Annotated in this window: 57 protein-coding genes (2 of these 57 only partly in view); 28 read left to right on the top strand and 29 right to left on the bottom strand. The window is 57.4% G+C overall.

The window, feature by feature from the left end:
- From lipB to lipA, 3 genes are all read left to right on the top strand, one after another.
- Positions 1–19, top strand: partial view of a lipoyl(octanoyl) transferase LipB gene (gene lipB, locus L463_RS12410; protein ID WP_017694313.1) — the end only. It extends 623 nt beyond the left edge of the window; the window shows 19 of its 642 coding nt (coding positions 624–642); the start codon falls outside the window, past its left edge; the stop codon is at positions 17–19.
- 291 nt (positions 20–310) lie between these two features.
- Positions 311–1,264, top strand: coding sequence for a YbeF family transcriptional regulator (locus L463_RS12415; protein WP_048248380.1), 954 nt, complete (start codon positions 311–313; stop codon positions 1,262–1,264).
- Positions 1,265–1,471: 207 nt separating this feature from the next.
- Entirely contained in the window at positions 1,472–2,437 is a 966-nt protein-coding gene (gene lipA, locus L463_RS12420) for a lipoyl synthase (RefSeq protein WP_006809637.1), read from the top strand.
- Between the two features lie 80 nt (positions 2,438–2,517).
- On the opposite strand, the gene tatE is transcribed toward lipA, so the two are convergent.
- Together tatE and L463_RS12430 are read right to left on the bottom strand one after the other, a co-directional pair.
- Positions 2,518–2,721, bottom strand: coding sequence for a twin-arginine translocase subunit TatE (gene tatE / locus L463_RS12425; RefSeq protein ID WP_003858723.1), 204 nt, complete (start codon positions 2,719–2,721; stop codon positions 2,518–2,520).
- A gap of 125 nt (positions 2,722–2,846) precedes the next feature.
- Positions 2,847–3,635 carry a deaminated glutathione amidase gene (locus tag L463_RS12430; protein ID WP_032103123.1) on the bottom strand — a complete coding sequence of 263 codons (789 nt, stop codon included), beginning with the start codon at positions 3,633–3,635 and terminating at the stop codon, positions 2,847–2,849.
- Between the two features lie 67 nt (positions 3,636–3,702).
- On the opposite strand from L463_RS12430, the gene crcB reads away from it, so the two are divergent.
- Positions 3,703–4,086 carry a fluoride efflux transporter CrcB gene (crcB, locus tag L463_RS0122690; protein ID WP_032103121.1) on the top strand — a complete coding sequence of 128 codons (384 nt, stop codon included), beginning with the start codon at positions 3,703–3,705 and terminating at the stop codon, positions 4,084–4,086.
- Between the two features lie 219 nt (positions 4,087–4,305).
- Here the strand turns inward: crcB and cspE are convergent, their stop codons facing one another.
- The 7 genes from cspE to L463_RS12465 all read right to left on the bottom strand — a co-directional run bounded on the left by cspE (position 4,306) and on the right by L463_RS12465 (position 11,769).
- Positions 4,306–4,515, bottom strand: coding sequence for a transcription antiterminator/RNA stability regulator CspE (gene cspE, locus L463_RS12435; protein ID WP_002439184.1), 210 nt, complete (start codon positions 4,513–4,515; stop codon positions 4,306–4,308).
- Between the two features lie 190 nt (positions 4,516–4,705).
- Positions 4,706–5,281: a lipid IV(A) palmitoyltransferase PagP gene (gene pagP / locus L463_RS12440; protein WP_017382475.1), complete on the bottom strand. Its 576-nt coding sequence runs from the start codon at positions 5,279–5,281 to the stop codon at positions 4,706–4,708.
- A gap of 161 nt (positions 5,282–5,442) precedes the next feature.
- On the bottom strand, positions 5,443–8,559 hold the full coding sequence (locus L463_RS12445; RefSeq protein WP_032673164.1) for an efflux RND transporter permease subunit: 3,117 nt from the start codon (positions 8,557–8,559) through the stop codon (positions 5,443–5,445).
- Entirely contained in the window at positions 8,556–9,755 is a 1,200-nt protein-coding gene (locus L463_RS12450; RefSeq protein WP_032103118.1) for an efflux RND transporter periplasmic adaptor subunit, read from the bottom strand. The genes L463_RS12445 and L463_RS12450 overlap by 4 nt, the downstream gene beginning before the upstream one ends.
- On the bottom strand, positions 9,752–11,008 hold the full coding sequence (locus tag L463_RS12455) for a TolC family protein (RefSeq protein ID WP_032103116.1): 1,257 nt from the start codon (positions 11,006–11,008) through the stop codon (positions 9,752–9,754). Before L463_RS12455 ends, L463_RS12450 begins: the two co-directional genes overlap by 4 nt.
- Before the next feature lie 11 nt (positions 11,009–11,019).
- On the bottom strand, positions 11,020–11,313 hold the full coding sequence (locus L463_RS12460) for a copper-binding protein (protein WP_017694319.1): 294 nt from the start codon (positions 11,311–11,313) through the stop codon (positions 11,020–11,022).
- A gap of 54 nt (positions 11,314–11,367) precedes the next feature.
- A complete protein-coding gene (locus tag L463_RS12465; RefSeq protein ID WP_032103115.1) occupies positions 11,368–11,769 on the bottom strand; it encodes a hypothetical protein in 402 nt (133 codons plus the stop codon).
- 340 nt (positions 11,770–12,109) lie between these two features.
- Here L463_RS12465 and dcuC point away from each other — a divergent pair, with 340 nt between their 5' ends.
- The 7 genes from dcuC to ptsP all read left to right on the top strand — a co-directional run bounded on the left by dcuC (position 12,110) and on the right by ptsP (position 20,811).
- The gene (gene dcuC / locus L463_RS12470; protein ID WP_017382481.1) at positions 12,110–13,477 is read left to right on the top strand and encodes an anaerobic C4-dicarboxylate transporter DcuC; all 1,368 of its coding nucleotides are present in this window, start codon (positions 12,110–12,112) and stop codon (positions 13,475–13,477) included.
- Positions 13,478–13,571: 94 nt separating this feature from the next.
- On the top strand, positions 13,572–14,381 hold the full coding sequence (gene rna / locus L463_RS12475) for a ribonuclease I (RefSeq protein WP_032103114.1): 810 nt from the start codon (positions 13,572–13,574) through the stop codon (positions 14,379–14,381).
- Between the two features lie 173 nt (positions 14,382–14,554).
- On the top strand, positions 14,555–14,878 hold the full coding sequence (locus tag L463_RS12480) for a PTS fructose transporter subunit IIB (RefSeq protein ID WP_017382483.1): 324 nt from the start codon (positions 14,555–14,557) through the stop codon (positions 14,876–14,878).
- Between the two features lie 27 nt (positions 14,879–14,905).
- A complete protein-coding gene (locus L463_RS12485; protein ID WP_015571150.1) occupies positions 14,906–16,156 on the top strand; it encodes a PTS fructose transporter subunit IIC in 1,251 nt (416 codons plus the stop codon).
- Between the two features lie 11 nt (positions 16,157–16,167).
- Positions 16,168–17,280, top strand: a complete 1,113-nt coding sequence (ypdF, locus tag L463_RS12490) for an aminopeptidase (protein ID WP_032673163.1) — start codon at positions 16,168–16,170, stop codon at positions 17,278–17,280.
- Positions 17,253–18,293, top strand: coding sequence for an aminopeptidase (gene ypdE, locus L463_RS12495; RefSeq protein WP_032103110.1), 1,041 nt, complete (start codon positions 17,253–17,255; stop codon positions 18,291–18,293). The genes ypdF and ypdE overlap by 28 nt, the downstream gene beginning before the upstream one ends.
- A gap of 22 nt (positions 18,294–18,315) precedes the next feature.
- Positions 18,316–20,811: a phosphoenolpyruvate--protein phosphotransferase gene (ptsP, locus tag L463_RS12500; RefSeq protein WP_032103108.1), complete on the top strand. Its 2,496-nt coding sequence runs from the start codon at positions 18,316–18,318 to the stop codon at positions 20,809–20,811.
- A 3-nt stretch (positions 20,812–20,814) separates the two neighbouring features.
- Here ptsP and L463_RS12505 read toward each other — a convergent pair whose 3' ends face one another.
- A complete protein-coding gene (locus L463_RS12505; RefSeq protein ID WP_026094381.1) occupies positions 20,815–21,669 on the bottom strand; it encodes a helix-turn-helix domain-containing protein in 855 nt (284 codons plus the stop codon).
- Between the two features lies 1 nt (position 21,670).
- Positions 21,671–22,291, bottom strand: coding sequence for a flavin reductase family protein (locus tag L463_RS12510; RefSeq protein WP_003858756.1), 621 nt, complete (start codon positions 22,289–22,291; stop codon positions 21,671–21,673).
- Between the two features lie 262 nt (positions 22,292–22,553).
- Between L463_RS12510 and rnk the strand changes: the two genes are divergently transcribed.
- Positions 22,554–22,964 (top strand): nucleoside diphosphate kinase regulator, encoded by a 411-nt coding sequence (gene rnk / locus L463_RS12515; protein ID WP_006809650.1) that lies wholly within the window; start codon positions 22,554–22,556, stop codon positions 22,962–22,964.
- A gap of 137 nt (positions 22,965–23,101) precedes the next feature.
- Complete coding sequence (gene yldA, locus L463_RS24690) at positions 23,102–23,191, top strand: small membrane protein YldA (protein WP_015571155.1); 90 nt, start codon at positions 23,102–23,104, stop codon at positions 23,189–23,191.
- Positions 23,192–23,201: 10 nt separating this feature from the next.
- Here the strand turns inward: yldA and L463_RS12520 are convergent, their stop codons facing one another.
- On the bottom strand, positions 23,202–24,440 hold the full coding sequence (locus tag L463_RS12520; protein ID WP_015571156.1) for a zinc-dependent alcohol dehydrogenase: 1,239 nt from the start codon (positions 24,438–24,440) through the stop codon (positions 23,202–23,204).
- Between the two features lie 181 nt (positions 24,441–24,621).
- Between L463_RS12520 and uspG the strand changes: the two genes are divergently transcribed.
- A complete protein-coding gene (gene uspG / locus L463_RS12525; RefSeq protein WP_006809652.1) occupies positions 24,622–25,050 on the top strand; it encodes a universal stress protein UspG in 429 nt (142 codons plus the stop codon).
- 59 nt (positions 25,051–25,109) lie between these two features.
- Here uspG and ahpF read toward each other — a convergent pair whose 3' ends face one another.
- Entirely contained in the window at positions 25,110–26,675 is a 1,566-nt protein-coding gene (gene ahpF / locus L463_RS12530) for an alkyl hydroperoxide reductase subunit F (RefSeq protein WP_032103106.1), read from the bottom strand.
- A 188-nt stretch (positions 26,676–26,863) separates the two neighbouring features.
- Positions 26,864–27,427: an alkyl hydroperoxide reductase subunit C gene (ahpC, locus tag L463_RS12535; protein ID WP_014882974.1), complete on the bottom strand. Its 564-nt coding sequence runs from the start codon at positions 27,425–27,427 to the stop codon at positions 26,864–26,866.
- A 621-nt stretch (positions 27,428–28,048) separates the two neighbouring features.
- Between ahpC and L463_RS12540 the strand changes: the two genes are divergently transcribed.
- The 3 genes from L463_RS12540 (at position 28,049) to L463_RS12550 (ending at position 30,930) form a co-directional block, all read left to right on the top strand.
- Positions 28,049–28,969, top strand: coding sequence for a DNA-binding transcriptional repressor CitR (locus L463_RS12540; protein ID WP_015571158.1), 921 nt, complete (start codon positions 28,049–28,051; stop codon positions 28,967–28,969).
- Between the two features lie 126 nt (positions 28,970–29,095).
- Positions 29,096–30,319 carry a phosphoadenosine phosphosulfate reductase gene (locus tag L463_RS12545; RefSeq protein ID WP_032103104.1) on the top strand — a complete coding sequence of 408 codons (1,224 nt, stop codon included), beginning with the start codon at positions 29,096–29,098 and terminating at the stop codon, positions 30,317–30,319.
- Positions 30,304–30,930 carry an IbrB-like domain-containing protein gene (locus L463_RS12550; RefSeq protein WP_023303279.1) on the top strand — a complete coding sequence of 209 codons (627 nt, stop codon included), beginning with the start codon at positions 30,304–30,306 and terminating at the stop codon, positions 30,928–30,930. Before L463_RS12545 ends, L463_RS12550 begins: the two co-directional genes overlap by 16 nt.
- Here the strand turns inward: L463_RS12550 and L463_RS12555 are convergent, their stop codons facing one another.
- Complete coding sequence (locus tag L463_RS12555; protein WP_032673162.1) at positions 30,931–32,091, bottom strand: pyridoxal phosphate-dependent aminotransferase; 1,161 nt, start codon at positions 32,089–32,091, stop codon at positions 30,931–30,933. It abuts the gene before it with no gap.
- A gap of 122 nt (positions 32,092–32,213) precedes the next feature.
- Here L463_RS12555 and L463_RS12560 point away from each other — a divergent pair, with 122 nt between their 5' ends.
- The 3 genes from L463_RS12560 to L463_RS12570 are packed head-to-tail and all read left to right on the top strand — an operon-like array spanning position 32,214 to position 34,053.
- The gene (locus L463_RS12560) at positions 32,214–32,828 is read left to right on the top strand and encodes a methylthioribulose 1-phosphate dehydratase (protein ID WP_017382494.1); all 615 of its coding nucleotides are present in this window, start codon (positions 32,214–32,216) and stop codon (positions 32,826–32,828) included.
- The gene (gene mtnC / locus L463_RS12565) at positions 32,825–33,514 is read left to right on the top strand and encodes an acireductone synthase (RefSeq protein WP_017382495.1); all 690 of its coding nucleotides are present in this window, start codon (positions 32,825–32,827) and stop codon (positions 33,512–33,514) included. Before L463_RS12560 ends, mtnC begins: the two co-directional genes overlap by 4 nt.
- Positions 33,511–34,053: a 1,2-dihydroxy-3-keto-5-methylthiopentene dioxygenase gene (locus L463_RS12570; protein WP_023296108.1), complete on the top strand. Its 543-nt coding sequence runs from the start codon at positions 33,511–33,513 to the stop codon at positions 34,051–34,053. Before mtnC ends, L463_RS12570 begins: the two co-directional genes overlap by 4 nt.
- Positions 34,054–34,119: 66 nt before the next feature.
- Here L463_RS12570 and L463_RS24260 read toward each other — a convergent pair whose 3' ends face one another.
- Together L463_RS24260 and mtnA are read right to left on the bottom strand one after the other, a co-directional pair.
- On the bottom strand, positions 34,120–34,257 hold the full coding sequence (locus tag L463_RS24260) for an SRPBCC family protein (RefSeq protein WP_023296107.1): 138 nt from the start codon (positions 34,255–34,257) through the stop codon (positions 34,120–34,122).
- Positions 34,258–34,344: 87 nt separating this feature from the next.
- On the bottom strand, positions 34,345–35,361 hold the full coding sequence (gene mtnA / locus L463_RS12575) for an S-methyl-5-thioribose-1-phosphate isomerase (protein ID WP_032103101.1): 1,017 nt from the start codon (positions 35,359–35,361) through the stop codon (positions 34,345–34,347).
- Positions 35,362–35,463: 102 nt separating this feature from the next.
- On the opposite strand from mtnA, the gene mtnK reads away from it, so the two are divergent.
- Positions 35,464–36,663 carry an S-methyl-5-thioribose kinase gene (gene mtnK / locus L463_RS12580; RefSeq protein WP_032103099.1) on the top strand — a complete coding sequence of 400 codons (1,200 nt, stop codon included), beginning with the start codon at positions 35,464–35,466 and terminating at the stop codon, positions 36,661–36,663.
- Between the two features lie 52 nt (positions 36,664–36,715).
- Here the strand turns inward: mtnK and L463_RS12585 are convergent, their stop codons facing one another.
- The 4 genes from L463_RS12585 to L463_RS12600 all read right to left on the bottom strand — a co-directional run bounded on the left by L463_RS12585 (position 36,716) and on the right by L463_RS12600 (position 41,619).
- Positions 36,716–37,957, bottom strand: coding sequence for an LVIVD repeat-containing protein (locus L463_RS12585; RefSeq protein WP_032103098.1), 1,242 nt, complete (start codon positions 37,955–37,957; stop codon positions 36,716–36,718).
- Between the two features lie 83 nt (positions 37,958–38,040).
- Entirely contained in the window at positions 38,041–39,105 is a 1,065-nt protein-coding gene (locus L463_RS12590) for a sugar ABC transporter substrate-binding protein (RefSeq protein WP_032103097.1), read from the bottom strand.
- A 19-nt stretch (positions 39,106–39,124) separates the two neighbouring features.
- Entirely contained in the window at positions 39,125–40,120 is a 996-nt protein-coding gene (locus L463_RS12595; RefSeq protein ID WP_032103096.1) for an ABC transporter permease, read from the bottom strand.
- Positions 40,117–41,619: a sugar ABC transporter ATP-binding protein gene (locus L463_RS12600; RefSeq protein WP_023296101.1), complete on the bottom strand. Its 1,503-nt coding sequence runs from the start codon at positions 41,617–41,619 to the stop codon at positions 40,117–40,119. The genes L463_RS12595 and L463_RS12600 overlap by 4 nt, the downstream gene beginning before the upstream one ends.
- A 159-nt stretch (positions 41,620–41,778) precedes the next feature.
- On the opposite strand from L463_RS12600, the gene L463_RS12605 reads away from it, so the two are divergent.
- The 3 genes from L463_RS12605 to L463_RS12615 all read left to right on the top strand — a co-directional run bounded on the left by L463_RS12605 (position 41,779) and on the right by L463_RS12615 (position 43,912).
- Positions 41,779–42,867, top strand: a complete 1,089-nt coding sequence (locus L463_RS12605; protein WP_032103094.1) for an oxidoreductase — start codon at positions 41,779–41,781, stop codon at positions 42,865–42,867.
- Between the two features lie 363 nt (positions 42,868–43,230).
- A complete protein-coding gene (locus L463_RS12610; protein ID WP_015571170.1) occupies positions 43,231–43,533 on the top strand; it encodes a type II toxin-antitoxin system RelE family toxin in 303 nt (100 codons plus the stop codon).
- Positions 43,508–43,912 carry a helix-turn-helix domain-containing protein gene (locus L463_RS12615; RefSeq protein ID WP_017694334.1) on the top strand — a complete coding sequence of 135 codons (405 nt, stop codon included), beginning with the start codon at positions 43,508–43,510 and terminating at the stop codon, positions 43,910–43,912. The genes L463_RS12610 and L463_RS12615 overlap by 26 nt, the downstream gene beginning before the upstream one ends.
- Here the strand turns inward: L463_RS12615 and L463_RS12620 are convergent.
- The 7 genes from L463_RS12620 to entC all read right to left on the bottom strand — a co-directional run bounded on the left by L463_RS12620 (position 43,909) and on the right by entC (position 51,247).
- A complete protein-coding gene (locus L463_RS12620) occupies positions 43,909–44,106 on the bottom strand; it encodes a YbdD/YjiX family protein (RefSeq protein ID WP_006809671.1) in 198 nt (65 codons plus the stop codon). The two genes, L463_RS12615 and L463_RS12620, sit on opposite strands and share 4 nt — an antisense overlap.
- 60 nt (positions 44,107–44,166) lie before the next feature.
- On the bottom strand, positions 44,167–46,272 hold the full coding sequence (cstA, locus tag L463_RS12625) for a pyruvate/proton symporter CstA (RefSeq protein WP_015571172.1): 2,106 nt from the start codon (positions 46,270–46,272) through the stop codon (positions 44,167–44,169).
- Between the two features lie 149 nt (positions 46,273–46,421).
- On the bottom strand, positions 46,422–46,835 hold the full coding sequence (entH, locus tag L463_RS12630) for a proofreading thioesterase EntH (protein ID WP_015571173.1): 414 nt from the start codon (positions 46,833–46,835) through the stop codon (positions 46,422–46,424).
- Positions 46,835–47,587, bottom strand: a complete 753-nt coding sequence (entA, locus tag L463_RS12635) for a 2,3-dihydro-2,3-dihydroxybenzoate dehydrogenase EntA (RefSeq protein WP_015571174.1) — start codon at positions 47,585–47,587, stop codon at positions 46,835–46,837. The genes entH and entA overlap by 1 nt, the downstream gene beginning before the upstream one ends.
- The gene (locus tag L463_RS12640; protein WP_015571175.1) at positions 47,587–48,441 is read right to left on the bottom strand and encodes an isochorismatase; all 855 of its coding nucleotides are present in this window, start codon (positions 48,439–48,441) and stop codon (positions 47,587–47,589) included. Before L463_RS12640 ends, entA begins: the two co-directional genes overlap by 1 nt.
- A 10-nt stretch (positions 48,442–48,451) precedes the next feature.
- Positions 48,452–50,062 carry a (2,3-dihydroxybenzoyl)adenylate synthase EntE gene (entE, locus tag L463_RS12645; protein WP_032103093.1) on the bottom strand — a complete coding sequence of 537 codons (1,611 nt, stop codon included), beginning with the start codon at positions 50,060–50,062 and terminating at the stop codon, positions 48,452–48,454.
- 9 nt (positions 50,063–50,071) lie between these two features.
- Positions 50,072–51,247, bottom strand: a complete 1,176-nt coding sequence (entC, locus tag L463_RS12650) for an isochorismate synthase EntC (RefSeq protein WP_017382512.1) — start codon at positions 51,245–51,247, stop codon at positions 50,072–50,074.
- Positions 51,248–51,434: 187 nt separating this feature from the next.
- Between entC and fepB the strand changes: the two genes are divergently transcribed.
- On the top strand, positions 51,435–52,394 hold the full coding sequence (gene fepB, locus L463_RS12655; RefSeq protein WP_032103091.1) for a Fe2+-enterobactin ABC transporter substrate-binding protein: 960 nt from the start codon (positions 51,435–51,437) through the stop codon (positions 52,392–52,394).
- 77 nt (positions 52,395–52,471) lie between these two features.
- On the opposite strand, the gene entS is transcribed toward fepB, so the two are convergent.
- On the bottom strand, positions 52,472–53,698 hold the full coding sequence (gene entS / locus L463_RS12660) for an enterobactin transporter EntS (RefSeq protein ID WP_017382514.1): 1,227 nt from the start codon (positions 53,696–53,698) through the stop codon (positions 52,472–52,474).
- Positions 53,699–53,807: 109 nt separating this feature from the next.
- On the opposite strand from entS, the gene fepD reads away from it, so the two are divergent.
- The 3 genes in view from fepD to fepC are tightly spaced (each overlapping or abutting the next) and all read left to right on the top strand, a layout consistent with a single transcriptional unit that may run on beyond the window.
- Positions 53,808–54,812 (top strand): Fe(3+)-siderophore ABC transporter permease, encoded by a 1,005-nt coding sequence (gene fepD / locus L463_RS12665; protein WP_017382515.1) that lies wholly within the window; start codon positions 53,808–53,810, stop codon positions 54,810–54,812.
- Positions 54,812–55,801: an iron-enterobactin ABC transporter permease gene (gene fepG, locus L463_RS12670; protein ID WP_072203935.1), complete on the top strand. Its 990-nt coding sequence runs from the start codon at positions 54,812–54,814 to the stop codon at positions 55,799–55,801. The genes fepD and fepG overlap by 1 nt, the downstream gene beginning before the upstream one ends.
- Positions 55,798–56,327, top strand: the 5' portion of a protein-coding gene (gene fepC / locus L463_RS12675; protein ID WP_032103089.1) for an iron-enterobactin ABC transporter ATP-binding protein. Its footprint extends 265 nt past the window's final position; only the first 530 of its 795 coding nucleotides appear in the window; the start codon lies at positions 55,798–55,800; the stop codon falls past the right edge of the window. Before fepG ends, fepC begins: the two co-directional genes overlap by 4 nt.

Below are 56,327 nucleotides of genomic sequence, written 5' to 3'. Positions count from 1 at the left end.
CGAATATATTGCTGCTTAACACACTTCCGGCAGTGGTTCGGTTATTTGACCAGCCACTGCTTAATTGCCGCATTTACGCTTTACAATAAACCGCATATTCTATATTTTCGAGTCGCCCATATATTAGCGTCCCATATTAATTAGAACCTTAATAGTACCATCACCGGGTATCGTGTAACGTGCGTGATAATCACCCAACTGCTTGTTTTCGATAAACAAGGGAAACTTGCGAAACACTTTACGAATCTCTGCAAGCATAATAAATAAATTCAACTATCATTCATATTGTGAATGGATACGGAGTAAGAGCGTGGTGCCTACTAATTTACCAGCCAAACGCCTGAATGAAACCAGCGGCGAAGATAAGCCGCAAATTTTCCGGACTTTACGTAATATTGATCTCAATTTATTGACTATTTTTGAGGCGGTATATGTCCACAAAGGTATCGTTAATGCTGCGAAAATTCTTAATCTCACGCCCTCCGCTATTAGCCAGTCAATTCAAAAATTGCGCGCGATATTTCCCGATCCCTTATTTATTCGTAAAGGCCAGGGCGTAACCCCCACCGCGTACGCCACCCATCTGCATGAGTACATCAGCCAGGGTCTGGAATCGATTCTGGGCGCGCTGGATCTCACCGGCAGTTACGATAAGCAACGAACCATCACCATAGGCACCTCTCCCTCTGTGGGCGTTCTGGTCATGCCCGCTATTTACCAGGCTGTTAAACAGCATGCGCCACAGCTGCTGATCCGCAACGTGCCCGTTAACGATCCGGAAACTCAGCTGGCACAATTCCAGACGGACCTGATCATCGACAGCAACAGCTTCGCGGCCAGGGCATTAGGGCATAACGTTCTCTATACCGACTCTCTGGCGCTCGTGTGTCGTCAGAATCATCCTGCATTGGGCGCAGCTTTGACGCCTGAAAATTTGCGTCATTACGAACATGCAACCTTTATGTCCGAGGGACAGGGTCCGGATCCGCTGCGCCAGCGTATTGACGAACTGTTCCCGGACCGTCTGATCAGCTTCAGCAGTTACAATATGTTTACCCTTGCGGCCCTGATTGGCAGCAGCGATTTGCTCTGTATTATGCCTGTGCGTCTCTTCACTCTGCTTCAAAAGTGCTGGCCGCTGGAGAGCATTCCATTGAGTCAACTTACGACGGAATCTGTTGAAATCTCACTGCATTACAACAAGCTAAGCCTGCGCGATCCGGTGCTGGAAAACGTCATTAACGTGATCCGCCAGGCGTTCTGATCCCGCCTTTCAGCACAAGCCCCTGCCGCAAGCGGGGCAAAAGGCACAAAACAACAACTATTTTACAAATTGGCGACATGGCAGGCTGCTTTATCGCCCCTTTAAATGATATACTGCCTGTCGTTCGTTCAAAAATAGTTGATAATTACAACATTCCCTTGAATTGAAACGCTTTCCTTCGATATTCGCAACTGGAACACGCACGCTATGAGTAAACCCATTGTGATGGAACGCGGTGTTAAATACCGCGATGCCGATAAAATGGCCCTTATCCCGGTTAAAAACGTGGCTACAGAGCGCGAGGCGCTGTTAAGAAAACCGGAATGGATGAAAATCAAACTTCCGGCCGACTCTTCGCGTATCCAGGGGATCAAAGCGGCGATGCGCAAAAATGGCCTTCACTCTGTCTGTGAAGAGGCCTCCTGCCCTAACCTTGCTGAATGTTTCAATCACGGTACCGCGACATTTATGATTCTGGGTGCCATCTGCACCCGCCGCTGTCCGTTCTGTGACGTTGCCCATGGCCGTCCTGTTGCGCCTGACGCAAACGAACCGCAAAAACTGGCGCAGACGATTGCCGATATGGCGCTGCGTTATGTTGTTATCACCTCCGTTGACCGTGACGATCTGCGCGATGGCGGTGCTCAGCATTTTGCTGACTGTATTACCGCCATCCGCGAAAAAAGCCCGAACATTAAGATTGAGACGCTGGTGCCAGACTTCCGTGGCCGTATGGATCGCGCGCTCGATATCCTGACCGCGACGCCACCAGATGTGTTCAACCACAACCTGGAGAATGTACCGCGTATCTACCGTCAGGTACGTCCCGGTGCAGACTACAACTGGTCGCTGAAGCTGCTGGAGCGCTTTAAAGAAGCCCATCCGCATATTCCAACCAAGTCCGGCCTGATGGTCGGCCTGGGTGAAACCAACGCTGAGATCATTGAAGTGATGCGCGATCTGCGCCGCCACGGCGTCACCATGCTGACGCTGGGCCAGTACCTCCAGCCAAGCCGTCACCACCTGCCTGTACAGCGTTACGTGAGCCCGGATGAGTTCGATGAAATGAAAGCCGAAGCGATGGCGATGGGCTTTACCCATGCCGCGTGCGGTCCGTTTGTTCGCTCCTCTTATCACGCCGATATGCAGGCGAAGGGCGAAGAAGTGAAATAAAGCTGTAAAATTTATTTACAGTAAAACAAAAAACCGGCCTCGTGAGCCGGTTTTTTTATGCAAGCCTTGCAGCATTGCCATTACTCTTTGTGTGAAAGCTTCTGTGCAGTGATGTCATCTTCGGCGCTTTTCTTTGCTGCCGCGTCGTCATCGTTCATTGCTTTCTTAAAGCCCTTAATGGCAGCACCCAGGTCTCCACCCAGCGTGCGTAACTTCTTGGTACCGAACAGCAGGACGACCAGTGCGGCAACCACCAGCAGTTTGGTAATACTAATCTCACCCATAAATACCTTCTTTACATGAAACAGGCTGCATTCCGCCAAAAAACCTGAACGTATTAACGGTCATTTGGCGCGTGCACACAATAGCAATCTGTAACAAGGTGAATCAAGCATTGTTGAAAAAAACATCACATTAATTGCGGTGGCGCAAACCTGCGGTTGCGCAGAACAGGTAATTGCTGACGCGCAAGCGCTATTCGGGCGGAAATTATCTCCGTCAGCAATAACGCAGGCGTCTCCGCTGCTGCCGCAACCGTCACCCCCAGCGGATCGACAACCCTGCTCTGCCCGATATTTTTGTTACCACATTCACCCGCGGCTACCACGTAACAGGTGGTATCCAGCGCACGTGCTGCCAGCAGCGTCGCCCAGTGATGCTCCTTAAGCGGTCCTTTGACCCACGCGGCAGGCAGAACCAGCACCTCGGCCCCCTGCAATGCCAGGTTCAGCGCCAGCTCGGGAAAACGGATATCGTAGCAGGTCATCAGGCCAATCTTAAAACCCTCGACCTCAATCAGCGGCGGAATTACACTCCCCGGATCGACCAGGCGCGACTCCTGAACGCTGAACGCATCATACAGATGAAGTTTGGCGTAGCTCGCGACGATGGCACCCTCACGTATCGCCACCAGCGTGTTTACCGCGCGCCCCGGCGAGGACGGAATATGGACCGTCAAGATGGTGGTGAGCGTGTTGCCAACGCTTTCGGCCAGCAGTCGTTTCAGAAACGCCCCTTCCAGCGTTTGCGCAGACTTTACCGACAGGTCTGGATCGCCATCATCACGGGCCAGTAACGCCTCGGGAAGTACCAGCAACGACGCCCCCTTTTGCTTCGCCTGATGCATCAGGGAGACGCATTTTTCCGCGTTTTCATTCCAGTCCGGCGTCACCGCGAACTGCCCTACTGCAACATACATAATTGTCTCCCGGTTAAAAACAGCGTTACACTCGACGCACTTACACAGCAAATAGCAGGTATTGACAGTGTTACAACTACTTATAGCCGTTTTTATTGGTGGAGGCACGGGTAGCGTTGCGCGGTGGCTCTTAAGCATGCGGTTTAACCCTCTGCATCAGGCTATTCCGATGGGGACACTGGCGGCAAATCTGATCGGGGCGTTTATTATTGGGATGGGGCTGGCCTGGTTTAATCGCATGACCAACATCGACCCTATGTGGAAGGTTCTGATTACAACTGGTTTCTGCGGCGGCTTAACAACGTTTTCTACCTTCTCTGCGGAGGTGGTGTTTCTGTTTCAGGAAGGCCGGATGGGCTGGGCGCTGACGAACATTGCCGTTAACATGCTTGGCTCGTTTGCGATGACTGCGATCGCATTCTGGTTATTTTCCTCCGCCAGCGGACAGTAAGCACGGCAACCTTAATGTTGGCTTAATTTTTCTCTGTCACTCTTGGCTCAATATTGAACGAGGGTGATAGCATGAAAGAAACTCTGTCAGGCGTGGGTATGGTATTGCTAAGCGTCGCGATCGTCGCCAGCTTCCTGAAGATCTATCTTATTGGTTGATTCAGAACGAAAAAAACCCGCTCATTGAGCGGGTTTTGAAATTCTTGCTGACGCGTCTGAATTACAGAGCGATTACGTTAGCAGCAGAAGGGCCTTTGGCACCGTTAGTGATTTCGAACTCTACGCGCTGACCTTCAGCCAGAGTTTTGAAACCATTAGACTGGATTGCAGAGAAGTGTACGAACACGTCTTTGCTGCCATCTTCAGGAGTAATGAAACCGAATCCTTTGGACTCATTAAACCACTTAACGTTACCTTTAATCTTAGACATCAAAATTACCTTTACATTAAAAAACGACACAAATGCTGTGTCGGGTATCAGTACAACAATTGTGAGGCGTTTTGTCCAGCGGATCTTTGATAAAAAGTGACAAAAGTCGCGTTAATTTTCGCTGTTCGATTTTTATCCTTTACATTTCAATGCCTGTGCGTTTTTTGGCCGATTTAGCAGAAAAATTCAGTTAAAACTGAAACCGCATCCAGGCAAAGTAAACGTTACCGTTGTTATAGGTACCCGGTATGTAGGTCATCTGAAACGTTGCCGGACCATAGCCGATGGAGGCAAGCGGCAGCAGTACCGGAACAGGAATGTATTTCCAGTTATCACGCGCCGTGAACCCTGCCGTATAGCCCAGCCCCAGACGGAAGTTGTCGTCTGATAACGGACGCCAGGTTTTTTCCCAGCCGTAGCCACCAATAGGCTCCCATTTATTGTAGGAGTCCTTAAACGCCATCAGGTACAGGCCATGCCAGTTACCTTTTTCATCCCAGCGAGACTGACCGAAGCCGGCCCCCCACGGACGCTCGTTATAACGGTCAGTTTTTTCTTTATCGTAGGCAAAACGTGCATGCCACGTAATGGCCGGAATATAGAGATCGTAATGCTCAGGCTCATTCCATGTTTGCGCGACGTTATCCGTGAAGGTGGTGAACCAGCCTTTATCCGCTGTATTGCTGTCTGCATTAACCGCAGACGCAAACGATAACTGCCCAATAATAAACAATAAAATCAGGGGAAATTTAATTCGTACAATCACAATGCCATTACCATATTTAGTATTCGGTGCAGACCTTAACACAGAATACTTGAATGAACGCTTAACAGCATGGGTGTTATTCCTAATTACCATCCCGTTCCTGGGAATAATCTGAGGATACATAAACTGCATGCCTCAATAAGCACATGCAGTTGACATATTTAACGTTGATGTAACAATTTGTAGAGTGCGGGAATAACTAACATCGACAATAACGGTGCCGTTACCATGCCACCAATCATCGGCGCGGCAATACGTTGCATCACCTCCGAGCCACTCCCACTCCCCCACATGATGGGCAGCAGTCCTGCCATAATAGTGGCGACCGTCATCACCTTCGGACGCACGCGCAGCACGGCACCTTCGTGGATCGCCCGCATCAGCACCGTATTTCCCCCTTCTGGCTCCAGCCTGTGATATTTATCGAGCGCATGATTCAAATAAAGAACCATAATTACGCCGAATTCTGCCGCCACTCCGGAAAGGGCGATAAAGCCAACGGCCCCCGCCACTGACAAATTATATTCAAGCAGCCACAGTAACCACACGCCCCCAATAAGCGCGAACGGCAATGTCCCCATTATTATCAGGACATTTGATATCCGCCTGAAGGTTAACCATAAAAGGACGAATATAATCATCAGCGTGACAGGTAAAACTATTTTGAGCGTCGCGATCGCCCGTTCCAGATATTCAAACTGCCCGGACCAGGAGAGAGACACGCCCTGCGGCAATACCACCTTCTCCTCCACCCGTTTTTGCATTTCATCCACGGCGGACTTCAGATCGCGCCCGCGCAAGTCCACGTAGATCCAGCTGGAAAGGCGCGCGTTTTCACTTTTGAGCATCGGTGGGCCTTCCGTCACGACGATATCGGCCAATTCCCCCAGCGCCACCTGGTTACCGCTGGCGGTCACTACCGGCAACACCCGCAACGTGTCGACGTTATCACGCAAATCGCGGGGATAACGCAGGTTGATGGGATACCGCTCGCGTCCCTGGATCACCTCGCCAATGTTTTCACCCCCGACCAGCGTGGAGACCAGGCTTTGCAGTTCATCGACGGAAACGCCGTAGCGCGCGGCTTTTTGCCGGTCGATACGAATATCCACGTAGCGTCCGCCTTCCAGACGCTCCGCCAGCGCAGAGGAGACGCCAGGAACGTCCTTCACCACCTGCTCAATCTGCCGGGACACGCGCTCAATGTCGGCAATATTATTGCCGTTCACCTTAATGCCGACCGGGCTTTTGATCCCGGTTGCCAGCATGTCCAGGCGGTTACGGACAGGCGGCACCCACACATTGGCAATACCCGGCAGCGACACGGTTTTATCAAGCTCCTCCACCAGCTTTTGCGGCGTCATTCCTGGCCGCCACTGCTCGCGGGGCTTAAAGTGAATGGTTGTTTCCAGCATGGTTAATGGCGCGGGATCGGTTGCCGACTCCGCGCGACCGGCTTTGCCAAACACGCTCGCGACCTCCGGTACGCTTTTGATCAAGCGGTCCGTCTGCTGAAGCAGCCGCGATGCCTCGCGAGCAGAGATCCCCGGCAGCGTGGAGGGCATATAGAGTAAATCCCCTTCATCCAGCGGCGGCATAAATTCGCTTCCCAGGCGGCTCAGCGGCCAGAGCGTGGCGATCAGCAGCAGACATGCCAGTGCCAGCGTCATTTTCGGGAAGGTCAGTACCTTGTCCAGCAGCGGCTCATACAGGCGGAACAGGAGGCGGTTGATCGGGTTTGCCTTCTCATCCGGGATTTTCCCGCGAATGAAAAAGCCCATTAGCACCGGCACCAGGGTGATCCCAAGCCCGGCGGCCACGGCCATCGACCAGGTTTTGGTGAACGCCAGCGGCGAGAACATTCGCCCCTCCTGCGCTTCCAGCGAAAAAACCGGTATAAATGACAGCGTGATGATTAACAGGCTGCAAAACAGCGCTGGTCCCACTTCAACCGCCGCCTTTTCCGCCAGACGCCAGTATTCCCCCGGCGCGGGCTCCTTGCCCGGATTATCATGCCGCCACTGCTCCAGCACCTTGTGCATGTTTTCAATCATCACAATTGCCGCATCCACCATCGCCCCGATGGCAATGGCGATCCCGCCGAGCGACATCATATTCGCGTTAATGCCCTGATAGTGCATCACCACAAAAGCACCGAGGATCCCCAGCGGCAGAGAGACCATCGCCACCAGCGCGGAGCGCAGGTGGAACAGGAACAGCGCGCACACCAGTACCACCACGGCAAACTCTTCGAGCAGCTTGTGCGTCAGCGTTTTGACCGATTCCTCAATCAGCGTGGAACGATCGTAGACCGGAACAATCTCGACGCCCTGCGGCAGCGTTTTTTGCAGCTCGCTCAGTTTCGCTTTTACCGCACGAAGCGTTTCCAGCGCGTTCTGCCCGTAGCGCATCACGATCACGCCGCCAGCGACCTCCCCTTCACCGTTAAGCTCCGCCACGCCCCGGCGGATCTCCGGGCCAATGCCAATGGTGGCGACATCTTTCAGCAGGACAGGTACGCCATCGCGGGTGGCGATCACCACATTGCGAAAATCCTCCAGCGAGCGCAAATAGCCCGTTGTCCGCACCATATACTCCGCTTCGCCCATCTCCAGCAGGGCGCCGCCGCTCTCTTTATTGGCGGCCTGCACCGCGCCGGATAGCTGGCTGTGGGTAATATTCAGCGCGCGCATCTTCGCCGGGTCCGCCACGATCTGATACTGACGCACCATTCCGCCAATACTTGCCACTTCAGATACATTCGGTACCGTCTTAAGCTCGAACTTAAGCGTCCAGTCCTGAAGGGCCCGCAGATCTGCCAGGCTGTGTTTTCCACTACGGTCGATCAGCGCATATTCGTAGATCCAGCCCACGCCCGTCGCATCTGGCCCCAGCGACACCTTCACGCCTGGCGGAAACTGCGCCTGTACCTGGCTTAAATATTCCAGCACCCGGGATCGCGCCCAGTAGAGATCGGTGCCATCCTCAAACAGCACATACACATAAGCGTCACCAAACATTGAAAAACCACGCACGGTTTTAGCTCCCGGCACAGACAACATGGAGGTTGTCAGGGGCCAGGTCACCTGATCTTCAATCACCTGCGGCGCTTTTCCGGGGTAACTCGCTTTGATAATGACCTGCACATCAGACAGATCGGGCAACGCGTCCAGCGGCGCGCGCTGCACCGCCCACCAGCCCCAGCCGGCCATCATCAGCGCGGCCAGGATCACCAGCAGGCGGTTACGCAACGAGGCGCGAATCACAGCGGCAATCATGGCGTCACCTCCGGCATCACGCTACGCAGGCTGGCTTCGGAATCAATGAGGAATTGCCCGGACGTCACCACCTTATCGCCCTCTTTGACCCCGGACAGGATCGCCGTCCAGCCCTGCGCCGTCAGGCCGGTTGTCACCGTCACAGGCTGGAAATAACCGTCCCCGGTGGCCAGCAGCAGACGCGCAGACTCTCCGCTGTTAATCACCGCCTCTTCCGGCACCGCCAGAACCGGCGGGCCTTTCATCTCTTCCGCACGCCTGACGGAGAGGTACATGCCTGGCTTCAGCTTATGTGCGGTATTTTCCAGCACGATACGGGCTTTCAGGGTTCGCGTGGTCGCCTCCATCTGCGGCAGCAATTCGCTGACCGTGCCGTGGAATTGCTCCCCCGGCCAGCTTTCTGACGTTGCTACCACGTTGCTGCCCACTGCCAGAGACTGCGCCTGCGTTTGCGGGTAGTCGACCACCAGCCAGACAGGATCGAGGCTGGCGATCTCAAACAGCGGCGCCGTTGCGGTGATTTGCGCCCCTTCCCGCACGTCCAGCTTCACCACATAGCCCGCCCGGTCAGCGCGCAGGGTGAGCGTGGTCTGCGGCTTACCGCTACGCTCCAGCAAACGAATGACCTCTTCCGGCATAAACTGCAACGCCAGCCGCTCGCGTGCGGCGCGGGTCAATGCGGCATCGCCAAGCTGACGAACCGCGAGATACTCCTGCTGGGCGGTGGTCCATTGCGGGATCCACAGTTGCGCCAGCGCCTCTCCGGCTTTCACCTGCTGCTGTGGCGCATTAACAAACAATTTTGACACCACGCCATTGGCCGGGGCTGACACCACCGAGACGTTACGTTCATCCGTTGCAACCGTGGCAAAGGCCGAGAACGGCGAAACCAGCTGGCGCATCTCAACGTTGGCGGTTTTCATCCCCAGGTTTTGCTGCTGTTGAGTGCTGATGACCACGCCTGACGCCGCCTGTGCTTCATCGGCGTAGCGCGGGACCAGATCCATATCCATAAAGGGGGATTTACCCGGCTTATCGAAGCGCTGACCGGGCACCATAGGGTCGTACCAGTAAAGCACCTTACGTTCAGAGGGTTGTGCAGCCGCAGCCGGCTGATGCGTCTGCTTCTTTCCGACAAAATAGCCGCCAGCGGCAGCTATCGCGATGGCAATCGCCATTAACGTTGTTTTTTTCATTGCGCCAGCTCCTGCGGGATCAGCCAGTTCACGGCAGCCCAGGTTCGCGCCATTTCGCGCTCCGCCTGGTTCACCGCCAGTTCCGTATCCAGTACGCCACGACGCGCCTCCAGCAGGGCCGGAAGCGCCGACTGTCCAGAGCGATATTGCGCCGTCAGTACCGCCAGCCGTTGACGCTGCAACGGTAGTACCTCGTCCCGCTGTCGCTGCCACACCGTTTGCGCAGCCTGATACTGCGCCACCAGCGTTTGCACCTGGGCAATGTGTTCGCGTTTGAGCAGCGTCAGTTGATCCACCGCCTGCATTGAGCGGGAAACATCGGCGGCGTAATCCTTGTCCTGACGTTTTGACTGGAACAAAGGCAGATCCACGCTGAACATCACGCCAGCCATATCGTCATAGCCTTCGGCGCGGTGGGCGTAATAGACCTCCACATCCACATCGGGTATCGCCGCCACGGCAGATTGCGCTGAACGCGCTTTCGCGGTCTCGGCTTCACGTCGTGCGGCCTCCACTTCCGGGTGCCTGACGATCCCCTCCAGCAACGTTTTTTCATCGGCAGGAAGACGCTGATAGCGCGGCAGCGGACCGCGAACCGCCGTAATCGCGTGCCCCGTAAGCTCCAGCAGACGGCTTTGCGCCAGCTGCACATCCCGCTGCGCCAGCGTCTCTTTGTCGCGCATGGCGCTGAGGATCATTTGCAGGGCCAGTACGCTGTCCGGCGTGGCGCTTCCCGCCCCGACGCTCGCCTTCTGCACGCCCCGCTGGCGTTCCGTTTCGCGGACCAGCGTTCTGGCCGTGTTCAGCGCCTGCTGGGCCAGCGCCAGATCCAGCCAGGCCTGGGCGGTATCACGCTGAAGCGCGGCGCGGACGGCCTCGGATTTTGCCAGCACGCTTCGCGCCTGCGCCTGAAAGGTCTGCGCTTTACGTTCCCGCTTCTCTGAGCTGACGTAGCTTTGCATGATGCCAACCTTCTGCATGGTCATCCCTTCGCGCGTCAGCCGCCGATCGTTGCTGCCCTGTACCGGCACGTTTTCGATACCGAATTTCAGTTTTGGGTCAGGTAATTGCGTGGCGGAATCCGCCATCGCATCCAGCGCCTGCGCTTCGTTACGGCTGGCAGAGAGTTCTGCCGAGTAGCGCTGGGCTTCGGTCAGGGTGTGTTCGAGCGTCCACGGCTCCGCCTGCGCGGCGGAGGTTAACAGGCCGAACAACACCCCACCGAGCCACAGGCTCAGTGTGTGTTGTTTCATGGTGACCTCGCTTAGCGTGCTGGCGTCAGCGAGATAATCTGGAAACCGTCACCCGCACGCTCAAGCGTGAAGGTCACTTCATCCCCTGGTTTGGCGTCATTCAGCGTGGCGCCGGCAGATAAAGTAAACGGCATGGTCATTGCTGGCCATTTTAGTTCCGGTATGGCCTCGTGCCGGAGCATGACGGCGCTGTCAGAGATCGACTGAACCACGCCGTGGCCCTGCCAGGTCTGGTTTGCCTGAACGGTATAAGAAGCGAAAGAGACGGACGCGCCAACCAGCGCGGAAAGGAATATAGTACGCATGAAAAAACTCCTGTTAAACGTTAAGTAAATGAAAATCAACGAATTAACAGGTTTTTACTCCTGAAACCGGCAGTAGCGGATCGTTGCCGGCGGCCCCACAGCAGGAGGGGTAACGGACCACGCAGAATGGCTTGCAGACGAGCACTCTGGGGTCGTTAAGGTCAGGGTCATGGCGGCAGGCAGCGCCACCAGATGCGGCTGGGCAGGATCTTTTTGTACCTGATCCGGCACACAATGTTTTTCACACAGCGGTGAAGCACCGGCAGCATAATGCGGCCCCGGTTGCGCCATCATCTCCATATGCTGGATGGTGGCCACCTCGCCGCGCAAATCCATTGAACATTGATGGGAGGCGACGGCCACCTGACTCTGGATCAACAGCCAGCCAAACGCCAGCAAAAACATCAGCAGATGTTTTTTGATAAAGCGCAGGCGATATGTCCAGCTGGCGTGCATATTCAGATCGTCGGATAGGGTAAAAGTGAACCGAGTATAAGCAGGCAAAAGAATGAAAGAGAAGTGGTTTTAAAGAGATTTACGTTTTAAATCGATTGTCGGCAAGTAATACTCAAAACCTTAACACTTCACCATCATTTTAATGACATATAATATCTATTCATCAGGTCAATAACGTCTTAATATAAATGACGCAGGGTTAGCAAAAATATCGTCATCAGTGCCTTTAGTAGTCTCTTTCTTGATTTTAATCAGCAAGGACTGGACATTTATTCGGCACATTTCAGCTTCTTTTTTATTGATTATTTGTCTCTCGGGCAGCAAGGATACAGGGGAAATCATGCTTACTTTTCTCGAACTCCTCATTGGAGTCGTGGTCATTGTTGGTGTAGCACGCTACATCATTAAAGGTTACTCAGCCACCGGCGTGCTATTTGTCGGCGGCCTGACGCTGCTGATCATTAGCGCGCTAATGGGTCATCAGGTTTTACCCGCCAGCGAAGCCAGCACCGGATATACCGCTACCGATATTGTGGAATATATAAAAATTCTGCTGATGAGCCGCGGCGGCGATCTGGGCATGATGATCATGATGCTCTGCGGATTTGCTGCCTATATGACCCATATCGGCGCGAATGATATGGTGGTAAAGCTGGCTTCTAAGCCGCTGCAATATATTAATTCCCCCTATCTGCTGATGGTCGCGGCCTATTTCCTGGCCTGTCTGATGTCATTAGCCGTTTCCTCAGCAACGGGCCTTGGCGTGCTGTTAATGGCAACGTTGTTCCCGGTAATGGTTAACGTCGGGATCAGCCGTGGCGCAGCGGCGGCTATTTGCGCCTCTCCGGCGGCGATTATTCTCTCCCCTACTTCCGGTGACGTAGTGCTGGCCGCAAAAGCCGCGGAAATGTCGTTGATTGACTTCGCCTTCAAAACCACACTGCCGATCTCCATCACCGCTATTCTCGGCATGGGCGTGGCGCATTTCTTCTGGCAGCGCTATCTCGATAAGAAAGAGAACGTCAGCCACGAAATGATGGACGTCAGCGAAATCACCACTACCGCCCCGGCGTTTTATTCCATCCTGCCCTTCACGCCGATTATTGGCGTGCTTATTTTCGACGGCAAATGGGGCCCGCAGCTGCACATCATCACTATCCTGGTGATCTGTATGCTGCTGGCGGCCATCCTGGAATTCGTTCGTGGTTTTAACACCCAGAAAGTGTTCACGGGTCTGGAAGTTGCCTTCCGCGGTATGGCGGATGCCTTCGCGGGCGTGGTGATGCTGCTGGTTGCCGCGGGGGTGTTTGCCCAGGGGCTGAGCACCATCGGCTTTATTCAGAGCCTGATCTCTATCGCCACCTCGTTCGGCTCGGCCAGCATTATCCTGATGCTGGTGCTGGTGGTGCTGACCATGCTGGCGGCGATGACCACCGGCTCCGGTAACGCGCCGTTCTACGCCTTTGTTGAGATGATCCCTAAGCTGGCGCACTCCTCCGGCATCAACCCGGCTTACCTGTCCATTCCGATGCTTCAGGCCTCCAACCTGGGCCGTACCATTTCTCCGGTATCGGGCGTGGTGGTTGCGGTTGCGGGGATGGCGAAAATCTCTCCGTTTGAAGTGGTAAAACGCACGTCAGTGCCGGTGCTGGTTGGCCTGATTATCGTTATTATCGCCACCGAAGTGCTGGTTCCCGGCGCTGCCTAAGCGAAATTCCTGATTTCCAAAAAGCGCCTGCGGGCGCTTTTTGTGCTTTAATAACCCCCAGAAATTAATCGCGCCCAACCAATCAGGAAAGCAAATGTTCAGGAAGGATATCGTTATCCCGTCTGGCGCAGTAGCGCTTGCACTCTGTGTCTTCTCAATTCAGGCAGATCCGCTTAAGCCAACCCAGTACGGCGATTTCGATCGCTACGTTCTGGCCCTTTCCTGGCAAACCGGATTTTGCCAGAGCATGGTCGAACGTAACCGTGACGAACCGGAAGAGTGTCGCCTGCAAAAAGAGAGCAGCAACAAAATCGATTTTCTGACCGTCCACGGCTTATGGCCCGCGCTGCCGAAATCTATTGCCGCTCGCGGAGTGGATGAACGCCGCTGGATGCGCTTCGGCTGTGCCACTCGTCCGGTTCCGAATATGCCGGAAGCAAAAGCCAGCCGCAAATGTGACGCCGCAGAGACCGGACTATCGCTAACCGGCGCGGCGAAGCTGAACAGCGTGATGCCCGGCGCGGGCGGCAACTCCTGCCTTGAACGTTATGAATACGCGAAACACGGCGTCTGCTTTGGTTTTGATCCCGACGCTTACTTCGGCACCATGGTGCGCATGAACCAGGAAGTGAAGCACAGCGCGGCAGGAAAATTTCTGGCGGAAAATTATGGCAAAACCGTCCGCCGCAGCGACTTCGATGCAGCCGTGGCCAAAAGCTGGGGGAAACAGAGCGTAAAAGCGTTCAAGCTTACCTGCCACGGCAATCCGGCTTATCTGACCGAGATGCAGATCTCGCTGAACGCCAGCACCATCAACAACCCGCTCTCTGCCGGCTCCTTTGCGCCACAGCCGCATCCGGGCAACTGCGGCAAACAGTTTGTCATTGATAAAGCCGGTTACTGATGCTGCGCCGGGCACCTTTTTGCCCGGTTTTTCATTGATTTCCGTGATATGACGATTAACCTCACACTTCCGCTCACACGCATCATTTTTCCAGCTAAAGCATTATTAATCCGGTAAACATCACTGAAACCTCCCCGCCATAATCATGGCGTTAACTACAGGAGGAATTTCACATGGCTAAAAAACTGATTGCACTGTGCGCCTGCCCGATGGGCCTGGCACATACCTTCATGGCAGCCCAGGCGCTGGAAGACGCGGCGACGGAAGCCGGTTATGAGGTAAAAATTGAAACCCAGGGCGCGGACGGGATCCAGAATCGCCTGACCCCGCAGGATATTGCCGACGCTGACATTATTATCCACGCCATCGCGATCACCCCGGAAGACAATGAGCGCTTCGAAACGCGCGACGTGTATGAGATTACGCTTCAGGACGCTATTAAAAACGCGGCAGGCACCCTGAAAGAGATCGAAGAGATGATTGCAGCAGAACAATAATAATCCTCACACCCAGGGGTTTTCGTCATGGCTATTAAAAAACGCAGCGCGGTTCGCCCGGACAGTCACGAGGGTGACACACTTGCCATCAAATCCGCACCGGTTGCCGCCGGTGCGTCTTTCTGGAAAGAGCTTCCACAGCACATTATGTCGGGGATATCCCGCATGGTGCCAACGCTTATCATGGGCGGGGTTATCCTCGCCATTTCACAGCTCATCGCCTACGTCTGGCTGGAGATCCCGCCTGACACCGGTATTCTCGACGCGCTTAACTCTGGCAAATTCACCGGTTTCAATCTCTCGGTATTGAAATTTGCCTATCTGACCGAATCGTTCGGCGGGCTGCTGTTCAGCTTCGCCATCCCGATGTTTGCCGCCTTTGTCGCCAACTCTATCGGCGGAAAGCTGGCCTTTCCGGCCGGGTTTATCGGTGGCCTTGTCGCCACGCAGCCGACGCTGGTGCTGAACTTTGATGCGGAAAAACTGACCTGGCTTGCCACCAAACCCGTGCCCTCCACGTTTATTGGCGCGCTGATTATCGCCATAGCCGCAGGCTATCTGGTCAAATGGCTGAATAGCCGTATTAACGTACCGCAGTATCTGCTGGCCTTTAAAAGCACCTTTCTGATCCCAATCCTCTCGGCGCTGTTTGTGATGCTGGCGATGTATTACATCATCACGCCGATTGGCGGCTGGCTGAATGCAGGTATGCGGACCGTACTGCTGGCGGCGGGTCAGGCGGGCTCCATGATGTATGCCATCGGGATGGCGGCGGCCACGGCGATTGATCTTGGCGGCCCCATTAACAAAGCGGCGGGATTTGTTGGCCTGGGGCTGACAACCGATCATGTCCTGCCCATCACCTCCCGCGCCGTGGCGATTGTTATTCCGCCCATTGGTCTGGGGCTGGCCACGCTGATTGACCATCGTCTGACCGGCAAACGCCTGTTTAGTCCGCAGCTTTATCCGCAAGGCAAAACGGCCATGTTCCTCGCCTTTATGGGCATCAGTGAAGGGGCCATCCCGTTCCTGCTGGAAAATCCGCTTGCGACGCTGCCGGCGTATATGGCGGGTGCGATCGCGGGTGCGATGACCGCCACCGCGCTCGGTGCCGTGCAGTGGTTCCCTGAATCGGCGATCTGGGCGTGGCCGCTGGTCACCAATCTGGGGGCGTACATGCTCAGTATTGTGGTCGGGGCGGCGATCACCGCGCTGTTGGTCGTGATTATTCGTAACAGTCTGCACAAGCGCGGAAAACTCGCTATCGACACGCTGTAACGGGGTGAACCATGGAATTACTGAGAAGGCTTCGTGCCTGGCTGGCTGCGGAAAAACTGGACGGCGTGCTCATCTCTTCGCGCCAGAATAAACAGCCGCACCTGGGCATTTCAACCGGTTCGGGATATGTGCTGGTGTCACAAACCGCGGCACATATCCTGGTGGATTTCCGTTACTACAGCGATATCGCTTCACGAGCGGCGGGCTATGAAATGCACCTGCTTAACACGGAGAACCCGTTTGCGCAGGCGGTGAATCAGATTATTGCGAAGGAAGATCTTACCCGTCTTGGCTTTGAGGGTGAATACGTGAGCTGGCAAACAGGCGTGCTGTGGCGCGATACGCTGAATACCACCCTTTGCAGCACCTCGCTAGACGCGCTGCGGCAGATAAAAACCGCTGACGAAATCGACCGTATCCGTGCAGCATGCGGCATTGCCGACCGCGCCGCACGACACATCCGGCGTTTCATTCAGCCCGGTATGCGCGAGCGTGAAGTCGCTGCCGAGCTGGAGTGGTTTATGAAGCAGGAGGGTGCGGACAAGCCCTCTTTCGACACCATTGTCGCCAGCGGGCCGCGCGGTGCGCTGCCCCACGGCAAAGCCTCTGACAAAGTGATTATGCCTGGCGAGATGATCACCCTTGATTTCGGCGCCCAACACCAGGGGTATTGCTCGGATATGACAAGGACCTTTCTTGTCGCCGGGCAAAACACGCCGCCGGAGGAGCACCCTCTCTATGCGGTGTACCAGATCGTTCTGGCGGCACAACAGGCGGCCATTGATGCCATCCGCCCCGGCGTTTCCTGTCATCAGATCGATAGCGCCGCACGTTCCGTGATTGAACGTGCAGGTTACGGCCCGCAGTTCGGGCATAACACCGGTCATGCCATTGGTATTGATGTCCATGAAAATCCACGTTTTTCCCCTACCGACCGCACCCCGTTGCAGCCCGGCATGGTGCTGACCGTTGAACCGGGGATCTACCTTGAACACCAGGGCGGGGTACGAATTGAAGATGTGGTGCTGGTGACGGAAACGGGCGCCGAGGTGCTTTATACCCTCGACAAACGGCTATTGCTGACGGGAGAACAAGAGTGGACAGAGATTTACTGCGCGCCCTGAGCGAAGCAGACGCCATTGCGGCCTCAGAGCAAGAGGTGCGCGACATCCTGCTCAGTGAGGCGCAAAAATACCATAAAGAGGTTCAGTTTGATGGGCTGGGTTCCGTGCTTATCCGCGTCAACCAGAGCCGGGGCCCGAAGGTGATGGTCTGCGCCCATATGGATGAAGTCGGTTTTATGGTGCGTAGCGTCTCGCGCGAAGGGGCCATTGATGTCCTGCCCATCGGCAACGTGCGCATGATGGCCCGTACCCTTCAGCCGGTGCGCATCACCACGCGTAACGGGGAAAAAATACCGGGCCTGCTGGATGGAGATCTGAAAGGAGAAAACGTTGACAATTTGCGTGTCGACATTGGCGCGACGTCGGCGGAGGAGGTGTTCGCCGCCGGTATCGACGCAGGCGACCGCGTGACGTTCGATACACCCTTTCAGACCCTTCCCCACAATCGGGTGATGGGTAAAGCCTTCGACGATCGTCTCGGCTGTTACCTGCTGATTGCGCTGCTGCACGAGCTGCACCAGACGCCGCTCGACTGCGAGCTTTGGCTGGTGGCCAGCTCAAGTGAAGAGGTCGGCCTGCGCGGCGGCCAGACCGCCACGCGCGCCATTCATCCTGATATCGCGCTGGTGCTGGATACCGCCTGCTGGTCAAAAAATTTCGATTATGGCAGCGCCAACCATCGCCAGATCGGTGCGGGCCCGATGCTGGTGCTGTACGACAAAACGCTCATCGCCCCAGCCAAACTGATTGCGCTGGCTGAGACGATCGCGCGCTCGCAAGGGATCCCGCTGCAAAAAGACATGTTCAGCAACGGCGGAACGGACGGCGGGGCGATCCATCTCTCCGGCACTGGCGTGCCGACTCTTGTGCTTGGTCCCCCGACCCGACACGGGCACTGCGCGGCATCCATTGCCGACGAAAAAGACATTCATCACACCCAACAACTGCTTGTCGCGCTTGTGGCATGCATGAACCGTGAGACCGTGGATCATCTGACGGACTTCAGATGCTGACCTCACGCGGTCAGGAGGAAGTATGCTTTCAATTGAATTTTTCTGCCCACTGCCCAACGGCCTGCATGCGCGTCCGGCCTGGGCGTTAAAAGAGCAGTGCAGCGCATGGCGCAGCGACATCCGTTTTATCAACAGACGGCTTAACACTCACGCGGATGCCAAAAGCTCGCTGGCGCTGATCAGTACCGGTACGCTGTTTAATGACAGCTGCGTGCTGGAAATTAACGGCAGCGACGAGGAGCAGGCCCGACGCGTGCTGGAGGCGTATCTCACCGGCGCGTTTATCGACAGCGACAGTATTCCCTCCGGCGACGCGCCGCACGTTGCGCATCCCCTGCCCCGTTCGCTTGTAAGGCTTGCTCCCCACCTTCAGCACGGCATTACGCTCGCCAGTGGCATCGGGGCTGGCACTCTGCGAGGCTGGCAGAGCGATAACCTCAAACGTTATTGTCAGATCCCCGCCTCGCCGGAAGATATTACCCGCCTGGAACACAGCCTGGCGACGCTGGCTGAACAGCTCAACCACCGCCTGCGCGGGCTGGACGGCGAGAGTAAAACCATTCTCAGCGCGCATCTTTCGCTGATCCAGGATGAGGAGTTTGGCGGCACCATACGCCGACTGATCGCCGAGGAGCGGCTAAGCCTTGCGGAGGCGATCATTCGTAACATGGAGCTGATCTGCGACAAGCTGTCGCTCTCCGCCAGCGACTACCTGCGTGAACGCGTCAGCGATATTCGCGACATCAGCGAGCAGCTTCTTAACATTACCTGGCCGGAGTTGCAGCAAACCTCCGCATTCACCCTCAGCGCTCCCACTATTCTGGTGGCGGAAGATCTGACGCCCAGCCAGTTTCTCAGCCTCGACACGCAGTACCTGAAAGGCATGGTGCTTGAAAAAACAGGCCGGACGTCGCATACGCTGATCCTGGCACGCGCGGCCTCCGTGCCTGTGCTGAGTGGTTTAACGGTCGCCTCGCTGGCACCGTTGATGGGAAAAGAGGTCATTCTGGACGGCATCTGTAGCGTGCTGGTCGTTGAACCCAACGACGCGGTGAATGATTACTACAGCGTGGCGCAGCGCCTTGCCAACCGACGCCACCAGCAGCAGATCAAAGATGCGGGTCTTCCAGCACTCACCCGCGACAACGTACCGGTAGAGATTGCCGCCAACATCGGCAGCGCGCTGGAAGCGCCCGGGGCGTTTACCTGCGGCGCGCAGGGTATCGGGCTGTTTCGCACTGAAATGCTGTATATGGACAGAGACTCCGCGCCGGACGAGCAGGAGCAATTCGAAGCCTATCAGCAGGTGCTGCTCTCCGCGCAGGGCAAGCCGGTCATCTTTCGCACAATGGACATCGGCGGCGATAAGCAGATCCCTTACCTGAACATACCCCAGGAAGAAAACCCGTTCCTCGGCTATCGTGCCGTTCGTATTTATCCCGAATTTGCCGATCTCTTCCGCACCCAACTGCGCGCGATCTTACGCGCAGGTGCCAGCGGCAATGCGCTGTTGATGATCCCGATGGTGCACAGTCTCGATCAGATTTTATGGATCAAACAGGAGCTGCAAAACGTTCGTGACGCCCTGGCCTCACAGGGGTTACGTCACACCGCGCACCTGCCGCTGGGGATCATGGTTGAAGTGCCTTCAGTCTGCTTTATCATCGATCACTTCTGCGAAGAGGTGGATTTCTTCAGTATCGGCTCGAACGATATGACTCAGTATCTCTACGCTGTCGATCGCAACAACCCGCGCGTTTCGGCGCTGTATAACCCCATCACACCGTCTTTTTTACGCATGGTTCGCCAGATTGTCGCCGCAGCGCATCGTCACGGGAAATGGGTCGGCATTTGCGGGGAACTTGGCGGAGAGCAGCGCTACCTCCCTCTTCTGCTTGGTCTGGGCTTAGATGAGTTCAGCATGAGCGGGCCGCGCATCCCTGCGGTAAAAACCCAGCTGCGTCAGCTGGACATGGCAACCTGCCGGGCGCTGGCGGAAAAGGCCTGCGACAGCCGCAGCGCAGAGGAGATTGAAGCCCTGCTGGTGGATTTCACACCGGAAGCGCCGCCGCGTCCATTGCTGGCGCTGGAGACTATCGTGGTCAATGAGCCGCTGACCTCAAAAGAGCAGGTGTTTCAGTTCTTATGCGGAAATCTTGCGATTCATGGCAGGACCGAAAACCCGCTGGAGCTTGAAGAAGATCTCTGGCAACGCGAAGAGATTGTCACCACCGCCGTCGGGTTTGGCGTGGCGATCCCTCACACCAAATCGCAATGGATACGCCACTCCAGCATCAGCATTGCCCGCCTGGACAAGGCGATTGACTGGGAGTCGGATTTGGGCGACGTCGAGCTGGTGATCATGCTGACGCTCGGCGCTCAGGAAGGGATTAATCACGTGAAGGTCTTTTCCCAGCTGGCGCGAAAGCTGGTCAATAAAACGTTTCGCGAGTCGCTGTTTGCAGCAACGACGCCGCAAAGTATCCTGGATCTGCTGAACGCTGAAATCACGTTCTGACTGTCACTGAAAGCGTGCGCGATACTCCCCCGGCGTCAGGCCAAACTGGCGCCGGAACAGACGGCTAAAATAGTCGCTATCGGCATAGCCGCAGCGCTTCGCCACTTCCCCCACCGGCAGGTGGTATTTTTGCAGGATGGTTCTCGCCTTCGCCATACGCACCCAACGAACGTAATCCACAAAACTCATCGTCCCCTGTTGGGAGAACAGGCGTGACAGATGATTAGCCGAAATATTAAAAAGCGCGGCGACGCTGTCCCGCGACAGGGATTCAGCATAGTTTTCCTGCACCCAGTTACAAATGCTCTGATAGAGGAAATCCCCGCGCGACAGTCCCGGTTCAGGCAGCGACGACACCACTTTCCGGCACCAGTGCAGCAGGCTCAGCACCAGCGGTTGAATAATGGCCTGATCCTGCGGGGAAGCGCTCAGGTGCGTCAGGGCCATCAGCATCGCAGCACATTCGCCTCGTTCAGGGTGAGGAAGCTCAACGTGTCGCTGCGCAGGCACGGAGCGCCCGTGACGGGTATCATGAAACACCAGCCCCAGCCACGACGGCGCAAAAAGAATGCTCAGCAGCATGACCGGTCGTTCAAACACCGGGACGCTGGCGGCCTGGGCGGGAAGAAACAGCATTTCCCCCTGGCAGAGAGTCTGCTGCCCGGTAACCAGTCTGTTGCCATATTCCCCGCGAAGAACGACATCAAGCCGTGGCCAGTCGCGGCTCACGCTTCCGACAGCGTCAGACGCGCCACGTTGAGCAAACCAGACTCGCCCCAGCTGCTGTGGGTTGAGCACCAGGCCGCTCAACAGATCGGCAAAAAACTGCTGATCGGCGGGCAACAGGGTTGCGCGCATATCACCCCCTGCGCGCATCCGGGCGTACCAGGTCGAAGCGATGGCTGTCACTGATGGCGTAGTAGGCTGTAGGTCCACCCGCACGCAGAATGGGCTGCGCTTTCGCGGTCTGGTAAATCCCCTCTTCCAGCAAACTCTCGGCGATATGGACGCCCACGACTTCGCCGAGCACCAGCCAGGTATCAATCGGTGTCCCATCCGCGCCGGTAAGCTGAATGCACTGTGACAATCGACACTCGAAATTAACCGGGCTTTCCGCCACGCGCGGCGAGCTCACAAGCTGGCTGGCTACGGGCGTCAGGCCTGCAAAGGTAAATTCATCCTCGCCATGAGGGAGCGTGGCGGAGGTTTCATTCATCGCCTCGGCCAGATCGCGCGTTGCGAGGTTCCAGACAAACTCCCCCGTTTCGGTAATATTCCGCACGCTATCCTTCCAGCCGTTGCTGGAAAAACCAATGATCGGTGGGCGATAGTTAAAGCAGTTAAAGAAGCTGTACGGGGCAAGGTTCAGTTGACCGGCCTTATCACAGGATGAGATCCAGCCAATCGGACGTGGACCGATAATGGCGTTCAGCGGGTCGTGCGGCAGGCCGTGCCCCTGAGACGGTTGGTAAAAGTACATATCGCTCTCTCTACGCTGGGGCTGCAACGCGCATTGCCCGGGTTCAGTCTTTCCAGCGTAACGAAATTTCCGTTCAGCGTGAATCGGGATGCCGGGTTTATTGCCAAAAATTCATATGGCGCATGATTGTGACCTTCATCACTTCAAACTTACGGTTTCAGACAGTATCATCAGATAAGTTAAACCCTCGCTGCCAGACGGCGAGGGTTTTCTTTTGGATTGGTTTCTGCGTTACACGCAGCATTAACGACATGGAGTAAAAATGTCCAGACCTACGATTATCATCAATGAACTCGACGCAGAACGTATTGACCGACTGTTGGAGAAACCAGAATTCGCCTCGCTGCCGGTAGCCGATGCGCTGAACGAAGAGCTCGACCGGGCGCAGATGTGTACGCCTGAGACCATGCCGCATGATGTGGTCACCATGAACAGCCAGGTGAAGTTCCGCAACCTGACCACCGGCGAGGAGCTCACCCGTACGCTGGTCTATCCGGCGCAGATGACCGACAGCAGCACGCAACTGTCGGTGCTGGCACCCGTGGGCGCGGCGCTGCTTGGACTGCGCACGGGCGATACCATCCACTGGGAACTCCCGGGCGGTGCCTCAGCTCACCTGGAAGTGCTTGAGCTGCTCTACCAGCCCGAAGCCGCTGGCGATTACCTGCGTTAATCCCTTCTGAACAAGCGACCCCGCTTTGCACAGAGGATGCACCCGCATCCTCTTTCCGCAAATTCACCCTATTGTGCTATACCGGACAAAAACCGCTTAATCCACGCTTAGTCTGTTGTAGTGCCGTGGGGACGGTCATGGGTGAGATACTTGTTATCACACTGGTTTTTCTCATCATCCTGGCGATCCTCGTCGTGGCGGTGCTGTATCTTGAGCGCCACTGGTGAGTGAGGAACCTCACACAACGCCGCCGGGGAAGGCATTCACCAGTCCCTTCACTTTCTGCTGCGCTGCCTCCGGGGTGTCTGCGCCAGGCACCAGGATCACCTTGCGGCACTCCTCCTCCCGTTTTTCGAAGATCTTATAGGCGCGTTCCGCATCAGCCAGCGGAAGATAGTGGGTCACAATATCTTCTGGGGTAAGCAGCCCTTTTTCGATGAGCGGCAGCAGCTCTCCCAGCCAGGCATGGACGTGGGTCTGCCCCATCTTAAAGCTCAGCCCTTTATCGAAGGCATCGCCAAACAGGAAGCCGTGAATAAAACCGGCGTACACGCCCGGCACGCTGACCACGCCGCCGCGCCGCACCGCAGCAATGCACTGGCGCAGGGCTTTGCCGCTGCTGCCTTCAATTTTCAGGTTACTGAGGATCGTTTCCGTGGTGCTGCCTTTGGCCTCAAACCCGACGGCATCAATCACCGCATCCACTCCGCGCTGTCCGGCCGTTTGCTCAATGATTTTCTCCGCCGCGTCGTTATCGTCATCAAAGTTAATCGGGATCGCGCCGTAGCGCTCCTGGGCAAACCGCAGTCGATAGGGATGATGGTCAACCACGAAAATCTGCTCTGCGCCGAGAAGCCGCGCGCAGGCAATGGTCAGTAACCCCACCGGCCCGGCCCCGAATACGGCGACGCTGGAGCCTTTCTGGATCTGCGCATTTTTTGCCGCCTGCCAGGCGGTAGGCAGAATATCTGACAGGAAAAGCGCTTTGTCGTCAGACAGCAGCTGGGGCACTTTAAACGGCCCCACGTTGCCTTTCGGGACGCGCACATACTCCGCCTGTCCGCCCGGCACGCCGCCGTAAAGATGGCTGTAGCCAAACAGCGCGGCAGGGGCGGGAATTTGCTTTTTGTTCAGCGCCGCGCCCTGCCCGCGGTTCGTGTTTTCGCAGGCCGCGTACTGTTGCATCTGGCAAAAGAAGCAGTCACCGCAGGCAATCACAAACGGGATCACCACCCGGTCACCTTTCTGCACGTTTTTCACTTCGCTCCCGCACTCCACCACCTCGCCCATAAATTCATGACCAAAGATATCGCCGTGCTGGACCTTGGGAATTTTTCCGCGATAAAGATGCAAATCAGAACCACAGATCGCCGTGGCCGTTACGCGCAGGATGATATCGTCAGGTTGTTCGATGCCCGGATCGGGGACATTATCGACCCGAACATGATGTGGACCGTGATAGGTGAGAGCTTTCATGCAACCTCCGAAAGGGTGTGGGTAAGCTTATAAAAGGGTAGCTACCTCTCGGGATCTGCCCCGGAATCCGGCTGTTTTGAGATTTATCCTGGCGAGATAAAAAAGTGCTGTCGGGATTACAGAAACCTTTTATATTTTGTGGTTGAATGATTTCAGCGTTTATAAACAAGGAGAAACGGTTATGTATCAAACAATCATTATGCCGGTTGATGTTTTCGAAATGGAACTGAGTGATAAGGCTGTACGTCACGCGGAATTTCTCGCGCAGCAGGACGGAGTTATTCATCTTCTGCATGTTTTACCGGGCTCTGCCAGCCTGAGCCTGCATCGTTTCGCTGCTGATGTGCGTCGTTTTGAAGAGCATTTACAGCATGAAGCCGAGACACGCCTGCAAACCATGGTCGGGCACTTCAGCATCGATCCTTCCCGCATCAAAACCCACGTCCGGTTCGGTAGCGTGCGCGACGCCGTTAATGAGCTGGCGGGGGAATTAAATGCCGACGTGGTAGTGATTGGTTCACGTAACCCTTCCATCACCACTCACCTGCTGGGGTCGAACGCCTCCAGCGTGATCCGCCACACCCACATTCCGGTGATGGTCGTGAGATAAAAAAAGAGGCCACCTTTTGGTGGCCTCTGGCATTGCAGGTGTCGTCTTGCTTTCTTTTATTATGCGGTTTTGGTGCGGATCAGATAATCAAACGAGCTCAGCGACGCTTTCGCACCTTCGCCAGTGGCGATGATGATCTGTTTGTACGGCACGGTGGTGCAGTCGCCCGCCGCAAATACGCCCTTCACGCTGGTTTCGCATTTCGCATCAATGATGATCTCGCCCATGCGGTTGCGCTCAATCGCGCCTTCCAGCCAGGTGGTGTTTGGCAGCAGGCCAATCTGAACAAAGATCCCTGCCAGCGCCACGCTGTGGATATCGCCACTCACGCGGTCACGGTATTCCAGACCGGTCACTTTGCTGCCGTCGCCTATCACTTCTGTCGTCTGGGCATTGAGCACAATATCGACGTTATTCAGGCTACGCACCTTATCCTGCAACACCTGGTCCGCTTTCATCTCAGGGGCGAACTCCAGCAGGGTAACGTGTTCAACAATTCCCGCCAGATCGATAGCCGCTTCCACGCCGGAGTTACCGCCGCCGATCACCGCGACGCGTTTACCTTTGAACAGCGGGCCGTCACAGTGCGGGCAATAGGTCACGCCTTTGGTGCGATACTGATCTTCGCCCGGGACGTTCATGTTGCGCCATTTCGCGCCGGTGGCAATGATCACGCTGCGCGCCTTCAGCACCGCGCCGGACGCTGTTTCAATCTGGTGCAAACCACCCTCGACCGCCGCCGGAACCAGTTTGCTGGCGCTCTGGCTGTCAATGACATCCACGTCGTAGTCGCTGACGTGCGCTTTCAACGCCCCGGCCAGCTTCTGGCCTTCGGTTTTCGGCACGGAAATGTAGTTTTCAATGTCAACGGTATCCAGAACCTGACCACCGAAACGCTCGCCCATCAGACCGGTACGGATCCCTTTACGTGCGGAGTACACCGCCGCCGCTGCGCCCGCCGGGCCAGAGCCAACAATCAGTACGTCGTACGCATCGCGTTGGTTCAACTCTTCCGCCGCACGTTTTTCTGCGCCGGTATCCACTTTGGCGACGATTTCGGTCAAGGTCATACGCCCCTGGCCGAACTCCTGACCATTCAGGTAAACCGCCGGAACGCCCATCACGTTGCGCTCGGTGATTTCGTTCTGGAACGTACCGCCGTCAATCGCCGTGTGCTTAATGCGTGGGTTGAGGACTGACATCAGGTTCAGCGCCTGCACCACGTCCGGACAGTTATGGCAGGAGAGTGAGTAATAGGTTTCAAACTCAAAATCACCGTCGATATCGCGGATCTGCTCCAGCAGCGCCTGCGCTTCTTTTGACGGATGACCACCGGTCCACAGCAGCGCCAGCACCAGGGACGTAAATTCGTGCCCCAGCGGAGAGCCCGCGAAACGCGGCCCCTGGTCAGACCCTGGGTTGGCGATCAGGAAAGAAGGCTTACGGACTGCCAGCGTGTTGTCTTCTTTGAAGGTCACCTTCGGCGACAGATCAGCAATCTCTGTCAGCAGCGCTTTGATTTCTGCCGATTTCGCGCTGTCGTCCAGCGTGGCAATCAGCTCAACAGGTTTGGTCAGTTTCTCAAGGTAGGCCTTGAGCTGGGTTTTCATGTTAGCGTCGAGCATTATTCTTCCCTCTCTTAAAACGTCATCATGCAAGCCGCCTTATACGGGCTGCCTGAATGCAACTTGCATCATGGTGCTGGAATGAAATGGGCGCGGGGAGCGCCCATTGATTGCCGGGTGGCACTTCGTTTACCCGGCCTACGATACTGTAGGCCTGTGCAAGCGTAGCGCCGCCAGGCTTTACAGACTTAGATCTTGCCGACCAGGTCCAGAGATGGAGCCAGCGTCGCTTCGCCTTCTTTCCATTTCGCCGGGCACACTTCGCCTGGGTGAGAAGCAACGTACTGAGCCGCTTTCACTTTGCGCAGCAGGTCAGATGCATCACGGCCGATACCTTCAGCGGTAACTTCGATAGCCTGGATAATGCCCTGCGGGTCAACAACGAAGGTCGCGCGGTCTGCCAGGCCTTCATCTTCACGCATGTTGTCGAAGTTACGGGTCAGGGCGCCAGTCGGGTCGCCGATCATCGCGTATTTGATTTTCGCGATAGTTTCAGAGCTGCTGTGCCACGCTTTGTGGGTGAAGTGGGTATCGGTAGAAACAGAGTAAACGTCTACGCCCAGCTTTTGCAGTTCTTCGTAGTGGTCTGCCACGTCGCCCAGTTCGGTCGGGCAAACGAAGGTGAAGTCAGCCGGATAGAAGAAGAACACGCTCCAGCGGCCTTCGGTATCTTTCTCAGTTACTTCGATGAACTCACCGTTTTTGAACGCCTGGTTTTTGAAAGGTTTAATTTTGGTGTTAATCAAGGACATCTGTACTTCCTCCGTGTTTTCGTTGAGATGTAAGGTAACCAACTTTGTTCATCGGGGCTAATGCGTATGCTTTATCAAATCAATCAGCCAAACCTTACAACAGCAACAAGACAGCAAGGTGAACCTTTTACAGGAAAGCCTGAAAGTAAAAAGGCCGCCTCAACGGGCGGCCCTGATACCTGAATTCCCCGCAGGTACATTCAGTGCCAGCCGAAGCTGGCGTTGCGTTGCGCTCTACATACCTTGTATCAAGGCCGTAACAGCGGTTTGATTACAGCATCCGTGCGCGCATTGAGCAATGCATAAGAGGGATAGTCCTGCCTATGGTTGTGATAGGCAGAATCGAACAGGTCTCAGAAACGTTATAAATTTAATTTCATTATAAATTTCGCGCTATATATAAATGCCAGTTGTCATTCAAATAATTCAATCACACTTTAAAGATAAAATTATCTTAATAAATCTTGAAGTTGTGTTTCAATAATCCAAAGCCGTGATATATTAAGATCACTTAATTTTTAAATTAAGCGAGTTACCCCCACGGATTGTTAAAGGTAACTTCCCTCTGTCGTACTCCATGATGTGATAACGACAGCAAACACAGCACACTCAGGACGAAACATGGCCAACCTCTACGACCTAAAAAAATTCGATCTCAATCTGTTAGTCATCTTCGAATGCATTTACCAACATCTCAGTATCAGTAAGGCTGCCGAGACACTTTATATCACGCCATCCGCCGTGAGCCAGTCGCTGCAACGTCTGCGTGGCCAGCTCAATGACCCCCTGTTCATCCGCTCAGGTAAGGGAATTACGCCGACCACGGTGGGCACCAACCTGCATCATCATCTTGAACAGAATCTCAACCAAATTGAGCAGACGATCAACATGATGCATCACTCGGACATCAAGAAAAAGTTCGTTATCTATTGCTCTCAAATGATGTCGCCCGGCTATATGCTCGAACCAATGAAGCTGCTAATGTCAGAGGAAAATTACGAGATAGAACAACGAGATATGCTTATCTCCCCGGAATCCGCAGAGGACCTGCTCGCCTACCGTAAAGCCGACCTGATCTTTACTATTGCCCCAATTAAGAATCGCTCTGTGGTGTGTTCTCACTTTGCCACGGTGCCAATAGCGTTAATCTGCCGAGAAAACCACCCAAGACTCGCCGATACGGTCAGTCTTGAAGCGTTATACCGGGAAAAATTCACCTTTTACCAGAGTGCGCACCCGGGCGTTAAAGAGTTCCAGAATCGTGCCAATGACCTTTTCCCGGAAAGAGATATTGCTTTTCGCACGGACTCCATCATTTCGCTTATCTCCATGGTCAGTTCATCTGATCTGTTAGGCTTTATACCCGTATCAATCTATGAAGCCTATAAAGAGACGTTAAAAATAAAACGGATCGCCGCCCCATTTGAATTGCCCGAAATACATGTCTATATGCTTTACAGCCGTTCATCGCTGAACAGCAGCGTTTTTTCAACGTTCATTGAGAAAATGCATAAACTCTGTCTTTCCGCTCCATCTGCGTAAAATCATTTATATGATGAATATAAAAATCGCAAACTGAAAAAATGATCCCGTGAAAATAATGAAAAAAGATTTCATAATATCGTCTTAATTTTTTCCAGACATTTAGCACGCAGGATGCGATTAACCATGTCGATCTATAAAATCCCTTTACAGGAAAATGTTTTAGACGCTTCAGCGGAACGCATAGACTGGACGCTAAACAATTTCTCCAGGGTATGCGTTTCCTTTTCCGGTGGAAAAGATTCTACCGTGATGCTGCATCTCGTTGCCCAGCAAGCACGGCAATTAAAGCGAAAAATAGATGTCATCTTTCTGGACTGGGAAGCGCAATTCTCCTCAACCATTCAGCATGTTGACACGATGAGAACGCAGTATCGGGATGTTATCCATCAGTTCTGGTGGGTAGCGCTTCCGCTCACGACCCAGAACGCCCTGTCACAGTTTCAACCTGAATGGCAGTGCTGGGAACCCGGGACAAACTGGGTTCGCCAGCCACCGGAAGATGCCATTACCGATTATCACTATTTCGATTTTTATCAGCAGGGAATGACGTTTGAAGTCTTCGTGCGAGAGTTTGCCGAATGGTATGCGCAAAAACGTCCTGCCGCCGTCATGGTGGGGATCCGCGCCGATGAATCCTACAACCGCTTTCTGGCTATCGCGTCGGCACGTAAGCAGCGCTTTTCTGACGATAAACCCTGGACGACCGTCGCACCGGGCGGGCACACCTGGTATATCTACCCTTTGTACGACTGGAAAACCGCCGACATCTGGACGTGGTTCGCGAAATCGAAATGTTGCTATAACCCGTTATACGACCTGATGTACAAGGCGGGGGTGCCGCCGCGTTATATGCGCATCTGCGAACCGTTTGGCCCGGAACAGCGTCAGGGCTTGTGGCTCTATCATGTCATTGAACCCGAACGCTGGGCGGCGATGTGTGAGCGTGCCTGCGGGGTGCGCAGCGGCGGTATTTATGCCGGGCACGATAACCATTTTTATGGCCACCGGAAGATCCTGAAACCAGACCATCTTGGCTGGCGCGAATACGCCATGCTGCTACTCGACAGCATGCCGCAAAATACGGCGGAACATTACCGCAATAAAATCGCGGTTTATCTCCACTGGTATCAAAAGCGAGGCATGAACGATATTCCCGATACGCAGGAGGGTGACATTGGTGCAAAAGATATCCCCTCCTGGCGACGCATTTGTAAGGTTTTACTCAACAATGACTATTGGTGCCGGGCACTTTCGTTTAGCCCAAATAAGCCCAAACACTATCAGCGCTACAGCGACAGAGTGAAAGCAAAACGCAAGGAATGGGGGATTTTATGCAACAACGAATAATCACCGAAATGGAAACGTACCTTCAGGCACTTTCTGAGGAAGAGCGAATAGCCGCTATTAATGCGTTTCGTCAGGCATTACATGAAATCAGCCCTTTTCGCGATCAGCCCGTCGATTGCGTATTGTGGATAAAAAAGACAAACATCAGCGCTAACGATTACAACCCAAATAACGTCGCGCCACCGGAAAAGCGGCTGCTCAGCAAGTCACTGGAGCTGGATGGATTCACACAGCCTATCGTGGTGACGGAAAATGCGCCACAGCACTACGAAATTGTCGATGGTTTTCACCGCCATGATATCGGCAGTAACCGGGCGACCCTGAAGCGCCAGCTTAAGGGTTACCTTCCTGTCACCTGCCTGCGTAAAGCGCGGCAGGAAAAGTTCGACCGCATGGCTGCGACCATTCGCCATAACCGCGCGCGCGGACGCCACCAGATCAACGCCATGTCAGAAATCGTGCGCGAGCTGGTGCTTATGGGCTGGAGTGAGCAGAAAATTGGTCAGGAATTGGGTATGGACAGCGATGAAGTGCTGCGTCTGAAGCAGATCAACGGTCTGCTCGAACTCTTCGCAGACCGTCGTTTTTCTGAAGCCTGGACGGTGAAATAGTCAGAGCGCGTTTAACCGCGCAGCCGCTGCCAGCAGCGTCGATTCCTGCTTCGCAAAGCAAAGCCGGATCAGCTTATGCGGGAAGGGATCGGCGCAGAACACCGACAGCGGGATGGCCGCCACACCCACCTCTTTCGTCAGCCACTGGCAGAAACTCACGTCGTCCAGATCGGAAATCGCGCTGTAGTCGGCCAGCAGGAAGTAAGTACCTTCACAGGGTAAAATCTCCAGCCGACTCTGGCTCAACGCAGCCACAAACCGATCCCGACGCGCACGGTAGAAATCCGGTAGCTCACGGTAGTGTCCGGGTTCGCTGCGCAACATGTCCGCCAGCGCCAGCTGAGCGGGTGTGTTCACCGCAAACGTCAGATACTGGTGCACTTTACGCAGCTCAGCGCTGATGGCGGCGGGCGCCACGCAGTACCCGACCTTCCAGCCGGTCATATGGTAGGTTTTGCCAAATGACGATACCGCGATTGCACGCTCGCGAAGCTGCGGATGCGCCAGCACGCTGGCATGCCCCTCTTCGGCGAAGCAGATATGCTCATACACCTCGTCGCTCAGAACATAGATTTCACGTTCGGCGATGGCCTGCCACAGGGCGGCAAAATCGCTCTTCTGCCACACTGTCGCCGATGGGTTGTGCGGCGTATTCAGGATCACCAGCCGGGTATTATCGCTCAGCAGCGCGGTAAACGCCTGCCAGTCCGGACGAAAATGCGGCGGCTGGAGCGCCACACGTTTCACCACGCCGCCAGCCAGTTCAATCGCCGGGGCGTAGCTATCGTAGCTCGGGTCAAAACAAATCACCTCATCGCCCGTACGCACCAGGGCGGTTATCGCCGCATACAGCGCTTCGGTCGCCCCTGCGGTTACCGTGATATCGCTGTTCGCATCAGGTTTATAGCCATACAGCTCAGCCGTTTTATCCGCAATGGCTTCACGCAACGCCTGCACGCCGGTCATCGGCGCGTACTGGTTTGCCCCCTGCGCCACGTGGTACGCCAGACGCTCCTGCAAATAGCGCGGGCCGTCAAAATCCGGGAACCCCTGCGAGAGGTTAATGGCGTTATGCTGCTGCGCCAGAGCGCTCATCCGGGTAAAAATCGTCGTGCCGAGATTTGGAAGTTTACTCTGCGGGATCAACGGGTTATTGCTCATTGTAGTGTGCCTGCCTGTAATACTTATGTTGCTGACACTATAACACGATGTTAGTCTTTGGCAATCAAGACGCTTAGACGTCTAAACGATATAAATATTCCTGACCGAGAGGGTAAAAGGAAATGACAGACAACCTGCAACTCACACACCTGGTCGAGGCCTGCCGCTGGATTGGCGCTAAAGGCTGGGCGCCCGCTACCGGCGGCAATATGTCCGTGCGTCAGGATGAACACCTGTGCTGGCTGAGCGAATCCGGAAAAGATAAAGGCAGCCTGACCACCGCCGATTTTCTACAGGTTGAAATCGCCACCAACCGTGCGCCGTCTGGCCGTAAACCGTCGGCAGAGACCGGGCTGCATACCCTCATCTATCGCCTGTTTCCCGAGGCTAACGCCGTCCTGCACGTTCACACCGTCAATGCCACGGTGCTGTCGCGTCTGGTCAACGAGGCCGAGCTGAAGATCACCGGTTTCGAGATGCAAAAATCCCTTACCGGGCAGACCACGCACCAGGATACGGTGGCCATCCCGGTGTTTGATAACGACCAGGACATCGACGCCCTCGCCTCGCGCATCGCCCATTACGCGCAGGAACGCCCGCTTAATTATGGTTTTCTTCTGCGCGGTCATGGCTTAACCTGCTGGGGACGCGACGTGGCCGAAGCCCGCCGTCATCTGGAAGGGTTAGAATTCTTATTTGAATGCGAAATGCGTTTACGACAATGGGAGAGAGTATGATTCGCGCGATTGTGACGGATATTGAAGGGACCACCAGCGATATCCGTTTTGTCCATGATGTTTTGTTCCCCTACGCGCGTGAGCGGCTGGCGGCCTTCGTGACCGCGCAGCAGTACGCCGAGCCGGTCAAATCGATTCTGGACAACCTGCGCGATGAAATCAGCGCTCCGCATGCCAGCGTCAGCGATCTCATCAACGTACTGTTTACCTTTATGGATGAAGACCGCAAATCGACGGCGCTCAAAGCCCTGCAAGGCATCATCTGGCAGGACGGTTACGTCAACGGTGACTTTACCGGACACCTCTATCCTGACGTACTGCCCGCGCTGGAAAAATGGAAGGCGCAAGGGATTGATCTCTATGTTTATTCCTCTGGCTCCGTCACCGCGCAGAAACTGTTATTTGGCTACAGCGACGAAGGTGATATTACTCATCTGTTCAGCGGCTATTTTGATACCCACATTGGCGCCAAGCGCGAGATGCAGTCTTATCAAAATATTGCGGCGCAAACGGGCATTGCCCCGTCGCAGATCCTGTTTCTGTCGGATATTCATCAGGAGCTGGACGCAGCTGAGCAGGCGGGTTTTCGCACCCTGCAACTGATTCGCGGTGAAGATGACGGCGCAAGCCATCATCATCAGATCCACCAGTTTGACGAGATTAATCCGGAGCAAATCCCTTCATGAGCGCATTGACCATTTATTCCGATAAAGACGCCAGTCAACACCAGTGGCACAGCGCCGACGCCGCCGAGATTGCCCAACAGCTCAACGCCAAAGGCGTGCGGTTTGAACGCTGGGCGGCGGATCGCGATTTAGGGCACGATCCCGCGCCTGAAGCCGTGATCGCGGCCTATCAGCATGCGATCGACAAGCTGGTGGCAGAGAAAGGTTACCAGAGCTGGGATGTGATCAGCCTGCGCGCCGACAATCCGCAGAAAGAGGCGCTGCGCGCGAAGTTCCTGAACGAACACACCCACGGCGAAGACGAAGTGCGCTTTTTCGTGGAAGGAGCGGGATTATTCTGCCTGCACATTGGCGATGAGGTGTACCAGGTGCTGTGCGAGAAAAACGACCTGATTTCCGTACCCGCGGGCACGCCGCACTGGTTTGATATGGGCTCAGAGCCGAACTTTACGGCGATTCGTATTTTCGATAACCCGGAGGGTTGGGTCGCACAGTTTACCGGGGATGCGATTGCGGATGCGTATCCACGCCTGGCATAGTCTGAACAGGCACGGTCAGCCCCCTCTCCCTGTGGGAGAGGGTTGGGGTGAGGGCACTCGCGCGCACTACGCGTTAAGCCCCTTAACATACCCCACCAGATGATCCAGCACCACGCCCCACCCTTCATGGAAGCCCATCTGCTCATGCTGCTCGCGGATCTCCTTCGTCGGATGACGCGCAATCGCTGAGGTCGCGCGGTGCATCCACCACGCGCTCCAGTTTTAAGTCTGTGTCAGGATCGAGCGTCACGATGTTGTCCTCTCAGGGCCCCCCTTAAAGGATAGCCGGACTCAGGCAAATTTCCCTTTCGCTACCTCGTCCGGCGTGACCACGCCAGTATCCAGCACCCAGCCGCTAATCAGCGAGGCAGGCGTGACGTCAAACGCCGGGTTATAGACCTGCGCCTCTTGCGGCGCCCACTGCACCGCGCCAAAGCTCCCCGCCACGCCCGTCACTTCACTGGCCGCGCGCTGCTCAATCGGGATTGCGTCACCGTTCGGGCAGTCCGGGTCGAGGGTCGTTTGCGGGGCAGCGACGTAGAACGGAATGCCGTGAAACTTCGCCAGCACCGCCAGGGAATAGGTGCCGATTTTGTTCGCCACGTCGCCGTTGGCGGCAATGCGGTCTGCACCCACCCACACGGCGTCCACCTGCCCTTTTGCCATCAGGCTGGCGGCCATGGAGTCGGTAATCAGCTGATACGGTACGCCCAGCTCGCCGAGTTCCCACGCGGTCAGCCTGCCGCCCTGCAATAGCGGACGGGTTTCATCCACCCAGACGTTGCTTACCTTGCCTTCCTGATGCGCGCGGGCAATCACCCCCAGCGCGGTACCGACGCCCGCCGTCGCCAGCCCGCCGGTGTTGCAGTGGGTCAGCAGACGGCTGCCGGGCTTCACCAGCGCGCTGCCCGCACTGGCAATAGCGTCACAGAGCCGTTTGTCTTCGTCAATCAGCCGCAGCGCTTCAGCCACCAGCGCCGGAATATAATCTTCCTGCCACAGCGCCAGCTTCATGCGGTCGAGATTGTTCATCAGGTTCACCGCCGTCGGGCGGGAGGCGCGCAGGGTTTCCAGCGCCATCGCCAGCTCGTCGCGGCTTTTGCCGCTTTCCGCTAACAGCGCCAGCAGCAGGCTTGCAGAGAGACCAATCAGCGGCGCGCCGCGCACCCGCAGGGCGTGGATGTGCCCGACCAGCGCCTCGACCGTCGAGGCATCCAGCCAGCGTTTCTCCTGTGGAAGCGCCTGCTGGTCGAGAATAAAGAGCTGATTATCCGCCACCCGCAGGCTGGTCGTCTGTAATGTCTGCATGTCGTTAATTCCCTGTTGCGTTGTTGTAGCACATTGTGTCAGGATGAAATCCAGATGTATAGACGTCTACATGTCTTAATTAGCAAAACTGAGGAGCAGGCCATGTCGCAATACCGTACCTTTACCGCTCAGGACGCCGTGGAGTATGCCAGGCAGTTTGGCGGACTTGACGATCCTTCATCGCTGGTAGAGGCGCAGGAAATCGGCGACGGCAACCTCAACCTGGTCTTTAAAATTTTCGACCGCGCGGGCGTGAGCCGCATCGTCGTTAAGCAGGCGCTGCCCTATGTACGCTGCGTCGGCGAATCCTGGCCGCTGACGCTGGATCGTGCCCGTCTTGAAGCGCAAACCCTGGTCGAGCATTACCAGCACAGCCCGCAGCACACGGTGAAAATCCACCACTTTGACCCGGAACTGGCGGTGATGGTGATGGAAGATCTCTCCAGCCATCGCATCTGGCGCGGCGAGCTGATTAACAACATTTACTACCCCCAGGCGGCGCGTCAGCTGGGGGAATATCTGGCTCACACCCTGTTCCACACCAGCGATTTTTATCTGCATCCGCACGATAAAAAAGCGCAGGTAGCGAAATTCATCAACCCGGAGATGTGCGAGATCACCGAAGATCTGTTCTTTAACGATCCGTACCAGATCCACGCGCGCAACAGCTACCCGGCCGAGCTGGAAAACGATGTTGCCGCCCTGCGCGACGACGCCCAGCTTAAAATCGCCGTGGCCTCCCTCAAGCACCGCTTTTTCTCGCACGCCGAAGCCCTGCTGCATGGAGACATTCACAGCGGTTCGATTTTTGTGGCCGACGGCAGCCTGAAGGCCATCGACGCTGAGTTCGGCTATTTTGGGCCGATTGGCTTTGACGTTGGCACCGCCATCGGCAACCTGCTGCTGAACTTCTGCGGCCTGCCTGGGCACCTCGGCATTCGCGATGCCGCCGCCGCGCGCGAGCAGCGCCTGAACGATATTCAGGAACTGTGGAACACCTTCGCGGAGCGCTTCCAGGCGCTGGCAAACGAGAAAGCCCGCGACGCCGCACTCAGCGCGCCGGGCTATGCCTCCGCGTTCCTGAAAAAGGTCTGGCATGACGCCATCGGGTTTTGCGGCACCGAGTTGATTCGCCGCAGCGTCGGGCTTTCACACGTGGCGGATATCGATACCATCCAGGATGAAGCCATGCGCCACGAATGCCTCCGCCATGCAATATCCCTCGGTAAAGCGCTGATTGTCATTGCCGACCGCATCGACAGCGCGGAAGAGCTGGTGGCGCGGGTGCGGCAGTACAGCTGATTTTCTCCCTCTCCCTGTGGGAGAGGGCCGGGGTGAGGGCATCAAACCGCACTCACCCCAGATACTCAATCACCGACATCCCGCCGTTATAGTCCGTGCTGTAAATAATCCCCTGCGCATCCACAAACACGTCGCACGACTGGATCACCTGCGGGCGGTTGGGCCGCGTATCCATCATCCTCTCCGGCGCCGCGGGCACCAGCGCTCCCGTTTCTACCGGGCGATACGGATTGGAAATGTCATACGCGCGCACGCCCGCGTTCTGATACGTCGCAAAAATTAGCGTTGAGCTGACAAAGCTTCCCGGCCGGTTCTCATGCAGGTTGTGCGGCCCAAAATGCGCCCCTTTCGCCACGTAGTCGGTTTCATCCGGCTGCGGGAAGGTAGAGATACTTACCGGGTTCGACGGCTCGCGGATATCAAACAGCCAGATCAGCTTCTCGCCGTCCTGCTGGTTATCCAGCACCGCCTCGTCCAGCACCACCAGCAGGTCGCGATCCGGCAGCGACAGCGCAGTGTGCGTCCCACCGCCAAACGGCGGGCTCCAGTTACGGTGGCTAATGAGCTTAGGCCGGGTGCGATCCTTCACGTCCAGCAGCGTCAGGCCGCCGTCGCGCCAGCTGCCATACGCGGTGTCGCCGGCAACAATCGCATGGTGCAGCGCGTAGCGTTTTCCTTCCGGCCAGTCCGGCTGTTCGCCTTCGGCCTGGTTCATTCCGGGCAGCCACCAGCGCCCCGCGACTTCAGGCTTACGCGGGTCCGCCAGATCGATAGTCAGGAAAATGTAATCGGTAAAGCCGTCGATCAGCGCTGAAACGTAGGCCCAGCGGCCACCGACGTACCAGATGCGGTGAATGCCGATGCCGCTCAGCGACAGAAAGCCGATTTCGCGTGGCCTGTCCGGCGTGGAGATATCAAAGACGCGAAGCCCGGCGCTCCAGCCTTTATCCTGCACGTCGCTGACGGTCTCCCCCACCTGGCGGGTGTAGTAGACCTTCTCATCGGCAAAACGCGCATCGGCAAACAGATCCCGGGCGTTGATCACCAGCAGCAAATCGTCGTGCGCCTGGAGGTGTACGTTCCAGGTACCCGGCGGCGCGGGCACGTAACCTGCGGCTTTTGGTTTTTTCGGATCGCGCACGTCAACAATGGAAAAGCCCTGCGACACCATATGACCGATATAGGCGAAACCACGGTGCACCATCAGCTGTACACCGTCCGGACGACCGCCCTGGTCGCTATGGCCAATCAGCCGCATATTGCGGCTGTATTCGGGTTGAGGTAATGCAGACATGTATAAGTCCTTTCGCCGGATGGCGGCTGCGCCTTATCCGGCCTACAACACCGTAGGCCCGGTAAGCGAAGCGCCACCGGGCATTATTTTGACCTGGCTTCCAGCGTCGCAAACCACGGCGCGATAAAATCTTCCGTCTGGCCCCAGCCCGGAATGATTTTCCCCAGAGACGCCACGTTCACCGCACCCGGCTGGGCGGTCAGCAGCGCCTGCGGAATAGCCGCCGCCTTGAAATCGTAGGTGGCAGGCGTCGCTTCTCCGGCAATCTTATTGGCGATCAGGCGTACGTTGGTCGCGCCAATCAGCTTCGGATCTACCGCCACGCTCACCTTCCACGGGCTACCCGGCTCGCGCATCAGCTGGAGATCCTGGTTGGAGATGTCGATGCTGTAGAGCTTGATCTCGGTGCGGCCGTTCTCTTTCAGCGCCTTATACGCGCCCTGACTGAAGGCATCCCAGGTCCCCCAGATGGCGTCGATTTTACCTTTCGGGTATTTCGCGAGGATCGCCCCCACCTTGTTGGCGGTGTCGCCCTGCACGTCAGAGGAGACCGCGCCGATGGACTCCAGCTCTTTAATCTCCGGATACTGCTTTTGCAGTTCTTTATACGCCGCCTGACGGCGCTCCATCGGCGGGAAGCCCGCGACCCACAGCTTGACGATATTGGCCTTGCCGTTGAAATCTTTCGCCAGTTGACCAAAAGAGAGGTTGGTCAGGGAGGCATCGTCCTGCTGGGTAACGGTTACGCCCGGGATCTCGCCGTTCACGGCGGTATCAAACACCGAAACTTTAATCCCGGCATCCACCGCCTTCTTTACCAGCGCGGTGGAGTACGGATCGCGCCCCTGAGAGAGAATAATCCCGTCGTATTTCTGGCTGATGGCCTGGTTCACGAAATCCTGGAATCTGGCGTCGTCCCCGTTACTTAAAAACGTGCTGACCTTAAAGCCGAGCTTTTTCCCTTCCTGAATCGCCCCGGCAACAAACTGCGTGGTGTTGTCGTCCGAGCCCAGGTTGCGGATCACCGCAATGCGAATGGGGCCGTCATGGCTGGCAATGGCGGCCGGAACCGGCGCGGGGGTAGCCGCCAGGCCCGGCAAAGAAGTGAGTAATCCAAGAGCTACCAAAGAGAGCGCAATCTTTTTCATTTATTATCCCGTTGTGTTGTCAGCGTTTTTGTATGTAAGTAATCGCCAGTGCCATCGCGAGCACCAGCCCTTTTATAATGTCCATGGCGTAATACGGCACGGAGAGCATCACCAGCCCGTTCGACAGCACGCCGAGGATCACCGCCCCCACCAGCGTGCCCAGCGCGTTCGGCTTGCCGGACCCGGCCAGCGAGAACCCGATCCACGCCGCCGCCACCGCATCCATCAGGTAGCCGCCCCCCGCATTCACCTGCGATGAACCGATACGCGAAGCCAGCAAAATTCCACCCAGTCCCGCCAGCAGCGAGGCGATCACGTAGGCCGCCACCTTGTAGCGCGTGGTGCGAATGCCGGAAAGGCGCGCGGCTTCCGGGTTGCCGCCAATGGCGTACATCCGGCGTCCGTGGGTGGTCAGCGACAGGCCAAGCTGCGCCAGAATCGTCACCACCAGCATGACGATCACAATGGTCGGCACCTGCCCCAGCAGGCTGAACGCCGCCGGAATGGTCCCTTCCGCCATGTCGCCGCTCGGCAGCACCATGTTCTCGGTAATCGACCCGCCGTAGCTGTAGGTCATCGCCACGCCCTGGATGACAAACAGGCTGGCAAGGGTCGCGAGCATGTCCGGAATGCGCAGGATGACGATCAGAAAGGCGTTAAACAGGCCGACCAGCGTGCAGAGCGCAAGGGTCAGCAGAATCGACTCGGTGGTGCCGAAGCCGTGCCAGACGAAAAGCGAAATCACCAGCGCGTTCGCCAGCGACGCGGTTGACCCCACCGAGAGATCGAACCCGCCGACGGTCAGGGAAATCGAGACGCCGATGGCAATCACCGTCACGATGGCAATCGAGCGCAGAATGTTGATGATGTTGTTCGGATCGAGGAAGCTGTCCGACGCCAGGCCAAACACCGCCACCAGCGCGACGACGGTCAACAGCATGCCCCACCTGTAGAGAAAATCGAAAATCTGCTGACGGCCAGACGCCGCCGCGTTCACTGAAAGGGCCTTGCTCACGACGCCGTTCCTCCGGTTGAATAATAAAGTAGTGTCTCTTCCCGGGCCTCGGCCCCGGCGATTTCCGCCACGATGCGCCCGTCCCACAGTACGCAGATGCGGTCGCACAGCCCGACCAGCTCGGCGAACTCGCCCGAGGCGTAAATGACCCCTTTGCCCTCGCGCGCCAGGCCGTCGATCAGCTGAAACAGATCGGTTTTGGCCTTCACGTCCACGCCTTTGGTCGGCTCGTCGAATATCAGCACGCTGGCGTCATTGCGCAGCCATTTGCCGATGGCGACCTTCTGCTGGTTACCGCCGGAAAGCCGACGCAGCACCTGCCCCGGCCCGCGCGTGCGCACGCCGACGCGGGCAATCACCTCTTCTGCCCAGCGCCACGCCTGACGATGACCAAACAGGCTCCAGCGCGAGAAGCTGTTATCGGCGCACACGGCAAGGTTCATGCTCACCGGCTCGTCGATAAAAATGCCCTCTTTGCGCCGCTCCTCGGGCACCAGCGCCAGACCGCGCAGTACCGAGTCTGCCGGATCGCGCGGTTTCCAGGCCTGATGGTTCAGCTCGCCGCGCGCTACGCGGCTTTTGCTGGCGCCAAACAGCGCCTTGCAGAGTTCCGTTTTCCCCGCCCCCGCCAGCCCGGCAATGCCGAGGATTTCACCTTTGCGCAGGTGCAGGGAGATATCTTTCAGCAGCGCATCGTCGTGCAGCCCTTCCACCCGCAGCAGCGTCTCCTCACCGTGCGGCGGGCGCGGGGGCGGATAGATATCGCTCAGCTCGTGGCCGAGCATCTTCTCAACAATCGCTTCGCCGCTCAGATCCGCCATCGGGCCGGACTCAATCAGCCTGCCGTCGCGCAGCACCGTCAGGGTGTCGCAGATGGCCTTCAGCTCGTGAATGCGGTGAGAGATAAACACCACGCCGATACCCTGCTGTTGCAGACGTCTTACTACCGCAAACAGACGCTCACTCTCGTGCGCGTCCAGCGGCGCGGTGGGCTCATCAAGAATGAGAAAACGGCAGTGGTGCGAGAGCGCCCGCGCCAGCAAAATCTGCTGTTTTTCAGCCAGCGTGCAACTGTCGATGGAGCGGCGTACGTCGAGCGAAACATCCAGCTGCGCCAGCGCCTGCCGCGCCTGCTGACGAACCGCGCGCCAGCTGTAGCGGTGCCCCGGATGCGCCAGCTGGTCGAGCATGATGTTTTCGGCAATGCTTAACCCGGGGATGAGCGCCACATCCACCTCCTGCTGCACAAGGTGGATACCCAGCCGTTTGGCGTCCAGCGGCTCGCGGATACTTACCGGCTGGTTGTTAATGCAGATTTCGCCTTCATAACGATCGTGCGTCCCGCACAGCACCGCCATCAGCGTCGATTTCCCCGCGCCGTTGGCGCCGGTCAGCGCATGCACCGACCCGCCGTTCAGGGTGAAATCCACGCGCGACAGGGCCTGAAAGCCGGAAAAGGCCAGGCTGATACCGCGCATCTCAAGGCGACTGGAAACCATCCGCGTAAATCCTTCATTACTCTTCTGATTTAGCGAATTTTTCACAGCTCCTGTTGACTGACAACGACGTAAAAGGCATAAGATAAAGCAAAATATTATTAGCCATCCGGATGTCCAGACATAACATCGGGTTAGCGCTTGCTAAAAAAGGACAACTTCATGAGCAACACCGATATCCGCGTCGTGCCTGGCCCGGCGAACTACTTCTCTCATCCGGGAAGCCTTGCGCACCTGGATGATTTCTTTACTCCGGAACAGCTTTCCCGCGCGGTGTGGATCTACGGCGAGCGGGCAATCGAGGGCGCACGCCCTTATCTGCCGCAGAGTTTTAACGCGACGGGGGCAAAACATCTGTTGTTTAAGGGCCATTGCAGCGAGCGTGACGTCACTAATCTGGTGAACGAATCGGGAAGTGAAGCCAGCGTGGTGATTGGCGTGGGCGGCGGCGCGGTGATGGATACGGTCAAGGCCGTGGCGCGTCGTCTGGGCGTGCCGTTCGTGGGTATTCCCACTATCGCCGCCACCTGCGCGGCGTGGACACCCCTCTCCGTGTGGTACAACGATGCCGGGCAGGCGCTACAGTTTGAGATTTTTGACGACGCCAACTTTCTGGTACTGGTGGAGCCGCAGATCATCCTTAACTCCCCGGCGGAATATCTGCTGGCGGGCATAGGCGATACGCTGGCGAAGTGGTACGAAGCGGCGGTGCTCGCCCCTCATCCTGAGAGTCTGCCGCTGACCGTGCGTCTTGGCCTGAACGGTGCGCTGGCGATCCGCGACGTACTGCTGGCACGCAGCGAAGAGGCGCTTGCGGATCAGCAGCGCGGCGAACAGACGCAGGCGTTCCGGGACGTGGTGGATGCGATTATTGCCGGAGGCGGAATGGTCGGCGGTCTGGGTGAGCGCTACACCCGCGTGGCGGCGGCGCACGCGGTGCACAACGGCTTAACCGTGCTGCCGCAGACGGAAAAATACCTGCACGGCACCAAGGTGGCCTACGGCATTCTGGTGCAGAGCGCCCTGCTCGGTCAGGACGACGTGCTGGCGCAGCTGGTGGCGGCGTACCAGCGCTTCAATCTGCCGACCACGCTTCGCGAGCTGGACGTCGATATTCACAACCGCGACGAGCTGGATAAGGTCATTGCCCACACCCTGCGCCCGGTGGAGTCGATTCACTATCTGCCGGTGACGTTAACGCCTGAGGTGCTGCGCGCCGCGTTTGAGAAGGTGGAATCCTTCAGCCGTTAATCGCGCCGACGGGCTATACCTAATGATGATTCTCTCCACTCTTGCAACGAGGTCATCATGCAGATCGATTTAACAGGTAAAAAGGCGCTGGTTACTGGCGCCAGTCGTGGGCTGGGGCTGCGGGGCAAATTTCCGGCACCGGTCTGGACGTGGACGTGGACGGCGGTTTGAACGCCTGATCGCATCTTTTTCTGCAAGCCTCTGTCGCCCGGCAGAGGCCTGTTCGAGGCGCCTCGACGATTCGCGTTTTGCCGCTTTCTCGCGGTTTTTCTCCGCTCTACAGTAACCCATAAGAAATTCGGAATTTATCTAATAGTCTTATTATTTCCTTATTTTTTGTGTGGGCGTACAGTGGAGGTACGGATGAAGATTGTCTGGTCAAAGACCGCTGAGAAGCAATTTTCTAAAATCGATACGCGATATCAGAACCGCATTAAATTCAGGCTGGAGAAGATGGATGATAAAACATCACCTGTCGCGGATATCAAGAAATTATCATCTCCCGAAAACCACTACAGGCTGCGATTAGGTGATTACAGGGTAATTTACACCTTCGGGGATCCGCCGGGTGATATCTGCTACGTAGTGGCGGTTAAACGCCGGACAACAACCACCTACCTTCATGAGGAGCATACGGAATATGACTGTTCAGTTCATAAAGGATAAAGAAGGGAAAAAACAGTATGTTGTCATTCCTTATAGTGAATATTTTCGCATGCGTTTAGCCACGCTTGAGTATGACGATGAGGATGAAAGCGACTGGGAAGACATCCCTTATGAATCAGATATCTACGATAACGTAGGTTTACCGGGGGAAGTGTGCGACGTCATGCATAACGAGAACGTCAGCCTACAGGCCGCCTGGCGCATTTTACGCGGCATGTCCCAGCAGGAGGTGGCGGAGAAGCTTGGCATCAGCCAGTCCGCCGTGTCACAGCTGGAAGCGCTGGACTCCCGACCGCAAAAGCGCACCCGCGAAAAGCTGGCGGCAATTTACGGCTGTAAACAGGAGCAGATCAGCCTCTATTTACCAAAAGAGGGTTAACAGCACTTCGCCCCGCCCTTGCCGCCGTAGCGGGCGTCCTGACGGTCGCGGAAAAATTCTTCGTAGGTCATGGGCGTCTGGTCCGGGTGGTTGACGCGCATATGCTCGACGTAGTTGTCGTAATCCGGCACGCCAATCATCATTTTAGCGGCCTGGCCCAGGTATTTACCTGCTTTGGAAAGGGTGTCGAACATAGTTCTGATCTCACAGGAAATGTAGGCCGGGTAAGGCGAAGCCGCCACCCGGCACACGGGTTAATGCGCCCCTTTCGCCTGGGTGACAATCTCGTCCAGGTTCTCAGGCATTGGCTCATACGGCGTCTCTTTCGCCGTCGGTTTGTCGACTTTCAACGCCGCCAGCGCGGTTTTCAGAGAATACAACGCCAGCACCACAACCACCACCATAAAGAAGATGGTCAGCCCGGCGTCCAGACGGTTATTAAACACCAGCTGCGACAGTTGAGATTCGGTGTACTGTGCCGGGATCTTACCGCTGTCGATCATCGCCTGGAACTTGTTGGCGATCGCCAGGAAGCCCACCTTATTGTCCGGGCTGAAGGCTTTCTGCCAGCCCGCGGTCAGGGTACAGATCAGCAGCCACGCCGTTGGCACCAGCGCCACCCATGCGTAACGCTGGCGCTTCATCTTGAACAGAACTACGGCACAGAGCATCAGGGCCATGCCCGCCAGCATCTGGTTGGCGATACCGAACAGCGGCCACAGGGTGTTAATCCCGCCGAGCGGATCGACCACGCCCTGATGCAGGAAGTAGCCCCACGCCAGCACGCACAGCGCCGTCGCCAGCAGGTTAGCCGGGAGTGAATCGGTACGCTTCAGGTTCGGGGAGATCACCCCCAGCAGATCCTGCAACATAAAGCGCGCCGCACGCGTACCGGCATCCACCGCCGTCAGAATAAACAGCGCCTCGAACAGAATGGCGAAGTGATACCAGAACGAGACATCCATCAGCCCGCCCAGCGCGCCGTGCAGAATGTAGGCCATGCCCACCGCCAGCGTTGGCGCCCCGCCTGCGCGGGAGATAATTGACTGCTCGCCGACCTCATTAGCGATATGCGTCAACGTTTCAGGGGTAATCGCAAAGCCCCAGCCGCTGACCACCTGCGCGGCAGAGGCAACCACGTCAACGGTGCCGGCCGGGGCCAGTACCGCCATTGGGCTGTTCATCGCAAAGTAAACGCCCGGGTCAATAATACAGGCCGAAACCAGCGCCATAATCGCCACGAAGGATTCCATCAGCATGCCGCCGTAGCCAATCAGGCAGGCCTGATTTTCATTCGCCAGCATCTTCGGCGTGGTTCCGGAGGCGATCAGCGCGTGGAAGCCCGACACCGCGCCGCAGGCGATGGTGATAAACAGGAACGGGAACAGGTTGCCGGTCCAGACCGGGCCGGTGCCGTCAATAAATTTGGTCAGCGCAGGCATGGTCAGGGTCGGGCGCATAATCAGAATGCCGATCGCCAGCCCGACGATGGTGCCGATTTTCAGGAAGGTGGAGAGGTAGTCACGCGGGGCCAGCAGCAGCCACACCGGCAGCACCGCCGCCACAAAGCCGTAGCCCACCAGCATCCAGGTCAGTTGCACGCCGGTGAAGTCGAAGAACGGCGCCCAGGTCGGGCTTTCCGCTACCCAGCCGCCGGAGATAATGGCAAACACCAGGAACACCAGGCCAATAACTGAAACTTCACCAATGCGCCCCGGACGCAGATAGCGGATATAGATCCCCATAAACAGCGCCAGCGGAATGGTGAAGGCGACGGTATAGGTTCCCCACGGGCTGTGGGTCAAGGCTTTCACCACGATCATCGCCAGCACCGCGAGGATGATCACCATGATCATAAAGGTCGCCACCAGCGCAATAACCCCGGCGGTTGCGCCCATCTCCTCTTTCACCAGCTCACCCAGCGAACGACCGTCGCGGCGGGTGGAGACGAACAGCACCATGAAGTCCTGCACCGCGCCCGCCAGCACCACCCCCGCGAGGATCCAGATCATCCCTGGCAGGTAGCCCATCTGCGCGGCCAGTACCGGCCCCACCAGCGGGCCTGCCCCGGCAATCGCCGCGAAATGGTGACCGAACAGCACTTTTTTATCGGTCGGCACGTAGTCCAGCCCGTCGTTATGACGCACGGCCGGCGTCATGCGCGTGCCGTCTACGCCCAGTACCGTCTTAGCGATATAGCGGCCATAAAAACGGTATGCGATTAGATAAATGCAGACGGAGGCGACGACGATCCACAGCGCGTTGATCTGCTCCCCCCGGTTGAGGGCGATATAGCCCAGGGCAAAGGCTCCCACCACGGAGAGCACCGCCCACGTAAGGTATTTCCCTGAGTTGTTCATAGTTGTTGTCCGTTGTTGTGAAACAGTGAGATGTTACATTTTGTTTCTAGAACAACGGATAAAATTTAACAACTTTGAAACGCAATAATGCGTGGTCAAACCAGAGATTTACACCACAGTGTTAAGCCGATCACTTTCAGCTGAATGACTTACCCCAACACCATCGTACTCAACCGACAGGTACAGCACCGCCGCCCCTGCTCGTCGAACACCACGATCTCCCAGCTCTGGCTGGAACGGCCCAGATGCAGCGGCTGACACACGCCGCGTACCTTACCGTGAGAGACCGCGCGGTGGTGCGTGGCATTCAGTTCCGTGCCCACCACGTTCTGCCCGTCACGGGTCATCAGAAAACCGGCCATTGAGCCCAGCGTTTCCGCCAGCGCCGCCGAGGCGCCGCCATGCAGCAGGCCAAACGGCTGGTGGGTGCGGGCATCCACCGGCATCTCTGCTTCCAGCGTATCGTCCCCGAGGCGGGTATAGACGATGCCAAGGTGCCCCACCATCGTATTCAGGCTGGTGGCGTTCAGCTCCTCGAGCGTTAAATGACGTTTCCAGATCATTACGCCCCCAGCGTGGAGCCGCCGTCCACCACGATATCCTGCAAGGTGATATGGCTGGCGGCATCGGATGCCAGGAACAGCACGGTCGCAGCAATCTCCTGTGGACGGGCAATTTTACCGAGCGGAATGCCGAGCTTGAACTGCTCGCCAAAGCCGCGAATGCGCCGCTGTTCCGCATCATCGCTGGTCCACAGGGTGCGCTGCATGTCGGTATCCGTTGAACCCGGCGACACCAGGTTACAGCGTACGCCGCTGCCCGCCAGTTCCAGCCCGACGGTCAGCGCCAGGCTTTTCAGCGCCGCTTTCGACGCGCCGTAGGCGCTCATGCCGATGCGCGGCGTATGCGCCGCGTCAGAGGCCACCGTCACAATCGCCCCCCCCTGCTGATGACGGAACTGGCCCATCGTCTGCTGGAACAGGTTGAACGCGCCGCCGACGTTGACCGCAAAGGTCTGCTGCCAGTCCTCCTGCGAGAGCTGATCCGTCGCGCCCATACGCAGAATGCCCGCCGCGTTAACCAGCACATCGAGCCGCTCAAGGCTGCTGAGCAAACGCCCGCAGACGTCACTCGCCTGCGCCGCATCCGCCACGTCCAGCGTTTCGGTGGCAAACGGATATTCGCCGTGAGGGAAAGCCAGATCGAACCCGGTCACCTGCGCCCCGGCCTCCACAAATGCCAGCGCGGTCGCATAACCAATGCCCTTACCCGCGCCCGTCACCCAGACCGTTTTACCGGTGAAATCAAAAGCCATCACTTCACCTCGCGGGAGAGCAGCGCCCACCAGGCATCGAGGGTCGGATTTTTTGCCAGCATCACGAAATCAATGTCGCCGTGCACTTTGCGCCAGCGGGCGGCCAGCGCCATCATCCTCACTGAATCCAGACCGTAGTCGATCAGGTTTTCGTCATCCATCGGCTCGTCGGACTCGTCCAGCAGCGGCAGGATCAGCTCACGCAGCGCGGCTTTCGTTGTCGGAACGGACGGCAGCAGCTCGTCGGTCATCACCACGCGGCCCGAACGTCCTGCCACGTATTTCAGCGACATCAGGTGCTCGTCGCGGGTGAAATCCGCCAGCGCGTCGGCGATAAAGAACGGTTTGATGTCGCGCATAAAGGCGTCGGTGGCGGTGGTCATGCAGCCGATGTGGGCGTACACGCCGGTGATCAAAAGCTGGTTGCGCCCGGTCTCTTTAAGCATCTGCTCCAGCGGCGAGCGGTGAAACGCGCTGTAGCGCCACTTCACCAGCACGGTGTCCGCTTCGTCCGGGGTCAGCTCAGCGACGATGCGCTGCTGCTCCGGCGAGCGAGTCAGGCCCGGCCCCCACATATCGTTCAGCAGGGCGCGGTCTTCATCGCTCTGATCTTTCGGCTGCGCGGTGTAGTACACCGGAATATTGTGCTCTTTGCAGTACGCGCGCAGTTTAGCGATGTTCGCCACTACCTGCTGCATCATGTCGCTATTTTCGCCCCAGAAGTTCAGGAAGTACTCCTGCATATCGTGGATCAGCAGCGCGGCGCGCTCCGGTTCAAACGCCCAGTTCACTTTACTGGTCGGCAGTTCGGCGGCGGTTGGCAGCGCGTATGCGGTTAATTTTGGAATGGCCATTCTCTGTTCCTCAGCCCCGGGCGCGTTCAGCAAGCCACAGGCGCAACTGTTTCTTATCAACTTTGCCGACCGGCGTGAGCGGAAGCGCATCCACGCTCTCCACGCGGTCCGGCAGCTTAAATTCGGCGACGCCCTGCTCGCGCAGGAAGCGGCGCACCTCCACCGCGCGCAGGGGCTGTTTCATCACCAGGTACGCGCAGCTTTTTTCGCCCAGCAGGCTGTCTTCCATGCTCACCAGCGCGGCGTGGATCACCGCGTCGTGGCGCAGCAGCAGGTTTTCGATCTCTTCGGCGGCGATCTTCTCGCCACCGCGGTTGATCTGATCTTTCTCGCGCCCCTGCACGGTGATGTAACCCTGCTCATCGATGGCGATCAGATCGCCCGAGCAGTAGAAACCGTTGGCATCAAAGGCGCTGGCGTTGTGTTCCGGGCTATTGAAATAGCCGCGGAAGGTGTAAGGGCCGCGCGTCATCAGACGCCCGACTTCCCCGCGCGGCAGCGGGTTGCCGTCCTCGTCCGCCACCCACACTTCATCGTCCGGGCACATCGGGCGGCCCTGGGTATTGATGATGCGCTCCGGCGCATCGTCGAGGGCGGTGTAGTTCACCAGCCCTTCCGCCATGCCAAACACCTGCTGAAGCTGGCAGCCAATTTCCGCCGGAATACGTGCCGCAAGCGTGGCGGAGAGACGTGCGCCGCCTACCTGGAGCAGTTCAAGGGATTTCAGCTGGGCGTTCCCCGCGCCGTCGGCAATCGCCTGCAACCACAGGCTGACCGCGGGCGGCACCAGTGAGGTGACGTTTATCTGATGCTGCTCAATCAGCGGGAAGCAGAGCGTGGCGCTCGGATCGTTCGCCAGCACCACGCAGCCGCCCGCGGTGAAGACGCCTAACGATCCCGGCGAGCTCATGGCGTAGTTATGCGCCGCGGGAAGCGCGTTCAGATAGCGGGTGTGCGCAGTGATACCGCAGATTTCGTTGCTGCGACGGATGCTGTAGTCGTAGTCGTTGTGCGTACGCGGGATCAGCTTCGGCGTGCCGGTGCTGCCGCCGGAGAGCTGGAAGAACGCCACTTCGTCGGCGGGCGTCGGGTTCGGGATGAAATTGTCCGCCGGGCGTGCAATCGCCGCCTCCAGCGCGTGTTCGCCCTTATCGCCGCGTAGCAGCACAACGCGTACCGAGCGATGCGCATCCACAAAGGTATTGAGAAAATCATCACCCGCGAACAGCGTGTGGTCGCGGTCGGCAATCAGCACGGCGGGTTTGATCTGCTCCGCGTAGGCGTTGAGTTCGCTGCGCTGATGGCTAAAGAGCGCGTTGACCGGTGCGACGCCGATTTGCAGCAGCGCGAAGAAGGTGATGTAGAACTCGGCCACGTTGCCGAGCTGCACCAGCGCGGTCTCGCCGCGATGCAGCCCCTGCGCCTGAAGGACAGACGCCAGATTCGTCACCGCCTGATTAAACGCGCGGTAGGTGATGCGGCGATCGCCGTCAATTATCGCGACCGCATCGTTGTCCGCATGGTCCGTCAGGATGTGGGTCAGCGGCAGATCCTGCCAGTAGCATTTTTCACGGTAGCGGCGGGCAAAATCCTCAGGCCAGCGGGTAAAAGGGATGGTCATGAGTATTCCTTAGTGCAAACCAAACACGTTGAGCATGGTGGAGAGCTTCACGCCCGTCTCGCGCCACTCGCCCACCGGGGAGGAAGCAGGCACAATACCCGCGCCGGCAAACAGGCGAACGGTATTTTGATGCAGCCGCGCGCAGCGGATAGTTACCACCCACTCGCCGTTACCTTCGCTGTCGCACCAGCCGACGATGCCGCCGAACAGCTCACGATCGAACGGCTCCAGCTCGGCAATCAGCTCTTTTGCCGCCTGATGCGGGAAGCCGCTCAGCGCTGGCGTCGGGTGCAGCAGACAGGCCAGCGTCAGGGCGTTCTCGTTTTCACGCGCGTCACCTTCTACCGGCGTCGCCAGATGCCACAGCGTCGGGGTGGTGATGAGCTGCGGGGAAGCCGGCATGGTCAGATGATGGCTGCGCGGTTCCAGAATGGTTTTCATCGCCTGCGTTACCAGGTCGTGCTCGTGACGGTCTTTTTCGGAGGCCAGCAGCTTAGTGCCCGCTTCGCGATCCAGCACATCGTCCGGCTGACGGCGCGCAGAGCCCGCCAGCGGCAGCGAGCTAAAGTGCGCGCCCTCTTTACGCAGCAGCAGTTCCGGGCTGGCGCCCAGCAGCACGCCGCCGTCTTCCAGCGGTACGTGGAAGTTAAAGCTCGCCGGGTTCTGGGCGATAAGACGCTCCATCAGCGCGCTGCTATCAATCTGTTTGTCGGTGGCGATATCAATCAGGCGCGACAGCACCACCTTATTCACCTGCGGCGTGGCGGTGAGCGACGCGGCGCGGGCGACCATCTCCTCGAAAACCGGCTGCGGCGGGATCTCGGTGCGTTGTTGCACATTCAGCGTCTGCGCGCCGGAGGCGTAGCGTGCGGACTGCTGACGCGCCGGGCGAGAGAAGGTTTGCCAGCGTTGCGGAATAAACAGCGATGACGGTTTGCGGGTATCGAAGGGGATCGCCCCTACCATCACCGGATGGGCAATGCCGCTGTTTTTCGCATTCTGGAAAGCCTGAGCTAATTTCTGCTGAAAGGGGCCCGCCGGATCGTCACCGCCGACGGCGGGTTCAGAAAAACGGGCAAAACAGCCTGACGTGGTAAAACTGCGATAGGGCGACATAAAGAAAAAGCTGTCTGATTGCAGCGTGGTCGCGGTGTGCTGAAGGTCCTCAGCCAATGACGTATCCATATCATCCTCCTAAAATGATAAAAGCAGTAATAATGATTATCATTTATATTTTCGTCGGCTAACCTAATCCCACATCGCCCTGGTGTCAACCGCAGAGCAAACAACTTGTGCGACTAACGCTTGCATACCTTCCCCGCAATCATGAAAATGAGAAGCATTAACTTCAACAAAAACAGGATGCCGCTCTGTGAAACTCCCTGCCGTTTGCCGTAATGCCTTTCTTTTAACAGGACTTTTTGTTTTAGGACTAACCTCAGCGACGGCCGCCGACTGGCCGCGTCAGGTCACAGACAGCCGCGGCGTACATACGCTTGAGAGCAAACCGACGCGCATTGTCTCCACCAGCGTGACCCTAACCGGCTCCCTGCTGGCCATTGACGCCCCGGTTATTGCCAGCGGAGCCACCACGCCAAACAACCGCGTGGCGGATGCACAGGGCTTTTTACGTCAGTGGGGCGATATCGCGAAACAGCGTAAGGTTGCCCGGCTGTACATCGGCGAGCCGAGCGCCGAAGCGGTCGCGGCCCAGATGCCGGACCTGATTTTGATCAGCGCCACCGGCGGGGATTCCGCGCTGGCGCTCTACGATCAGCTTTCCGCCATCGCCCCGACGCTTATCATTAACTACGACGACAAAAGCTGGCAGGAACTGCTGACCCAGCTGGGGACGATCACCGGGCAGGAAACACAGGCCGCAGAGCGCATCGCTGCCTTCGATAAACAGCTCGCCCAGGTGAAGCAGCAGATGAAGCTGCCGCCGCAGCCGGTGAACGCCATCGTCTACACCGCCGCGGCGCACACGGCGAACCTGTGGACGACAGACTCGGCTCAGGGCAAGCTGCTGCACCAGCTGGGCTTCACGCTGGCGGCGTTACCTGATGGATTGCACACCTCGCAAAGCCAGGGCAAGCGTCACGACATTATTCAGCTGGGCGGGGAAAACCTGGCGACGGGGCTGAACGGCGAAGGGCTGTTCGTGTTTGCCGGCGACCAGAAAGACGTGGACGCGATTTACGCCAATCCGCTGCTGGCGCATCTGCCGTCGGTCAAGAACAAGCGCGTCTGGGCGCTGGGAACGGAGACGTTCCGCCTGGATTATTACAGCGCGTTGTTGGTGTTGCAGCGTTTGAATTCAATTTTTAAATAAGTGGCACGTTTCCCGTAGGCCCGGTAAGCGCAGCGCCACCGGGCGTTTTGTCGGGTGGCGGCTACGCCTTACCCGACCTACAGGTTCTGCCTGAACCGACGCAACTCCACCAAAACCGCCAATAAAATTACGCCAACCACGGCTAACACAAACCCGCTGCTGCTCGCCGACGCCACCGGGGTCATTATCGCCCCCAGCCCGCCGAGGATCGCTGCGCCAATCGCATCGCCCGTGACGTTCTGCGCCGTCCACAGGCCGTTAATGCGCCCGAGCATCCCTTCCGGCGTCTGGGTCTGGATCAGGGTGTACTGTAAAAGAGAGCTGACCGCGCTCAGCCAGCCAAAAATCACCAGACACATCACCCCCAGCGCCCACACCGGCATCAGGCTGAAGAAACCAATCGCGATAAACGAGGCCAGCGTCGCCACCAGCATGATTAACCCCGGTCTCGCGCTCTGCGCCAGATTTCCGCTGGTCAGCGCCCCGCACGCGGCGCCGAGCGGAATGGCGGCGTACAGCACCCCAATCTCTGAGGCGCTCATCTGCCACTCGCCCGCCAGCGCCGGGTACAACACGCGCACGGCGCTCGCCATCGTCAGCAGGCCGCCGAGCAGCGCAATGCCGCCAATCAGCGGGTTGCTGAACAGAAAACGAATCGCGGCCATCAGGGACTTCAGCGGATGCTCGCGCGGCTGCGGCGGCGGTGGCAGGAGCGGCAGACGCAGCAGCGTCAGGGTGGTGATAAAGGTTCCCGCCGCGGCAAGGCCGTAGTTCCACGCCACGTTGCCGGTCGCCAGCAGCAGGCCGCCGACCATCGGCGAAATCACCGATCCCAGACGCACGGTGAGCATGGTGATCGCCCCCGCCTGCATCAGGTTCTCGCGCCCGACCAGCGCGGGCGTGGCCGCCAGCAGCGCCGTCACGCCTAACGAGGCAAAAAAGCCGTCCCACAGGCCCAGGGCATAAATCGCCATCAGCGACGGCTCCGGCAGCATTGCGTTCAGACACAGCCCGACAAAGCCCACCCCGCAGGTGCCGCGCGCCAGCAGGATCAGTTTTTTACGCTCGTAGCGGTCCGCCAGCACGCCGCCCACCATCAGGCCGATAAACATCGCCCCGCCGGTTAAGGTGACGGATAACCCCACCAGCCAGCTGGAGTGGGTCATGGTCTGGATCTGTACCGGCACGGCGACCCCGAGCAGGCCGAGGGATAAAATGGAGATAAAGCGGGCGATAAAAACCGCTCGAAACGCCGGGTGCGTTTTCAGCAGGCTGAGGTTGAGCAGCCAGGATTTTTGATTCATGACAAGGCCTTGAGGTATCGGTCTACCATTTCCATGGGCGCACATGCTAACATAGCCAAATAAGATAGATAACGATAATTACTATCATTATCACATCATGGACGTTGCTATGTCGTTTTCCTCTTCCGCGGTGCGCGCCGTAGCCGTGCCCGTTTTATTGCTGCTGTTGATCCTTGCGATTGCACTCAGTTTGCTGGTTGGCGCGAAGCCGCTGCCCGCGTCCGTTATTGTCGATGCGCTCTCCGGTACCTGCCAGAGCGCCGACTGCATTATCGTGCTCGACGCCCGCCTGCCCCGCACCCTTGCCGGCCTGCTGGCCGGTGGCGCACTCGGGCTTGCCGGTGCCCTGATGCAAACCCTCACCCGCAACCCGCTGGCGGACCCTGGCATTCTCGGCGTGAACTCTGGTGCCAGTTTCGCCATTGTGCTCGGCGCGGCGCTGTTTGGTTTCACCTCTCCGTCTGAACAGCTGGTGATGGCCTTCTGCGGCGCGCTGGCCGCCTCGCTGGTGGTGGCCTTTACCGGCAGCCAGGGCGGCGGACAGCTCAGCCCGGTACGTCTGACACTGGCGGGCGTGGCGCTCGCGGCGGTGCTGGAAGGCTTATCGAACGGCATCGCCCTGCTCAACCCGGACGTGTATGACCAGCTGCGCTTCTGGCAGGCCGGTTCGCTGGATATCCGTACCCTTGATACCCTGAAAGTGGTGGCATTCCCGGTGTTTATCTCTGCCGCCGTAGCGCTGTGTTTAAGCCGGGCGCTCAACAGCCTGAGCCTCGGCAGCGACACCGCGACCGCCCTCGGCAACCGCGTGGCGCGCACGCAGCTGACGGGCCTGCTTGTCATCACCGTGCTGTGCGGCAGCGCGACCGCCGTCGTCGGGCCGATTGCCTTTATCGGCCTGATGATGCCGCACATGGCGCGCTGGCTGGTGGGGGCGGATCACCGCTGGTCACTGCCGGTCACGCTGCTGGCGACCCCTGCCCTGCTGCTGTTTGCCGACGTACTGGGCCGCCTGCTGGTGCCGGGTGAATTGCGCGTCTCGGTGGTCAGCGCCTTTATCGGCGCGCCGGTGCTGATCTTCCTGGTACGACGCAGACGCGGGGGTGGCGCATGATGGCCCCGTCCCGTCGATTACTCACCAGCGTCGCCCTGCTGGTCGTCGCCAGTCTGCTGCTGGCGGTCTGGAGCCTGCAAAGCGGTGCCGTAACGCTTGATTTCGCGCAGGTCTTTCATGCTCTCACCGGCAGCGCGCCGCGTAACATCACCATGGTGGTCACCGAATGGCGACTGCCGCGCGTGGCGATGGCGATCCTGGTTGGCGCGGCGCTCGGCGTCAGCGGCGCAATATTCCAGTCGCTGATGCGTAACCCCCTCGGCAGCCCGGACGTGATGGGCCTGAATACCGGCGCGTGGAGCGGCGTGCTGGTGGCGATGGTGCTGTTCGGGCAGCATCTCATGGCCATTACCTTTACGGCGATGGCGGGCGGCATTCTCACCTCCCTGCTTATCTGGGCCCTGGCCTGGCGCAACGGCATCGACACCTTCCGCCTGATCATCATCGGGATCGGCATCCGCGCGATGCTGATGGCGTTTAACACCTGGCTTCTGCTACAGGCGTCGCTGGAAACCGCACTCTCCGCCGGGCTGTGGTACGCCGGTTCCCTCAACGGTCTGACGTGGGGAAAAACCTGGCCCGCCGCGCCGCTGATTATCCTGATGTTTATTGGCGCGTTGCTGCTGGTCAGGCGCATGCGCCTGCTGGAGATGGGCGACGACAGCGCCTGCGCGCTGGGCGTGAGCGTAGAGCGCTCGCGCCTGATGCTGATGCTGGTGGCGGTCTTGCTGACCGCAGCGTCTACCGCCATCGCCGGGCCGATCTCGTTTATTGCCCTTGTCGCGCCGCATATCGCGCGGCGACTTAGCGGCACCGCGCGCTGGGGATTAACCCAGGCAGCGCTGTGCGGCGCAGTATTACTGCTGGCCGCCGATCTCTGCGCTCAGCAGCTGTTTACGCCTTATCAACTGCCGGTGGGCGTGGTGACCGTCAGCCTCGGCGGGATTTACCTCATCGTCTTGCTCGTTCAGGAGTCACGCAAGAAATGACAGATTCAACACCCCGCTTGCGCGGCGAAAACTTGACCCTCGGCTACGGTAAAAAAATCATTGCCCGGGACTTATCCGTTGCCATTCCGGACGGCCACTTCACCGCCATCATCGGGCCAAACGGCTGCGGCAAATCGACATTGCTGCGCACGCTGAGCCGCCTGATGTCGCCGGTTGAGGGCAGCGTGTTCCTCGACGGGGAGCAGATCCAGCGCTTCGCCAGCAAAGAGGTGGCGCGCCGAATTGGGCTGCTGGCGCAAAACGCCACCACGCCGGGGGATATTACCGTGCAGGAGCTGGTCTCCCGCGGGCGCTATCCGCACCAGCCGCTGTTTACCCGCTGGCGCAAGGAGGACGACGAGGCCGTGAAGCGCGCGATGCAGGCGACGGGCATCACCGATCTGGCCCAGCAAAGCGTCGATACCCTCTCCGGCGGACAGCGCCAGCGCGCGTGGATCGCGATGGTGCTGGCGCAGGAGACCTCCATCATGCTGCTGGACGAGCCGACGACCTGGCTGGATATCAG

It is taken from the genome of Enterobacter sp. BIDMC 27, from assembly GCF_000534415.1.
Classification (GTDB): Bacteria; Pseudomonadota; Gammaproteobacteria; order Enterobacterales; family Enterobacteriaceae; genus Enterobacter; species Enterobacter hormaechei_C.
The sequence above is the reverse complement of the archived record's forward strand: the minus strand, read 5'-3'. Positions and strand labels throughout refer to the sequence as shown.

What these genes read in the sequence shown, in the direction of transcription:
- L463_RS12450 (WP_032103118.1), bottom strand. Translation starts at nt 9,755, where the DNA reads ATGAAAAAAACAACGTTAATGGCGATTGCCATCGCGATAGCTGCCGCT.
- L463_RS12610 (WP_015571170.1), top strand. Translation starts at nt 43,231, where the DNA reads ATGAAGATTGTCTGGTCAAAGACCGCTGAGAAGCAATTTTCTAAAATC.
- rna (WP_032103114.1), top strand. Translation starts at nt 13,572, where the DNA reads ATGTTCAGGAAGGATATCGTTATCCCGTCTGGCGCAGTAGCGCTTGCA.
- mtnK (WP_032103099.1), top strand. Translation starts at nt 35,464, where the DNA reads ATGTCGCAATACCGTACCTTTACCGCTCAGGACGCCGTGGAGTATGCC.
- L463_RS12600 (WP_023296101.1), bottom strand. Translation starts at nt 41,619, where the DNA reads ATGGTTTCCAGTCGCCTTGAGATGCGCGGTATCAGCCTGGCCTTTTCC.
- L463_RS12555 (WP_032673162.1), bottom strand. Translation starts at nt 32,091, where the DNA reads ATGAGCAATAACCCGTTGATCCCGCAGAGTAAACTTCCAAATCTCGGC.
- ahpC (WP_014882974.1), bottom strand. Translation starts at nt 27,427, where the DNA reads ATGTCCTTGATTAACACCAAAATTAAACCTTTCAAAAACCAGGCGTTC.
- L463_RS12520 (WP_015571156.1), bottom strand. Translation starts at nt 24,440, where the DNA reads ATGAAAGCTCTCACCTATCACGGTCCACATCATGTTCGGGTCGATAAT.
- ypdF (WP_032673163.1), top strand. Translation starts at nt 16,168, where the DNA reads ATGGAATTACTGAGAAGGCTTCGTGCCTGGCTGGCTGCGGAAAAACTG.
- L463_RS12485 (WP_015571150.1), top strand. Translation starts at nt 14,906, where the DNA reads ATGGCTATTAAAAAACGCAGCGCGGTTCGCCCGGACAGTCACGAGGGT.
- tatE (WP_003858723.1), bottom strand. Translation starts at nt 2,721, where the DNA reads ATGGGTGAGATTAGTATTACCAAACTGCTGGTGGTTGCCGCACTGGTC.
- entC (WP_017382512.1), bottom strand. Translation starts at nt 51,247, where the DNA reads ATGGATACGTCATTGGCTGAGGACCTTCAGCACACCGCGACCACGCTG.
- L463_RS12445 (WP_032673164.1), bottom strand. Translation starts at nt 8,559, where the DNA reads ATGATTGCCGCTGTGATTCGCGCCTCGTTGCGTAACCGCCTGCTGGTG.
- rnk (WP_006809650.1), top strand. Translation starts at nt 22,554, where the DNA reads ATGTCCAGACCTACGATTATCATCAATGAACTCGACGCAGAACGTATT.
- fepD (WP_017382515.1), top strand. Translation starts at nt 53,808, where the DNA reads ATGTCGTTTTCCTCTTCCGCGGTGCGCGCCGTAGCCGTGCCCGTTTTA.
- L463_RS12480 (WP_017382483.1), top strand. Translation starts at nt 14,555, where the DNA reads ATGGCTAAAAAACTGATTGCACTGTGCGCCTGCCCGATGGGCCTGGCA.
- L463_RS24260 (WP_023296107.1), bottom strand. Translation starts at nt 34,257, where the DNA reads ATGCACCGCGCGACCTCAGCGATTGCGCGTCATCCGACGAAGGAGATC.
- entS (WP_017382514.1), bottom strand. Translation starts at nt 53,698, where the DNA reads ATGAATCAAAAATCCTGGCTGCTCAACCTCAGCCTGCTGAAAACGCAC.
- L463_RS12640 (WP_015571175.1), bottom strand. Translation starts at nt 48,441, where the DNA reads ATGGCCATTCCAAAATTAACCGCATACGCGCTGCCAACCGCCGCCGAA.
- L463_RS12540 (WP_015571158.1), top strand. Translation starts at nt 28,049, where the DNA reads ATGGCCAACCTCTACGACCTAAAAAAATTCGATCTCAATCTGTTAGTC.
- L463_RS12510 (WP_003858756.1), bottom strand. Translation starts at nt 22,291, where the DNA reads ATGTACTTTTACCAACCGTCTCAGGGGCACGGCCTGCCGCACGACCCG.
- L463_RS12605 (WP_032103094.1), top strand. Translation starts at nt 41,779, where the DNA reads ATGAGCAACACCGATATCCGCGTCGTGCCTGGCCCGGCGAACTACTTC.
- L463_RS12560 (WP_017382494.1), top strand. Translation starts at nt 32,214, where the DNA reads ATGACAGACAACCTGCAACTCACACACCTGGTCGAGGCCTGCCGCTGG.
- L463_RS12455 (WP_032103116.1), bottom strand. Translation starts at nt 11,008, where the DNA reads ATGAAACAACACACACTGAGCCTGTGGCTCGGTGGGGTGTTGTTCGGC.
- cspE (WP_002439184.1), bottom strand. Translation starts at nt 4,515, where the DNA reads ATGTCTAAGATTAAAGGTAACGTTAAGTGGTTTAATGAGTCCAAAGGA.
- fepG (WP_072203935.1), top strand. Translation starts at nt 54,812, where the DNA reads ATGGCCCCGTCCCGTCGATTACTCACCAGCGTCGCCCTGCTGGTCGTC.
- cstA (WP_015571172.1), bottom strand. Translation starts at nt 46,272, where the DNA reads ATGAACAACTCAGGGAAATACCTTACGTGGGCGGTGCTCTCCGTGGTG.
- L463_RS12550 (WP_023303279.1), top strand. Translation starts at nt 30,304, where the DNA reads ATGCAACAACGAATAATCACCGAAATGGAAACGTACCTTCAGGCACTT.
- L463_RS12460 (WP_017694319.1), bottom strand. Translation starts at nt 11,313, where the DNA reads ATGCGTACTATATTCCTTTCCGCGCTGGTTGGCGCGTCCGTCTCTTTC.
- L463_RS12615 (WP_017694334.1), top strand. Translation starts at nt 43,508, where the DNA reads ATGACTGTTCAGTTCATAAAGGATAAAGAAGGGAAAAAACAGTATGTT.
- L463_RS12620 (WP_006809671.1), bottom strand. Translation starts at nt 44,106, where the DNA reads ATGTTCGACACCCTTTCCAAAGCAGGTAAATACCTGGGCCAGGCCGCT.
- ptsP (WP_032103108.1), top strand. Translation starts at nt 18,316, where the DNA reads ATGCTTTCAATTGAATTTTTCTGCCCACTGCCCAACGGCCTGCATGCG.
- entA (WP_015571174.1), bottom strand. Translation starts at nt 47,587, where the DNA reads ATGGCTTTTGATTTCACCGGTAAAACGGTCTGGGTGACGGGCGCGGGT.
- mtnA (WP_032103101.1), bottom strand. Translation starts at nt 35,361, where the DNA reads ATGCAGACATTACAGACGACCAGCCTGCGGGTGGCGGATAATCAGCTC.
- mtnC (WP_017382495.1), top strand. Translation starts at nt 32,825, where the DNA reads ATGATTCGCGCGATTGTGACGGATATTGAAGGGACCACCAGCGATATC.
- L463_RS12590 (WP_032103097.1), bottom strand. Translation starts at nt 39,105, where the DNA reads ATGAAAAAGATTGCGCTCTCTTTGGTAGCTCTTGGATTACTCACTTCT.
- L463_RS12465 (WP_032103115.1), bottom strand. Translation starts at nt 11,769, where the DNA reads ATGCACGCCAGCTGGACATATCGCCTGCGCTTTATCAAAAAACATCTG.
- entE (WP_032103093.1), bottom strand. Translation starts at nt 50,062, where the DNA reads ATGACCATCCCTTTTACCCGCTGGCCTGAGGATTTTGCCCGCCGCTAC.
- ahpF (WP_032103106.1), bottom strand. Translation starts at nt 26,675, where the DNA reads ATGCTCGACGCTAACATGAAAACCCAGCTCAAGGCCTACCTTGAGAAA.
- yldA (WP_015571155.1), top strand. Translation starts at nt 23,102, where the DNA reads ATGGGTGAGATACTTGTTATCACACTGGTTTTTCTCATCATCCTGGCG.
- L463_RS12570 (WP_023296108.1), top strand. Translation starts at nt 33,511, where the DNA reads ATGAGCGCATTGACCATTTATTCCGATAAAGACGCCAGTCAACACCAG.
- lipA (WP_006809637.1), top strand. Translation starts at nt 1,472, where the DNA reads ATGAGTAAACCCATTGTGATGGAACGCGGTGTTAAATACCGCGATGCC.
- uspG (WP_006809652.1), top strand. Translation starts at nt 24,622, where the DNA reads ATGTATCAAACAATCATTATGCCGGTTGATGTTTTCGAAATGGAACTG.
- entH (WP_015571173.1), bottom strand. Translation starts at nt 46,835, where the DNA reads ATGATCTGGAAACGTCATTTAACGCTCGAGGAGCTGAACGCCACCAGC.
- L463_RS12585 (WP_032103098.1), bottom strand. Translation starts at nt 37,957, where the DNA reads ATGTCTGCATTACCTCAACCCGAATACAGCCGCAATATGCGGCTGATT.
- L463_RS12505 (WP_026094381.1), bottom strand. Translation starts at nt 21,669, where the DNA reads ATGCGCGCAACCCTGTTGCCCGCCGATCAGCAGTTTTTTGCCGATCTG.
- L463_RS12545 (WP_032103104.1), top strand. Translation starts at nt 29,096, where the DNA reads ATGTCGATCTATAAAATCCCTTTACAGGAAAATGTTTTAGACGCTTCA.
- dcuC (WP_017382481.1), top strand. Translation starts at nt 12,110, where the DNA reads ATGCTTACTTTTCTCGAACTCCTCATTGGAGTCGTGGTCATTGTTGGT.
- L463_RS12430 (WP_032103123.1), bottom strand. Translation starts at nt 3,635, where the DNA reads ATGTATGTTGCAGTAGGGCAGTTCGCGGTGACGCCGGACTGGAATGAA.